General features: G+C 71.4%; 52 protein-coding genes and 1 tRNA gene (1 of these 53 running past the window's edge). 23 read left to right on the top strand and 30 right to left on the bottom strand.

Annotated features, from left to right (window positions below; genetic code table 11):
- Window positions 1-94: 94 nt before the first annotated feature.
- Window positions 95-1,081: an ATP-binding protein gene (locus tag ACFVYX_RS07955; protein WP_389680468.1), complete on the top strand. Its 987-nt coding sequence runs from the start codon at window positions 95-97 to the stop codon at window positions 1,079-1,081.
- A 13-nt stretch (window positions 1,082-1,094) separates the two neighbouring features.
- Here ACFVYX_RS07955 and ACFVYX_RS07950 read toward each other — a convergent pair whose 3' ends face one another.
- Window positions 1,095-2,396, bottom strand: coding sequence for a hypothetical protein (locus ACFVYX_RS07950; RefSeq protein ID WP_389680467.1), 1,302 nt, complete (start codon window positions 2,394-2,396; stop codon window positions 1,095-1,097).
- A gap of 406 nt (window positions 2,397-2,802) precedes the next feature.
- Here ACFVYX_RS07950 and ACFVYX_RS07945 point away from each other — a divergent pair, with 406 nt between their 5' ends.
- The 6 genes from ACFVYX_RS07945 to ACFVYX_RS07920 all read left to right on the top strand — a co-directional run bounded on the left by ACFVYX_RS07945 (window position 2,803) and on the right by ACFVYX_RS07920 (window position 10,936).
- Window positions 2,803-5,169 (top strand): SulP family inorganic anion transporter, encoded by a 2,367-nt coding sequence (locus tag ACFVYX_RS07945; RefSeq protein WP_389680466.1) that lies wholly within the window; start codon window positions 2,803-2,805, stop codon window positions 5,167-5,169.
- Window positions 5,170-5,514: 345 nt separating this feature from the next.
- Window positions 5,515-7,470: an acetate--CoA ligase gene (gene acs, locus ACFVYX_RS07940; RefSeq protein WP_389680465.1), complete on the top strand. Its 1,956-nt coding sequence runs from the start codon at window positions 5,515-5,517 to the stop codon at window positions 7,468-7,470.
- Between the two features lie 234 nt (window positions 7,471-7,704).
- Window positions 7,705-9,126 carry a Na+/H+ antiporter NhaA gene (gene nhaA, locus ACFVYX_RS07935; RefSeq protein ID WP_389680464.1) on the top strand — a complete coding sequence of 474 codons (1,422 nt, stop codon included), beginning with the start codon at window positions 7,705-7,707 and terminating at the stop codon, window positions 9,124-9,126.
- 57 nt (window positions 9,127-9,183) lie between these two features.
- The gene (locus tag ACFVYX_RS07930; protein WP_389680463.1) at window positions 9,184-9,681 is read left to right on the top strand and encodes a phage holin family protein; all 498 of its coding nucleotides are present in this window, start codon (window positions 9,184-9,186) and stop codon (window positions 9,679-9,681) included.
- Window positions 9,678-10,619, top strand: a complete 942-nt coding sequence (locus ACFVYX_RS07925) for an alpha/beta fold hydrolase (protein ID WP_389680462.1) — start codon at window positions 9,678-9,680, stop codon at window positions 10,617-10,619. Before ACFVYX_RS07930 ends, ACFVYX_RS07925 begins: the two co-directional genes overlap by 4 nt.
- A gap of 119 nt (window positions 10,620-10,738) precedes the next feature.
- The gene (locus tag ACFVYX_RS07920; RefSeq protein ID WP_389680461.1) at window positions 10,739-10,936 is read left to right on the top strand and encodes a hypothetical protein; all 198 of its coding nucleotides are present in this window, start codon (window positions 10,739-10,741) and stop codon (window positions 10,934-10,936) included.
- Between the two features lie 61 nt (window positions 10,937-10,997).
- On the opposite strand, the gene ACFVYX_RS07915 is transcribed toward ACFVYX_RS07920, so the two are convergent.
- The 3 genes from ACFVYX_RS07915 to nth all read right to left on the bottom strand — a co-directional run bounded on the left by ACFVYX_RS07915 (window position 10,998) and on the right by nth (window position 14,029).
- Window positions 10,998-12,197: a MarP family serine protease gene (locus ACFVYX_RS07915; protein ID WP_389680460.1), complete on the bottom strand. Its 1,200-nt coding sequence runs from the start codon at window positions 12,195-12,197 to the stop codon at window positions 10,998-11,000.
- Between the two features lie 47 nt (window positions 12,198-12,244).
- A complete protein-coding gene (locus ACFVYX_RS07910) occupies window positions 12,245-12,994 on the bottom strand; it encodes an NUDIX hydrolase (RefSeq protein ID WP_389680459.1) in 750 nt (249 codons plus the stop codon).
- A gap of 69 nt (window positions 12,995-13,063) precedes the next feature.
- Complete coding sequence (nth, locus tag ACFVYX_RS07905; RefSeq protein ID WP_389680458.1) at window positions 13,064-14,029, bottom strand: endonuclease III; 966 nt, start codon at window positions 14,027-14,029, stop codon at window positions 13,064-13,066.
- A gap of 359 nt (window positions 14,030-14,388) precedes the next feature.
- Between nth and ACFVYX_RS07900 the strand changes: the two genes are divergently transcribed.
- A complete protein-coding gene (locus ACFVYX_RS07900; protein ID WP_015034542.1) occupies window positions 14,389-15,063 on the top strand; it encodes a Crp/Fnr family transcriptional regulator in 675 nt (224 codons plus the stop codon).
- Window positions 15,064-15,144: 81 nt separating this feature from the next.
- Here ACFVYX_RS07900 and ACFVYX_RS07895 read toward each other — a convergent pair whose 3' ends face one another.
- The 5 genes from ACFVYX_RS07895 to ACFVYX_RS07875 form a co-directional block, all read right to left on the bottom strand.
- Complete coding sequence (locus ACFVYX_RS07895; RefSeq protein WP_389680457.1) at window positions 15,145-16,029, bottom strand: prohibitin family protein; 885 nt, start codon at window positions 16,027-16,029, stop codon at window positions 15,145-15,147.
- Window positions 16,030-16,197: 168 nt separating this feature from the next.
- Complete coding sequence (locus ACFVYX_RS07890) at window positions 16,198-17,028, bottom strand: MBL fold metallo-hydrolase (protein ID WP_389680456.1); 831 nt, start codon at window positions 17,026-17,028, stop codon at window positions 16,198-16,200.
- Window positions 17,025-18,071, bottom strand: coding sequence for an NUDIX hydrolase (locus ACFVYX_RS07885; protein WP_389680455.1), 1,047 nt, complete (start codon window positions 18,069-18,071; stop codon window positions 17,025-17,027). The genes ACFVYX_RS07890 and ACFVYX_RS07885 overlap by 4 nt, the downstream gene beginning before the upstream one ends.
- A gap of 97 nt (window positions 18,072-18,168) precedes the next feature.
- Window positions 18,169-18,639, bottom strand: a complete 471-nt coding sequence (locus ACFVYX_RS07880; protein ID WP_389680454.1) for a RidA family protein — start codon at window positions 18,637-18,639, stop codon at window positions 18,169-18,171.
- On the bottom strand, window positions 18,636-18,794 hold the full coding sequence (locus ACFVYX_RS07875) for a DUF4177 domain-containing protein (protein ID WP_015034547.1): 159 nt from the start codon (window positions 18,792-18,794) through the stop codon (window positions 18,636-18,638). Before ACFVYX_RS07875 ends, ACFVYX_RS07880 begins: the two co-directional genes overlap by 4 nt.
- Before the next feature lie 123 nt (window positions 18,795-18,917).
- On the opposite strand from ACFVYX_RS07875, the gene ACFVYX_RS07870 reads away from it, so the two are divergent.
- Both ACFVYX_RS07870 and ACFVYX_RS07865 read left to right on the top strand, forming a co-directional pair.
- The gene (locus ACFVYX_RS07870) at window positions 18,918-19,880 is read left to right on the top strand and encodes an ArsA family ATPase (RefSeq protein WP_389680453.1); all 963 of its coding nucleotides are present in this window, start codon (window positions 18,918-18,920) and stop codon (window positions 19,878-19,880) included.
- A 176-nt stretch (window positions 19,881-20,056) separates the two neighbouring features.
- A complete protein-coding gene (locus ACFVYX_RS07865) occupies window positions 20,057-21,388 on the top strand; it encodes an ArsA family ATPase (protein ID WP_389680609.1) in 1,332 nt (443 codons plus the stop codon).
- Between the two features lie 95 nt (window positions 21,389-21,483).
- On the opposite strand, the gene ACFVYX_RS07860 is transcribed toward ACFVYX_RS07865, so the two are convergent.
- Window positions 21,484-21,828: a WhiB family transcriptional regulator gene (locus ACFVYX_RS07860; RefSeq protein ID WP_026058363.1), complete on the bottom strand. Its 345-nt coding sequence runs from the start codon at window positions 21,826-21,828 to the stop codon at window positions 21,484-21,486.
- Between the two features lie 417 nt (window positions 21,829-22,245).
- Here ACFVYX_RS07860 and ACFVYX_RS07855 point away from each other — a divergent pair, with 417 nt between their 5' ends.
- Window positions 22,246-24,636, top strand: coding sequence for a transglycosylase domain-containing protein (locus tag ACFVYX_RS07855; protein ID WP_389680452.1), 2,391 nt, complete (start codon window positions 22,246-22,248; stop codon window positions 24,634-24,636).
- On the opposite strand, the gene ACFVYX_RS07850 is transcribed toward ACFVYX_RS07855, so the two are convergent.
- On the bottom strand, window positions 24,551-25,015 hold the full coding sequence (locus tag ACFVYX_RS07850; RefSeq protein WP_389680451.1) for a GatB/YqeY domain-containing protein: 465 nt from the start codon (window positions 25,013-25,015) through the stop codon (window positions 24,551-24,553). The two genes, ACFVYX_RS07855 and ACFVYX_RS07850, sit on opposite strands and share 86 nt — an antisense overlap.
- Before the next feature lie 74 nt (window positions 25,016-25,089).
- On the opposite strand from ACFVYX_RS07850, the gene ACFVYX_RS07845 reads away from it, so the two are divergent.
- Window positions 25,090-26,028 (top strand): metallophosphoesterase, encoded by a 939-nt coding sequence (locus tag ACFVYX_RS07845; protein ID WP_389680450.1) that lies wholly within the window; start codon window positions 25,090-25,092, stop codon window positions 26,026-26,028.
- A 202-nt stretch (window positions 26,029-26,230) separates the two neighbouring features.
- Window positions 26,231-26,304: transfer RNA gene (locus ACFVYX_RS07840), tRNA-Pro, on the top strand.
- 328 nt (window positions 26,305-26,632) lie between these two features.
- Here ACFVYX_RS07840 and eno read toward each other — a convergent pair.
- Window positions 26,633-27,940: a phosphopyruvate hydratase gene (gene eno, locus ACFVYX_RS07835; RefSeq protein WP_389680449.1), complete on the bottom strand. Its 1,308-nt coding sequence runs from the start codon at window positions 27,938-27,940 to the stop codon at window positions 26,633-26,635.
- Window positions 27,941-28,098: 158 nt separating this feature from the next.
- Here eno and ACFVYX_RS07830 point away from each other — a divergent pair, with 158 nt between their 5' ends.
- Both ACFVYX_RS07830 and ACFVYX_RS07825 read left to right on the top strand, forming a co-directional pair.
- Window positions 28,099-28,521 carry a MarR family winged helix-turn-helix transcriptional regulator gene (locus tag ACFVYX_RS07830; RefSeq protein WP_389680448.1) on the top strand — a complete coding sequence of 141 codons (423 nt, stop codon included), beginning with the start codon at window positions 28,099-28,101 and terminating at the stop codon, window positions 28,519-28,521.
- 75 nt (window positions 28,522-28,596) lie between these two features.
- Complete coding sequence (locus ACFVYX_RS07825; protein ID WP_389680447.1) at window positions 28,597-29,814, top strand: sensor histidine kinase; 1,218 nt, start codon at window positions 28,597-28,599, stop codon at window positions 29,812-29,814.
- Between the two features lie 56 nt (window positions 29,815-29,870).
- Here the strand turns inward: ACFVYX_RS07825 and ACFVYX_RS07820 are convergent, their stop codons facing one another.
- Window positions 29,871-30,749: a glycosyltransferase family 2 protein gene (locus ACFVYX_RS07820; RefSeq protein ID WP_389680446.1), complete on the bottom strand. Its 879-nt coding sequence runs from the start codon at window positions 30,747-30,749 to the stop codon at window positions 29,871-29,873.
- A 276-nt stretch (window positions 30,750-31,025) separates the two neighbouring features.
- Between ACFVYX_RS07820 and ACFVYX_RS07815 the strand changes: the two genes are divergently transcribed.
- The gene (locus ACFVYX_RS07815; RefSeq protein ID WP_389680608.1) at window positions 31,026-32,198 is read left to right on the top strand and encodes a serine/threonine-protein kinase; all 1,173 of its coding nucleotides are present in this window, start codon (window positions 31,026-31,028) and stop codon (window positions 32,196-32,198) included.
- Window positions 32,199-32,249: 51 nt separating this feature from the next.
- Here ACFVYX_RS07815 and ACFVYX_RS07810 read toward each other — a convergent pair whose 3' ends face one another.
- The 3 genes from ACFVYX_RS07810 to ACFVYX_RS07800 form a co-directional block, all read right to left on the bottom strand.
- Window positions 32,250-32,531, bottom strand: a complete 282-nt coding sequence (locus ACFVYX_RS07810; RefSeq protein ID WP_389680445.1) for a hypothetical protein — start codon at window positions 32,529-32,531, stop codon at window positions 32,250-32,252.
- 80 nt (window positions 32,532-32,611) lie between these two features.
- Window positions 32,612-33,619 (bottom strand): ElyC/SanA/YdcF family protein, encoded by a 1,008-nt coding sequence (locus tag ACFVYX_RS07805; protein ID WP_389680444.1) that lies wholly within the window; start codon window positions 33,617-33,619, stop codon window positions 32,612-32,614.
- A gap of 63 nt (window positions 33,620-33,682) precedes the next feature.
- Window positions 33,683-35,074, bottom strand: a complete 1,392-nt coding sequence (locus ACFVYX_RS07800) for a tetratricopeptide repeat protein (protein WP_389680443.1) — start codon at window positions 35,072-35,074, stop codon at window positions 33,683-33,685.
- Between the two features lie 265 nt (window positions 35,075-35,339).
- Here ACFVYX_RS07800 and ACFVYX_RS07795 point away from each other — a divergent pair, with 265 nt between their 5' ends.
- Window positions 35,340-36,374 carry an Lrp/AsnC family transcriptional regulator gene (locus ACFVYX_RS07795; protein ID WP_389680442.1) on the top strand — a complete coding sequence of 345 codons (1,035 nt, stop codon included), beginning with the start codon at window positions 35,340-35,342 and terminating at the stop codon, window positions 36,372-36,374.
- An 87-nt stretch (window positions 36,375-36,461) separates the two neighbouring features.
- On the opposite strand, the gene ACFVYX_RS07790 is transcribed toward ACFVYX_RS07795, so the two are convergent.
- Window positions 36,462-37,292 carry a class I SAM-dependent methyltransferase gene (locus ACFVYX_RS07790; RefSeq protein ID WP_389680441.1) on the bottom strand — a complete coding sequence of 277 codons (831 nt, stop codon included), beginning with the start codon at window positions 37,290-37,292 and terminating at the stop codon, window positions 36,462-36,464.
- 62 nt (window positions 37,293-37,354) lie between these two features.
- Here ACFVYX_RS07790 and ACFVYX_RS07785 point away from each other — a divergent pair, with 62 nt between their 5' ends.
- Entirely contained in the window at window positions 37,355-39,175 is a 1,821-nt protein-coding gene (locus ACFVYX_RS07785; RefSeq protein WP_389680440.1) for a prolyl oligopeptidase family serine peptidase, read from the top strand.
- Between the two features lie 24 nt (window positions 39,176-39,199).
- Window positions 39,200-39,940 carry an SURF1 family protein gene (locus ACFVYX_RS07780; RefSeq protein WP_389680439.1) on the top strand — a complete coding sequence of 247 codons (741 nt, stop codon included), beginning with the start codon at window positions 39,200-39,202 and terminating at the stop codon, window positions 39,938-39,940.
- 5 nt (window positions 39,941-39,945) lie between these two features.
- Here ACFVYX_RS07780 and ACFVYX_RS07775 read toward each other — a convergent pair whose 3' ends face one another.
- The 7 genes from ACFVYX_RS07775 to ACFVYX_RS07745 form a co-directional block, all read right to left on the bottom strand.
- A complete protein-coding gene (locus ACFVYX_RS07775; RefSeq protein WP_389680438.1) occupies window positions 39,946-41,157 on the bottom strand; it encodes a hypothetical protein in 1,212 nt (403 codons plus the stop codon).
- Window positions 41,154-41,885 (bottom strand): SigE family RNA polymerase sigma factor, encoded by a 732-nt coding sequence (locus ACFVYX_RS07770; RefSeq protein WP_389680437.1) that lies wholly within the window; start codon window positions 41,883-41,885, stop codon window positions 41,154-41,156. Before ACFVYX_RS07770 ends, ACFVYX_RS07775 begins: the two co-directional genes overlap by 4 nt.
- A gap of 262 nt (window positions 41,886-42,147) precedes the next feature.
- Window positions 42,148-43,203 (bottom strand): aspartate-semialdehyde dehydrogenase, encoded by a 1,056-nt coding sequence (locus tag ACFVYX_RS07765; protein WP_389680436.1) that lies wholly within the window; start codon window positions 43,201-43,203, stop codon window positions 42,148-42,150.
- A complete protein-coding gene (locus ACFVYX_RS07760; protein ID WP_389680435.1) occupies window positions 43,200-44,480 on the bottom strand; it encodes an aspartate kinase in 1,281 nt (426 codons plus the stop codon). Before ACFVYX_RS07760 ends, ACFVYX_RS07765 begins: the two co-directional genes overlap by 4 nt.
- A gap of 132 nt (window positions 44,481-44,612) precedes the next feature.
- The gene (locus ACFVYX_RS07755) at window positions 44,613-45,275 is read right to left on the bottom strand and encodes a DUF5063 domain-containing protein (RefSeq protein ID WP_389680434.1); all 663 of its coding nucleotides are present in this window, start codon (window positions 45,273-45,275) and stop codon (window positions 44,613-44,615) included.
- 35 nt (window positions 45,276-45,310) lie between these two features.
- The gene (gene recR / locus ACFVYX_RS07750; protein WP_389680433.1) at window positions 45,311-45,910 is read right to left on the bottom strand and encodes a recombination mediator RecR; all 600 of its coding nucleotides are present in this window, start codon (window positions 45,908-45,910) and stop codon (window positions 45,311-45,313) included.
- A gap of 104 nt (window positions 45,911-46,014) precedes the next feature.
- On the bottom strand, window positions 46,015-46,350 hold the full coding sequence (locus tag ACFVYX_RS07745; RefSeq protein ID WP_389680432.1) for a YbaB/EbfC family nucleoid-associated protein: 336 nt from the start codon (window positions 46,348-46,350) through the stop codon (window positions 46,015-46,017).
- Window positions 46,351-46,618: 268 nt separating this feature from the next.
- On the opposite strand from ACFVYX_RS07745, the gene ACFVYX_RS07740 reads away from it, so the two are divergent.
- Window positions 46,619-47,323, top strand: coding sequence for an SLATT domain-containing protein (locus tag ACFVYX_RS07740; RefSeq protein ID WP_389680607.1), 705 nt, complete (start codon window positions 46,619-46,621; stop codon window positions 47,321-47,323).
- A gap of 89 nt (window positions 47,324-47,412) precedes the next feature.
- Here ACFVYX_RS07740 and ACFVYX_RS07735 read toward each other — a convergent pair whose 3' ends face one another.
- The 3 genes from ACFVYX_RS07735 to ACFVYX_RS07725 form a co-directional block, all read right to left on the bottom strand.
- Window positions 47,413-48,063 carry a hypothetical protein gene (locus ACFVYX_RS07735; protein WP_389680606.1) on the bottom strand — a complete coding sequence of 217 codons (651 nt, stop codon included), beginning with the start codon at window positions 48,061-48,063 and terminating at the stop codon, window positions 47,413-47,415.
- 121 nt (window positions 48,064-48,184) lie between these two features.
- Window positions 48,185-48,889: a GntR family transcriptional regulator gene (locus ACFVYX_RS07730; protein ID WP_389680431.1), complete on the bottom strand. Its 705-nt coding sequence runs from the start codon at window positions 48,887-48,889 to the stop codon at window positions 48,185-48,187.
- A gap of 69 nt (window positions 48,890-48,958) precedes the next feature.
- Window positions 48,959-50,323: an aspartate aminotransferase family protein gene (locus tag ACFVYX_RS07725; protein ID WP_389680430.1), complete on the bottom strand. Its 1,365-nt coding sequence runs from the start codon at window positions 50,321-50,323 to the stop codon at window positions 48,959-48,961.
- 131 nt (window positions 50,324-50,454) lie between these two features.
- On the opposite strand from ACFVYX_RS07725, the gene ACFVYX_RS07720 reads away from it, so the two are divergent.
- Window positions 50,455-51,060 (top strand): DJ-1/PfpI family protein, encoded by a 606-nt coding sequence (locus ACFVYX_RS07720; RefSeq protein WP_389680429.1) that lies wholly within the window; start codon window positions 50,455-50,457, stop codon window positions 51,058-51,060.
- Complete coding sequence (locus tag ACFVYX_RS07715) at window positions 51,057-51,563, top strand: MarR family winged helix-turn-helix transcriptional regulator (protein ID WP_389680428.1); 507 nt, start codon at window positions 51,057-51,059, stop codon at window positions 51,561-51,563. Before ACFVYX_RS07720 ends, ACFVYX_RS07715 begins: the two co-directional genes overlap by 4 nt.
- On the opposite strand, the gene ACFVYX_RS07710 is transcribed toward ACFVYX_RS07715, so the two are convergent.
- Together ACFVYX_RS07710 and ACFVYX_RS07705 are read right to left on the bottom strand one after the other, a co-directional pair.
- Window positions 51,493-51,996: a VOC family protein gene (locus tag ACFVYX_RS07710; RefSeq protein WP_389680427.1), complete on the bottom strand. Its 504-nt coding sequence runs from the start codon at window positions 51,994-51,996 to the stop codon at window positions 51,493-51,495. The genes ACFVYX_RS07715 and ACFVYX_RS07710 overlap by 71 nt on opposite strands.
- A gap of 62 nt (window positions 51,997-52,058) precedes the next feature.
- Window positions 52,059-52,949, bottom strand: a complete 891-nt coding sequence (locus ACFVYX_RS07705) for a glycoside hydrolase family 19 protein (protein ID WP_389680426.1) — start codon at window positions 52,947-52,949, stop codon at window positions 52,059-52,061.
- A gap of 186 nt (window positions 52,950-53,135) precedes the next feature.
- Between ACFVYX_RS07705 and ACFVYX_RS07700 the strand changes: the two genes are divergently transcribed.
- Window positions 53,136-54,953, top strand: coding sequence for an endonuclease/exonuclease/phosphatase family protein (locus ACFVYX_RS07700; RefSeq protein WP_389680425.1), 1,818 nt, complete (start codon window positions 53,136-53,138; stop codon window positions 54,951-54,953).
- 81 nt (window positions 54,954-55,034) lie between these two features.
- Here the strand turns inward: ACFVYX_RS07700 and ACFVYX_RS07695 are convergent, their stop codons facing one another.
- Window positions 55,035-55,498, bottom strand: partial view of an NADP-dependent oxidoreductase gene (locus ACFVYX_RS07695; RefSeq protein WP_389680424.1) — the final stretch only. 478 nt of this gene lie beyond the right edge of the window; 464 of the gene's 942 nt are visible here — the last part of the coding sequence; its start codon lies beyond the right edge, outside the window; its stop codon occupies window positions 55,035-55,037.

Genomic DNA, 55,498 nt, shown 5'->3' with positions numbered 1-55,498 from the left:
AGGCTACGCGCCCCGGGCCTCGGCCCCACGATGGAGTGGTCTTCTTCACGCACCTTGACCACGCGATGCGTTCATGCCACTACCCTAGGTGAACATGAAGATCGCTTTCGTGGGGAAGGGCGGCAGCGGAAAGACCACGCTGTCCTCGCTCTTCATCCGCCACCTCGCCGCCAACGAAGCCCCGGTCGTAGCCGTCGACGCCGACATCAACCAGCACCTCGGCGCCGCACTCGGCCTGCCCGACGCGGAGGCCGCCGCACTGCCCGCGATGGGCGCGCACCTGCCGCTCATCAAGGAGTACCTGCGGGGCACCAACCCGCGGATCGTCTCCGCCGACACGATGATCAAGACAACGCCGCCCGGGGAGGGCTCGCGGCTGCTGCGGGTCCGCGAGGAGAACCCGGTGTACGAGGCCTGCGCCCGGCCGGTCCGGCTCGACGACGGCGATGTCCGCCTGATGGCGACCGGCCCCTTCACTGAGTCGGACCTCGGCGTCTCCTGCTACCACTCGAAGGTCGGCGCGGTGGAGCTCTGTCTCAACCACCTGGTGGACGGCGCCGACGAGTACGTGGTCGTCGACATGACCGCGGGTTCGGACTCCTTCGCCTCCGGCCTCTTCACCCGCTTCGACATGACGTTCCTGGTCGCCGAGCCGACCCGCAAGGGGGTCTCGGTCTACCGCCAGTACAAGGAGTACGCCCGGGACTTCGGCGTCGCGCTCAAGGTCGTCGGCAACAAGGTGCAGGGCGAGGACGACCTCGACTTCCTCCGCGCGGAGGTCGGTGACGACCTGCTCGTGACGGTGGGCCACTCGGACTGGGTCCGCGCGATGGAGAAGGGCCGCCCGCCCCGCTTCGAGCTCCTGGAGGCGGAGAACCGGATGTCGCTCCAGGCCCTCCAGGACGCGGCGGACGACTCGTACGCCCACCGCGACTGGGAGCGCTACACGCGCCAGATGGTCCACTTCCACCTCCGCAACGCGGAGAGCTGGGGCAACGCCAAAACCGGGGTCGACCTGGCAGCGCAGGTCGACCCCGGGTTCGTACTGTCCGAAAGGCTCAGCGCCGTTCAGCCGGTCTGACGCAACGCGGGGCTCAGTGGCGTTCAGCAGGCTCGGCGCCTGCCGCCGGGGCCGCAGGGGCCGCCGGCTGGGGGGCGAGGAAGTTCGCCCAGCCGGCCGGCGGGGCCTCGCCGACCTTCAGGGTGCGCATCTTCGCGATGACGTCGGGATCCTGGGCGTCGAGCCAGTCGGCGAGCTGGCGGAAGGACACGCACTTGACGTCCTTCTGCACGCACACCGTCGCGATGGTCTCCTCGATGGCCCGCATGTACGTGCCGCCGTTCCAGGACTCGAAGTGGTTGCCGATGATGACCGGCGCCCGGTTGCCCCGGTAGGAGCGCTCGAAGGCCTGCACCAGGCCGTCCCGCATCTGGTCGCCCCAGTACCGGTGCTGGGACGGGTCGCCCTGGGTCGTCCCGGGAGACTGGTTGACCAGGAAGTTGTAGTCCATGGCGAGCGTCTGGAAGGAGCGGCCCGGGACGGGCACCAGGTGCATCGACAGGTCCCAGAGACCCAGGTCCTTCTTGGGCCAGATCTGGTCGTTGACGCCGCTCGTGTCGTAGCGGAAGCCCATCTGCGCCGCCGCCCGGACGAAGTTCTTCCGGCCCTCGAGGCAGGGGGTGCGGGCGCCGACGAGTTCCTTGTCGTAGTCGAAGGGCAGCGGCTGCTCGGCGCGCAGGCCCGCGTTGGTCTTCCAGTTCTTGACGAAGGACTTGGCCTGGTTGATCTCGCTCTTCCACTCCTCGACCGACCAGTTGCCGACGCCGCCCTCCTTCCCGCAGAAGTGCCCGTTGAAGTGGGTGCCGATCTCGTTGCCCTCCAGCCAGGCGCCGCGCAGTTCGCGGACGGTGGCGCGGATGCCCTCGGTGTCGTTGAATCCGATGTCGGAACGCCCGGCACTGTGCTGCGGCGGGTCGTAGAGCTTCCGCTTCTCCTCGGGCAGCAGATACACGCCACTGAGGAAGTACGTCATGGTGGCGTCGTACTTCTTGCCCACGGACCGGAAGTGGGAGAAGAGCTTCTGGCTGTCCTCGCCGGCGCCGTCCCAGGAGAAGACGACGAACTGCGGCGGGGTCTCGCCCGGCTTGAGGCGCTGCCAGACGGGCTGGTGGGGCTGGGCGCCGGTGAAGGCCGTGGAGCCGTCGCCGATCAGGCGGACCGCGTTCGGCGGGGCGGCGGCCGGTCCCTTCTTGGCGCCCGTACCACCCCGCGCGCCCTCCGTGGCGGTGCCGTCGGAGCCCGAACAGCCGGCGAGGCCGGTGATCAGGGCGACGGCGAGGGCACCGGCGGCGAGCGCCTTCCTCTGGGCAGTGGTCCTTCTCCCGGCGGCTGTCATCCGCCCACCTCTCCTCGGTTCCGTGCGAGCTTCCGTACGAGCCGCCGTGCGAGCCGCCGTGCGACCGCCGTGCGAGACGTCATGCGACCGCCGTGCGAGACCGCCGTGCGGCTTCGGCGTGACGTCTGTACGGGCGGCGTCAACGTCGCACCACGGCGGCCGAAGAGATGAAACGACAAGCGGCAATCCATGCGTCTATCACCGGAACCGGTGAATCATTGCCCTGTTTGCCCCGAAAATAATGCCAGAGACTTTACTCTCCATTACGATCCATTTACCGAGCGTTGATCCTCGTCCAGGCGGGGACCCCGCTCGGATCCCGCCGCTGCACGCCGTGACCCACGGCCGCGAGCCCCCATGTTCGTCCCGCACGAACCGCGACCGCGCTGCCCCGGAGGAGACGGGAATGACCCTCTGCACCCCCGCCCGCACGACCACCCGGCCCCGCGCCCAGCGGCCTCACAGCCCGCCGGACGGACCCCGCCGCTTCCGAATCGCCGGAGCCGACCTCTCCGCCTCCGTCGCCGTCTTCCTGATCGCTCTGCCCCTCTCGCTCGGCATCGCGCTCGCCACCGGAGCCCCGCTCCAGGCCGGCCTGGTGGCCGCCGCCGTCGGCGGCCTCGTGGCCGGCCGCTTCGGCGGTTCGCCGCTCCAGGTCAGCGGCCCCGCCGCCGGTCTCACCGTCGTGACGGCCGAGCTCATCCAGCTGTACGGCTGGCGCACCACCTGCGCCATCACCGTGCTCGCCGGCCTCACCCAACTGGGCCTCTCGGTCCTCCGGGTGGCCCGCTCGGCGCTCGCCGTCTCGCCCGCGATCGTGCACGGCATGCTCGCCGGCATCGGCGTCACCATCGCCCTCGCCCAGCTCCACATCGTGCTCGGCGGCACCCCGCAGAGCTCCGCCGTCGACAACGTCCTCGGTCTGCCCGCCCAGCTGGCCGACGTCCATCCGGCGGCACTCGCCATCAGCGCCCTCACCGTGGCCGTGCTCCTGGGCTGGCCCCGGCTGCCGGGCCGCGCGGGGCAGTTCGTACGGAAGGTGCCGGCCGCGCTCGTCGCGGTGGCCGGGGCGACGGCGGTGGCGACGATCGCCGGGCTCGCCGTGCCCCGCGTCGACCTGCCGTCCTGGAGCAGCCACGCGCTGCCCGGTCTGCCCGAGGGCCCGGCGCTCGGCATCGCGGCCGGGGTGCTGACGATCACCCTGGTCACCAGCGTGCAGTCGCTGCTCTCGGCCGTGGCGGTCGACAAGCTGGTCGCCGCCCGCGCGGACGGCGGCCGGGGTGTGCCGCGCTCGGTCCTCGACCGCGAACTCGCCGGTCAGGGCGCGGCCAACATGGTCTCGGGAGCGCTCGGCGGACTGCCGGTCGCCGGGGTCGCGGTCCGCAGCGTCGCCAACGTGTCGGCGGGCGCGGTGAGCCGCGCGTCCACGATGCTGCACGGTCTGTGGATCGTGCTCGCGGCCCTGCTGCTCGTTCCCGTGATCGACCTGATCCCGCTGCCCGCGCTCGCCGCTCTCGTGATGGTGGTCGGCATCCAGATGGTCAGCATCACCCACATCCGTACCGTCACCCGGCACCGCGAGGTCGTCGTCTACGTGGTGACGCTGTCCGGTGTCGTCCTCGTCGGCATCCTGGAGGGCGTCGCCCTCGGCATCGCCGTGGCCATCTCGGTCTCCCTGCACCGGCTGGCCCGCACCCGGATCACCCGCGAGGAGCGGGACGGGCGTCACCTGCTGCACGTCCGGGGCCAGTTGACCTTCCTCGCCGTGCCCCGGCTGAGCCGGTCCCTGCATCAGCTGCCCCATGGTTCCGACGTCGTGGTCGAGCTGGACGGATCCTTCATGGACCACGCCGCGTACGAGACGCTGAGCGACTGGACCGCCGGTCACCTCGCCCACGGTGGCACGGTCGAGACGACCGGTCCCTCCGGTGTCCGCATCGCCGATCCCGCCCCCGCCGACGCCTCGGCCGCGCACGGCTGCTGCCGCCCCTGGACGCCCTGGCACAACCACCAGTGCGGCGAGCAGCCGGCCGACCACCCCGACGTGGCCACGGAGCCCGCCGAGCCCCGGCGGACACCGGGGCTGCATCTGGCGAGCGGCATCGGCAAGTTCCAGCGGAACACGGCCCCGCTGGTACGGGAGGAACTGGCGCGGCTCGCCCGGGAGGGCCAGCGGCCCTCGCAGCTCTTCCTGACCTGCGCCGACTCCCGTCTCGTCACCAGCATGATCACGTCGAGCGGCCCGGGTGACCTGTTCACCGTGCGCAACGTCGGCAATCTCGTCCCGCTCCCCGGCGAGGAGAGCGGCGACGACTCGGTGGCGGCGGCGATCGAGTACGCGGTGGAGGTGCTGCGGGTCGAGTCGATCACGGTCTGCGGCCACTCCGGCTGCGGCGCGATGCAGGCCCTGCTGAACGGCGGGCCGGACGACCCGCCGACCCCGCTCCGCCGCTGGCTGCGCCACGGCCGGCCCAGCCTGGAGCGGATGGAGAGCCGGAGACACGCCTGGGCCCGGATCTCCGGGCGGCTTCCGGCCGACGCGGTCGAGCAGCTCTGCCTGACCAACGTGGTCCAGCAGCTGGAGCACCTGCGGGCGTACGAGCCGGTGGCGCGCCGCCTCGCCGACGGCAGCCTCACTCTGCACGGCATGTACTTCCACGTGGGCGAAGCACAGGCGTACCTGCTGGCCGGGGCGGACGAGGTGCACAGCTACGACGACGTGTTCACCCAGGTCATGCCGACGGGCCCGCTGGAGACGGTGCGCGCGTCCTGAGCCTCACCCTCCCGGCTCTCCGCCTGGAGTCCCCGCGCGTCCTGAACCCTCCGGGTCCCCGGCCGGAGTCCGCGCGTCCTGAGCCTCCCGGCTCCCCCGCGCCCTCTGAAGCTCCCCGGCCGGAGTCCGCGTGCCCTGAACCTTCCGGCTCGCCCGTCCGTGAGACTGTGTGGCCCCTTCTCCCACCGCTCGGGAACACCGCCCGGGAAGAAGGGGCCCCCGCACGTCATTTGCCCCACAGGTCTAAACCAATTGTCCGGAGGCTCTTGTCACCCGGGCATCTGACTGATGAGGTATGACGCGGGACACATACGCACAGAGGACGCCCTGGGAAAGGGAGATGTCGTGAGCAACGAAAGCCTGGCCAATCTGCTTCGGGAAGAGCGTCGGTTTCCGCCGCCCGCCGAGCTGGCCGCGCACGCCAACGCGACGGCGGAGGCGTACGAGCAGGCCAAGGCGGACAGGCTGGGCTTCTGGGCCGAGCAGGCCAAGCGCCTGACCTGGGCCACCGAGCCGACCGAGACCCTCGACTGGTCGAACCCGCCGTTCGCCAAGTGGTTCGCCGACGGCGAGCTGAACGTGGCGTACAACTGCGTCGACCGCCACGTCGAGGCCGGTCACGGCGACCGGGTCGCCATCCACTTCGAGGGTGAGCCGGGCGACAGCCGCGCGATCACGTACGCCGAGCTCAAGGACGAGGTCTCCAAGGCGGCCAACGCCCTGACCGAACTGGGCGTCCGCAAGGGCGACCGGGTCGCGGTCTACCTGCCGATGATCCCCGAGGCGGCCATCACGATGCTGGCCTGCGCCCGTGTCGGCGCCGCCCACTCGGTGGTCTTCGGCGGCTTCTCGGCCGACGCCGTCGCCTCCCGTATCCAGGACGCCGACGCCAAGCTGGTCGTCACCGCCGACGGCGGCTACCGCCGGGGCAAGCCGAGCGCCCTCAAGCCGGCCATCGACGAGGCCGTCGCGAAGTGCCCGCAGGTCGAGCACGTCCTGGTGGTCCGCCGTACGGGCCAGGAGACCGCGTTCACCGAGGGCCGTGACGTGTGGTGGGACGACATCGTCGCCCGCCAGTCCGCCGAGCACACCCCGGAGGCCTTCGAGGCGGAGCACCCGCTCTTCATCCTCTACACCTCGGGCACCACGGGGAAGCCGAAGGGCATCCTGCACACCTCCGGCGGCTACCTCACCCAGGCCGCTTACACCCACCACGCCGTCTTCGACCTGAAGCCGGAGACCGACGTCTACTGGTGCACCGCCGACATCGGCTGGGTCACGGGGCACTCGTACATCGTCTACGGCCCGCTGGCCAACGGCGCGACGCAGGTCATGTACGAGGGCACCCCGGACACCCCGCACCAGGGCCGGTTCTGGGAGATCGTGCAGAAGTACGGCGTCACGATCCTCTACACGGCGCCCACCGCGATCCGTACGTTCATGAAGTGGGGAGACGACATCCCCGCCAAGTTCGACCTCTCCAGCCTCCGTGTCCTCGGCTCGGTCGGCGAGCCGATCAACCCCGAGGCCTGGATCTGGTACCGGGAGCACATCGGCGCCGGGAAGACCCCGATCGTGGACACCTGGTGGCAGACCGAGACCGGCGCGATGATGATCTCGCCGCTGCCGGGCGTCACCGAGACCAAGCCGGGCTCCGCGCAGCGCCCGCTGCCGGGCATCGCGGCGACCGTCGTCGACGACGAGGCGAACGAGGTGCCGAACGGCGGCGGTGGCTACCTGGTCCTCACCGAGCCGTGGCCGTCGATGCTCCGCACCATCTGGGGCGACGACCAGCGCTACATCGACACGTACTGGTCCCGCTTCGAGGGCAAATACTTCGCCGGTGACGGCGCCAAGAAGGACGACGACGGCGACATCTGGCTGCTCGGCCGGGTCGACGACGTCATGCTCGTCTCCGGTCACAACATCTCGACCACCGAGGTCGAGTCGGCCCTCGTCTCGCACCCGTCCGTGGCCGAGGCGGCCGTCGTCGGCGCCGCCGACGAGACCACCGGCCAGGCGATCGTCGCGTTCGTGATCCTGCGCGGTACGGCGAGCCAGGACGACACCCTCGTCGCCGAGCTGCGCAACCACGTCGGCGCGACCCTCGGCCCGATCGCCAAGCCGAAGCGGATCCTGCCGGTGGCGGAGCTGCCCAAGACCCGCTCGGGCAAGATCATGCGCCGCCTGCTGCGCGATGTCGCCGAGAACCGGGAGCTGGGTGACGTCACCACGCTGACCGACTCCTCGGTCATGTCGCTCATCCAGACCCAGCTGCCGGCCGCTTCCAGCGAGGACTGAGCCCCGGCCGTACGTCGCGGACGCCCGCCCCGAGCTTCTGGGGGCGGGCTTTTCCGTCGCCGCACCCAGCGGGACGAAAAGGGCAGATCTCCCTAGAGTGAATCCCGCCGGACACGACCCGCGCTCGTTAGGTAAAGTAAAGATCGCGTCAGTGACGCGACAAGAAGAACCTAGGTGCGCCGGGAAGTCTGGTCGGCATGAGCTTTGCCCTGCCCACCGACCGGAGGTTCACCCGTGGCCGCGCCCGCACCCACCGACCGTGACGACCGCAAGCGGGACGACCGCAGATTCCTCGGCCGTCTCTCCCTGCCCGAGCGGCGCTACCTCGCCGACGCCCTGCGCACCGAGACCGTGGGCGGCGTACTGCTCCTCGTCGCCGCCGTCGCCGCCCTCGTCTGGGCCAACACCCCGCTGAGCGACAGCTACGAGTCCGTCAGCGACTTCCACCTGGGCCCCGCCGCCCTCGGCCTCGACCTGTCGATCCAGCACTGGGCGGCCGACGGCCTCCTCGCGGTCTTCTTCTTCGTCGCCGGCATCGAGCTCAAGCGCGAGCTCGTCGCGGGCGAGCTGCGCGACCCCCGGGCCGCCGCGCTCCCCGTCATCGCCGCGCTCTGCGGCATGGCCGCGCCCGCCCTCGTCTACGTCCTGGTCAACGCCGTCGGCGACGGCTCGATGGACGGCTGGGCCGTGCCCACCGCGACCGACATCGCCTTCGCGCTCGCCGTCCTCGCCGTCATCGGCACCTCACTGCCGTCCGCGCTGCGCGCCTTCCTGCTCACCCTCGCCGTCGTCGACGACCTCTTCGCGATCCTGATCATCGCGGTCTTCTTCACCAGCGACCTGAACTTCGCCGCGCTCGGTGGCGCCTTCGCCGGACTGCTCCTCTTCTGGCTGCTGCTCCGCAAGGGCGTCCGCGGCTGGTACGTGTACGTGCCGCTGGCCCTGGTCATCTGGGGCCTGATGTACAACAGCGGCGTCCACGCCACCATCGCCGGCGTGGCCATGGGCCTGATGCTGCGCTGCACCACCCGGGAGGGCGAGGAGCACTCCCCCGGCGAGCACATCGAGCACCTCGTACGCCCGCTCTCGGCCGGCCTCGCCGTGCCGCTGTTCGCGCTCTTCTCCGCCGGCGTGAGCATCTCCGGCAAGGCGATCGGCGACGTCTTCACCCAGCCGGTCACCCTCGGCGTGGTCCTCGGCCTGGTCGTCGGCAAGGCCATCGGCATCTTCGGCGGCACCTGGCTCGCCGCCCGCTTCACCAGGGCCGAACTCAACCCCGACCTGACCTGGCCCGACGTGTTCGCCGTCGCCACCCTCGCCGGCATCGGCTTCACCGTCTCGCTCCTCATCGGCGAACTCGCCTTCGAGGGGGACGCCGCCCTCACCGACGAGGTGAAGGCGGCCGTCCTGATCGGCTCGCTCATCGCCGCCGTCCTCGCCTCCGTCCTGCTGAAGCTGCGCGTCCGCAGGTACCAGGCGATCTGCGCGGCCGAGGAGCGCGACGACGACGAGGACGGCATCCCCGACATCTACGAGGAGGACGACCCGGAGTACCACCTCCGGATGGCCGCGATCCACGAAAGGAAGGCCGCCGAACACCGTCAGCTCGCCCGAGCGGCGGGGGCACCGCGCGACGAGGCCGACCGTCCGGCATGATCTGATGCGGACCGCGTAGAAGAGAACCCGGACCGCAGAAGAGAAGAGGGAGCACCGATGAGCGACCCGTTCTACGGAACCGAGCGCAGCCTCGGCCAGCTGGTCGCCTCGGCGACCGCCGAGATGTCCGCGCTGGTGCACGACGAGATCGCCCTGGCCAAGGCCGAACTGCGGCAGGACGTCAAGCGCGGGGGGATCGGCAGCATCCTGGGGATCGGCGCCCTCGTGGTGCTGCTGTTCTCGCTGCCGATGCTGAGCTTCGCGCTCGCGTACGCCATCAACACCTGGACCGGCGGGCACAACGGCAACGGGGGCTGGAACCTCGTCTGGTGCTTCCTGCTGTCCTTCGCCTTCAACGTGCTGGTCGCGGTCCTCCTCGGGGCGATCGCGTACGCCCAGATCAAGAAGGTGAAGAAGCCGGAGAAGTCCATCGCCTCCGCCAAGGAGACGGCCGCGATCATGCAGAACGCGAAGCCGCACCCGCGTCCGGAGCCGAACAAGGCGCTGGAGAAGGCGCTGGACAGGTCTCCCGCTGTGGCACGCTCGTCCGTATGACCCTTCCCGAGAGCAACGGCAACGGCGGGCCCGTACGGCTCGACGGGCCCTGGACCCATCGCGACGTGGCCGCCAACGGCGCCCGCTTCCACATCGCCGAGATGGGCGACGGCCCGCTGGTGCTGCTGCTGCACGGCTTTCCGCAGTTCTGGTGGACCTGGCGCCATCAGCTGCCCGTCCTCGCGGAGGCCGGGTTCCGGGCCGTCGCGATGGACCTGCGCGGCGTCGGCGGCAGCGACCGCACGCCCCGGGGTTACGACCCCGCCAACCTCGCCCTCGACATCACGGGTGTCATCCGCTCCCTCGGCGAGCCGGACGCGGCGCTCGTCGGGCACGACCTCGGCGGGTACCTCGCCTGGACGGCGGCCGTGATGCGGCCCAAGCTGGTGCGCCGGCTCGTGGTCTCCTCGATGCCGCACCCGCGCCGCTGGCGCTCGGCCATGCTCTCCGACTTCGCCCAGACGCGGGCCGGTTCGCACGTCTGGGGCTTCCAGCGGCCGTGGCTGCCGGAGCGTCAGCTCGTCGCCGACGACGCGGCGCTGGTCGGGGAGCTGATCCGGGACTGGTCGGGTCCCCAGCCCCGTGGCGCGGCGGACGACGAGGCGGTCGAGGTGTACCGGCGGGCGATGCTCGTCCCGTCGACGGCGCACTGCTCGATCGAGCCGTACCGCTGGATGGTGCGCTCGCTCGCCCGCCCGGACGGCGTCCAGTTCAACCGGCGCATGAAGCGGCCGGTGCGGGTGCCGACGCTCCATCTGCACGGCTCCCTCGACCCGGTGATGCGGACGCGGAGCGCGGCGGGGTCGGGCGAGTACGTGGAAGCGCCCTACCGCTGGCGGCTCTTCGACGGTCTCGGTCACTTCCCGCACGAGGAGGACCCGGTGGCCTTCTCCACGGAGCTCGTCAACTGGCTGAAGGACCCCGAGCCCGACCGCTGACGGCCCGTCGCCCCCGGAGGCGTACAGACTTCCTTCGAACGGCCATGTGCCCGGCGCATACTCCAATTGGCGGGCCCCCGGGAGGTTACCGACCTTGGGCCACGGGCAGAGGTCGAAGTATGGGCTGGACGCACGACTACGGTGACACGACAGCACGCAACCGCCGCTCGGCCGCCGCGCCGAGTTCTCGCGAGGGGGGTGGACCGCCGGAGCCCGGCGGCTCGCACACCGTGCCAGAGGTGGGGATCTCGCTCATTCTGCGCCGCCGGGCCCGCTGGGTCTCGGCCCGGCTCCGGCATCCCCGCGACACCCCTTAGCGGGGCCCGTGGCCACAGGACCTGACGGGGCCGGGGCTCCAGAGCTCGGCCGGACCGGGGACTACAGGGCGCAGGCCTGGGTGTCGACCTGCTGGTCGGCGGCCCGGCCACGCTCGATGTCCTCGCGGATCTCGTCGACCGTCAGCGCGTAGCCGGTGTTCGCGTCGTCGAGGGAGCGGGCGAAGATCACCCCGGACACCTTGCCGTCCTCGGTGAGGAGCGGACCGCCGGAGTTGCCCTGGCGGACCGTCGCGTACAGCGAGTACACGTCCCTGCGCACATCGCCACGGCGGTAGATGTCGGGTCCGTCCGCGTGGATACGGCCCCGGACGCGCGCCGAGCGCACGTCGTACGAGCCGTTCTCGGGGAAGCCGGCGATGATCGCGCCGTCGCCGCTCCTGGCGTCGTCGGCGGCGAAGGTGAGCGGGGTGGCCCTGAGGCCCGGCACGTCCAGGACGGCGATGTCGCGCTGCCAGTCGTAGAGGACGACCTTGGCGTCGTAGAGCTTGCCTTCACCGCCTATCTGCACGGTCGGCTCGTCGACGCCTCCGACGACGTGGGCGTTGGTCATGATCCGGCGGTCGGCGAAGACGAAGCCGGTGCCTTCGAGGACCTTGCCGCAGCTCTGCGCGGTGCCGACGACCTTGACGATGGACCGCTGGGCGCGTGCGGCGACCGGGCTCCCGGCGAGCGCCGGGTCGGGCGGCGGGACCGGCGTGATCGGCTCGTCGGCGAACGGGCTGAAGACCGGGGGGAAGCCGCTGCGGGCCAGGGTGGAGCCGAAGTCGTCGAACCAGCGCGACGCCTGATCCGGCATCACCTCTTCCACCCCGAGGAGCACCTTGGAGCTCCGTACCTCCTTGCCGACGGTGGGCATGGAGGTCCCGGCGAGGGCGGAGCCGATCAGCCAGGCCACGAGCAGCATCGCCACGACGTTGACCAGGGCGCCGCCCGTGGCGTCGAGAGCGCGCGCGGGCGACCAGGTGATGTGACGGCGCAGCTTGTTGCCGAGGTGGGTGGTGAAGGCCTGGCCGACCGAGGCGCAGACGATGACGATCATCACGAAGACGACCGTCGCCGTGGTCGAGACCTCGCTGTTGTCGGTCAGCTGGTTCCACAGGACCGGGAGCAGCAGAACGGCGACGAGACCGCCGCCGAGGAAGCCGATCACCGACAGGATGCCGACCACGAATCCCTGGCGGTAGCCGATGATCGCGAACCACACGGCGGCGAGCAGCAGCAGGATGTCCAGCACGTTCACCGTCAATTGCCTCGCAGATTCGTTTCCGGTCGCCGGGGTTCAGCCTGTCATGACCGCCAGTCGAGCGGGACCTGCCGGGACCGGTCCCAGGGCCGCTCCCAGCCGGAGAAGTGCAGCAGCCGGTCGATCACTCCGGCGGTGAAACCCCAGACCAGAGCGGACTCGACCAGGAACGCAGGGCCCCGGTGGCCGCTCGGGTGGACCGCCGTCGCGCGGTTCGCCGGATCCGTGAGATCCGCCACGGGGACGGTGAAGACCCGGGCGGTCTCTCCGGGGTCGACGACCCCGACCGGGCTGGGGGTGCGCCACCAGCCGAGGACCGGGGTGACGACGAAGCCGCTGACCGGGATGTAGAGCCGGGGCAGCACCGCGAAGAGCTGGACACCCGCCGGGTCGAGCCCGGTCTCCTCCTGGGCCTCGCGCAGGGCCGCGCGCAGGAGCCCGCCGTCCGCCGGGTCGCCGTCCTCGGGGTCGAGGGCGCCGCCGGGGAACGAGGGCTGGCCCGCGTGGGAGCGCAGGCTGCCGGCCCGCTCCATGAGCAGCAGCTCGGGGCCGTGCTTCCCCTCGCCGAAGAGGACGAGGACGGCGGACTGCCGCCCGGCGCCGCTGGCGGGCGGCAGGAAGCGGCTCAGCTGCTCGGGCGCGACCGTGCGGGCGGCCCGGTCGACGGGGCCCAGCCAGTCGGGCAGCCCGTCACGGCTGAGCAGTCCGTGGGCGTCGTCGTCCTGGACATGGCCGGCCTGGACGTCGCCGTCGCGGACGTCCTCGCCGTGGATCTCTTCGTCAGTGCGCGTCATAGGCACCCCCGTTTCCACAACGCCGTCGATGGACGGGTTCGTTCCCCGGGCCTGCGGGGCGGCGCGGGCTCACTCGCCCGCGCCCAGCGGGGGCGCCGGACGGCCGGGGTAGCCGGGCGGTGGGCTGAGCCGCTGGCCCGGGAAGCCGCCCTTCTCGTACTTGAGCAGCTTCCGCGCCTTCTCGGGGTCGGTCTCGCCTTCTCCGTACGCGGGGCAGAGGGGGGCGATCGGGCAGGCGCCGCAGGCCGGCTTGCGGGCGTGGCAGATCCGCCGGCCGTGGAAGATCACGCGGTGCGAGAGCATCGTCCACTCGCTCTTCGGGAAGATCTCGGCGACCTCGGCCTCGATCTTCACCGGGTCGTCGGACTCGGTCCACTTCCAGCGCCTGGCCAGCCGCATGAAGTGGGTGTCCACGGTGATGCCGGGGACCCCGAAGGCGTTCCCGAGGACGACGAAGGCGGTCTTGCGGCCGACGCCGGGGAGCTTGACGAGGTCGTCGAGGCGGCCGGGCACCTCGCCCCCGAAGTCGTCCCTGAGGGCCGCGGCGAGGCCCATGATCGACTTGGTCTTGGCGCGGAAGAAGCCGGTGGGGCGGATGAGCTCCTCGACCTCCTCGGGCACGGCGGCGGCGAGGTCCTCGGGTGTGGGGTACTTCGCGAAGAGGGCGGGCGTGGTCTGGTTGACCCGCAGGTCGGTGGTCTGCGCCGAGAGGACCGTGGCCACGAGCAGCTCGAAGGGGCTGCGGAAGTCGAGCTCCGGATGGGCGTACGGGTAGACCTCGGCGAGCTCGCGGTTGATCTTGCGGGCCCTGCGGACCATCGCGAGCCGCGACTCGGGCTTGGCGGGCTTGGCGGCCCTGACGGCCTTGCCCGGATCGGCTGCCTCGGCGGCCTTGACCGACTTGGCGGCATTGGCGGCCTTGACCGGCCTGGAGACCTTGGCGGCCTTGACCGGCTCGGCGGCATTGACCGGCTCGGCCGACTTCACGGATGCGGGGACCTTCGGCGGCTCGGCGGGCTCCACGGGCACGGCCATTCCCGGCTCTGCGGGCTCCACGGGCGCGGCCTTTCCCGGCTCTGCGGACTTCGCGGGCTTCCGATTCGCGGCTTTTGCCCGTTTCGACACGCCGCGTTCGCCCACGGCGGAATTACCTTCGGCGGACACTCTTCCAGCCCCCTTGGCCTGCGCTCTCACCGGCGAGTTGGACACCCGGCCAGCCTAGGGGCCCCCACCGACATCCGCCCCGGTCGTGGCCGATCAGCCCCCAATCGGGCCCCTGGCGTACGGACGGGCGGCTCGGTACGTCAAACTTGTTGTGATTGATCGCACTGTTTTGTACGTCCGGCATCATGGGACGCAGGTCCCTGAGCAGGTCGACAGTATGGAGAGAACTCGTGGACGACGTTCTGCGGCGCGCCCCGCTCTTCGCGGCGCTCGATGACGAGCAGGCTGCCGAGCTGCGCGCCTCGATGAGTGAGGCGACGCTCGCCCGTGGCGACGCGCTCTTCCACGAGGGCGACCCCGGCGACCGCCTGTACGTGGTGACCGAGGGCAAGGTGAAGCTGCACCGCACCTCCCCCGACGGCCGGGAGAACATGCTGGCCGTCCTCGGCCCCGGCGAGCTCATCGGCGAGCTGTCGCTGTTCGACCCGGGCCCGCGCACCGCGACCGCGACCGCGCTGACCGAGGTCAAGCTGCTCGGCCTGGGCCACGGCGACCTCCAGCCCTGGCTGAACGCGCGGCCCGAGGTCGCCACCGCGCTGCTGCGCGCGGTCGCCCGCCGCCTGCGCAAGACCAACGACCAGATGTCCGACCTGGTCTTCTCCGACGTGCCGGGCCGTGTCGCCCGCGCGCTCCTCGACCTGTCGCGCCGCTTCGGCGTGCAGTCGGAGGAGGGCATCCACGTCGTCCACGACCTCACCCAGGAGGAGCTCGCCCAGCTGGTCGGCGCCTCCCGCGAGACGGTCAACAAGGCGCTCGCCGACTTCGCCCAGCGCGGCTGGCTGCGCCTGGAGGCCCGCGCCGTGATCCTCCTCGACGTGGAGCGCCTCGCGAAGCGCTCGCGGTAGAGCCCACCGCATCGCCGTACGTGAAAGGGCCGCCCGGCCATCGGACCGGGCGGCCCTTTCACGTACGGACGAACCGTCGGGTCAGCGCTTGGAACCGTCCACGATCACCGGGGCCGAGGCGCCGTTCGCGCAGGGCACGGTGTAGATCGGGTTCTTCGCCGCGGCCTCCTTGAACGCGTCGATGCACTGGTTCATCAGGACCCTGTCCGTCAGCGAGTCGTTGAGGATCTTGTTGGCGCGGGCGATGCCCTCCGCCTCGATCCGGCGCCGGTCGGACTCGGCCTTGGCGGTACGGGCGGCCTCAAGGGCGCGCTCGGTCGCCTGCTGCTGCTGGATCTTGCGGTCGATCTGGCCCTGAAGGGCCTCCGAGGGCTTCACGTTCCGCAGGTTGACCGTGGTCACGTCGATACCGCGCGGGACCAGGCGCTCCTTGATCAGCACGCCGATCTCGGCGTTGATCTTCTCGCGGTCGGTGGCGTATCCCTGCTCGCTCGTGTAGCGGGCGAAGACGTTACGGACGATCTCCCGGCTGTCGGGGTAGACGAGCCGCTGCTGGATGGCGTCCTCGCTGCCCGCGAGCTTGTACAGCTCGACGGACTTCGAAGGGACGACGGCCCACTTGACCGTGACCTCGACGTCCATGACACCGCCCTGCGAGGAGCGGACCTCGACGACGTCCTTGTCGGAGAGGTTGAGGTCGACGGGGCGGGTCGAGAACGTCGTGACGTCGGTGAAGGGCGACTTCACGTGCATGCCGGAGGTCATGGGCGAGCCGACCTTGCCGAAGGCGACCGGCACACCGACCTCGTAGGCGCTGATCACGTACGTCATGCTGACGACCAGCGAGAAGAGGCCGGCGACCACCGCGCCGACGGCGCCCAGCTTCAGCCCCTTCGAGTCGTTGGAGCGGGCGACGAAGTAGAGCACCACTGCGGCGATGAGCAGCAGGATGGCAATGACGAACACGGGCGTTCCCCCCGAAAGCTACGGCCAGAAGTAAGCGGAGCGTAAAGCACGGGTCAAGAACGCCGAAGGGGAGGGGGCCGCCTCGGGACAGGATCGTGACGTCCCAGGGCCCAGGCCCGGGCCGTCCTACCCGGGCCTGGACCGTCCCGCCCGGGCCCGCCACACCCCCTACGCCAGGCCGCGCTCTCGCAGGTACTCCAGCTGGGCCCGTACGGACAGCTCGGCCGCCGGCCACAGCGAGCGGTCCACATCCGCGTACACATGGGCGACGACCTCCGCCGCCGTCCGGTGACCGTTCTCCACCGCCGTCTCGACCTGGGCGAGCCGGCTCGCCCGGTGCGCGAGATAGAACTCCACGGCCCCCTGTGCGTCCTCCAGGACCGGCCCGTGCCCCGGAAGCACCGTGTGGACCCCGTCGTCGACGGTGAGCGAGCGGAGCCGCCGCAGCGAGTCCAGGTAGTCACCGAGCCGCCCGTCCGGATGGGCCACCATCGTCGTCCCGCGCCCCAGGATCGTGTCCCCCGTGAGCACCGCCCGGTCGGCGGGCAGGTGGAAGGAGAGCGAGTCCGACGTGTGGCCGGGCGTCGGGACGACCCGCAGCTCCAGACCGCCGACCGTCACCACGTCCCCCGCGCCGAGCCCCTCGTCGCCGAGCCGCAGCGCCGGGTCGAGGGCCCGTACGGCCGTCCCTGTCAGTTCGGCGAAGCGGCCCGCGCCCTCCGCGTGGTCCGGGTGGCCGTGGGTCAGCAGGGTGAGCGCGATCCGCTTGCCGAGCTTCTCGGCGGTCGCGATCACGTCGCGCAGATGGGTGTCGTCGAGCGGACCGGGGTCGACGACCACGGCGAGATCGGATCCGGGCTCGGAGAGGAGCCAGGTGTTGGTGCCGTCGAGGGTCATCGCGGACGGGTTCGGCGCGAGGACGTTCACGGCGCGGGCGGTCGCGGGACCGGAGACCACGACTCCGCGCGGCTGGCCGGGCAGGGCGGCGGCGTCGCTCATCGTTCGCCACCCACCGGGATGATCTTGGTGAACTCCTCGTGGCCCGGCCAGCTCAGGACCAGCTCGTCGCCCTCCAGACGCGCCCGCGCGAGCACCGGGGTCAGATCCTGCTCCGAGGCGCCCGCGAGCGCCTCGGCCGCCGTGCCGTACCGCTCCAGGGCACGCAGGGTGGAGATCGTCGGCGGCATCATCGTCAGCTCGCCCCGGTCGTAGCCGGCGGCGGCCTCCGCCGGTCGGATCCAGACGGTCCGGTCGGCCTCCGTGGAGGCGTTCCGGGTGCGCTGCCCAGCCGGAAGGGCGGCAACGAAGAACCAGGTGTCGTAGCGGCGCTGTTCGAATTCCGGCGTGATCCAGCGGGCCCACGCGCCGAGCAGATCGGAGCGGAGCACGAGCCCCCGCCGGTCCAGGAAGTCGGCGAAGGACAGCTCGCGGGCGACGAGCGCCTCCCGGTCCCGCTCCCACTCCTCGCCGGTCGTGTCGCCGACGACGCCCTCCCCGGTCTCCCCTGCGAGCAGAACGCCCGCCTCCTCGTACGTCTCGCGCACGGCGGCGCAGACCACGGCCTGGGCCTGCGCGGGGTCGTCGAGGCCGAGCCGGGCCGCCCAGGCCTCACGGGAGGGCCCCGCCCAGCGCACGGGCTGCTCGTCGCGGGGGTCGACACCGCCGCCGGGGTAGGCGTACGCGCCGCCCGCGAAGGCCATGGAGGTGCGGCGGCGCAGCATGTGGACGTCGGGTCCAGCGGCCCCGTCGCGCAGGAGCAGGACGGTCGCGGCGCGCCGGGGGGTCACCGGGGTGAGTTCGCCGGCGGCGAGGGCGCGGATACGGTCGGGCCACTCGGCCGGGTACCACTGCCCGTTCGCCCGCCTCGGCCCGCCGGACGGCTCGGGCCGCCCCGACGGCTCCGACGGACTCGGCTGCTCGGACGAGGCCGACGGACTCGGCTGCTGCGACGACTCCGAAGGCTCCGACGGACTCGGCTGCCCGGACTGACCGCTCGCCTTGTCCGGCTGACCACTCGCCTGCTTCGGCTGACCATTCGACATGGCCGGATGCTATGCGCAAGCACCGGAATGCACGAGAGCCGATCCCCTCGCGCGGAGGGAACCGGCTCTGCGTCGCGTACGGACGTACGGCAGGCGGTCAGGCGTCGGCCAGTTCCACCTGGACCTCGACCTCGACCGGGGCGTCGAGCGGCAGCACGGCCACACCGACGGCGCTGCGCGCGTGCACGCCCTTGTCGCCGAGGACGGCGCCGAGCAGCTCGCTGGCGCCGTTGATGACGCCCGGCTGCCCGGTGAAGTCGGGGGCGGAGGCGACGAAGCCGACGACCTTCACGACCCGCTTGATCCGGTCCAGGTCACCGGCGACCGACTTCACGGCCGCGAGCGCGTTCAGCGCGCAGGTGGCCGCGAGCTGCTTGGCCTCCTCGGCGGTGACCTCGCCGCCGACCTTGCCGGTCAGCTGGAGCTTGCCGTCCACCATCGGGAGCTGGCCCGAGGTGTAGACGTACACACCGGACTGCACGGCCGGCTGGTAGGCGGCCAGCGGCGGCACGACCGCCGGCAGGGTCAGGCCCAGCTCGGCGAGCTTCGCCTCGACGGCCCCGCTCACGACTTGGCCCGCTTCAGGTAGGCCACGAGCTGCTCGGGGTTGTTCGGCCCGGGCACGACCTGGACGAGCTCCCAGCCGTCCTCGCCCCAGGTGTCCAGAATCTGCTTGGTCGCGTGCACCAGAAGCGGCACCGTGACGTACTCCCACTTGGTCATGGGCCCGACTGTATCCGCTGCCGCGCGGCTGCCCTTCGAGGCGGCCCCCGAAGCGTCCCCTAGGGAGCTTCTCCGGGGCGGCCACCTGATTGGGTATCGCCGCCAGTGGTTAGGCTCGACAACGTGAGCAGGCTCCAGGTCGTCAGCGGCAAGGGCGGTACCGGTAAGACGACGGTCGCCGCCGCCCTCGCCCTCGCCCTCGCGACGGAGGGCAAGCGCACCCTCCTCGTCGAGGTCGAAGGCAGACAGGGCATCGCACAGCTCTTCGAGACGGAAGCCCTTCCGTACGAGGAGCGCAAGATCGCCGTCGCGCCCGGCGGCGGGGAGGTGTACGCGCTGGCGATCGACGCCGAGCGCGCGCTCCTCGACTACCTCCAGATGTTCTACAAACTGGGCGGGGCGGGGCGGGCCCTGAAGAAGCTCGGCGCGATCGACTTCGCGACGACGATAGCGCCGGGCGTACGGGACGTCCTGCTGACCGGCAAGGCCTGTGAGGCGGTCCGGCGGCGCGAGAAGCACGGCGGCCACACGTACGACCACGTGGTCATGGACGCGCCTCCCACCGGCCGCATCACCCGCTTCCTCAACGTCAACGACGAGGTGGCGGGCCTGGCGAGGATCGGTCCGATATACAACCAGGCGCAGGCCGTCATGCGGGTTCTCAAGTCCCCGGAGACGGCGGTGCATCTGGTGACCCTCCTGGAGGAGATGCCGGTCCAGGAGACGGCGGACGGCGTCGCGGAGCTCCGGGGCGCCGAACTGCCCGTGGGCCGCGTCGTGGTGAACATGGTCCGGCCGCACGTCCTCGACAAGGCGGCGGTACGGGCCGCCTCCGGCGACCACCGGGAGGCGATCGCCGGGGCGCTGGCCTCCGCCGGCGTCACGGGCGGCACGACGCTGGTCGAGCCGCTGCTCGACCAGGCGGCCGAGCACGCCCGGCGGGTGGAGCTGGAGCGGGCGCAGCGCGCGGTCCTGGACGGCATCGGCGTCCCGTCGTACGAGCTCCCCTTCCTGGGGGACGGGGCGGACATCGCGGGGCTCTACCGGCTGGCGAAGGAACTGCGGAGGCAAGGGGTGGGCGCGTGACGGAGAAGGCAGCCGGCCCCACCGAGGGCGGTCTCGACACCGTTCCGGTCGTGGACGCCGAAGCGATTCCGGTCCTGGAGACCGACCCGGCTCCGGTCGTGGACTCCGAAGCGATTCCGGTCCGGGGAACCGACTCGGCCCCCGTCTCGCACGGGCCTGACGCCGTGCCCGCCCCCGTGCCCGCCCCCGGGCTCGACGCCGTGCCCGCCCCCGGGCTGGACGCCGTGCCCGTCCTCGAGCTCGATCCGCTGATCGACGACCGGGGCACCCGCATCATCGTCTGCTGCGGCGCCGGCGGGGTCGGCAAGACGACGACGGCCGCGGCCCTCGGCGTACGGGCGGCGGAGCGCGGCCGGCGGGTCGTGGTCCTCACCATCGACCCGGCCCGCCGCCTCGCCCAGTCGATGGGGATCGACTCCCTCGACAACACCCCGCGGAAGGTCGACGGCATCAAGGGCTCGGACGGCGGTGAACTGCACGCCATGATGCTCGACATGAAGCGGACCTTCGACGAGATCGTCGAGGCGCACGCGGAGCCCGACCGGGCGCGGGCGATCCTGGAGAACCCCTTCTACCAGTCCCTGTCCGCCGGATTCGCCGGTACGCAGGAGTACATGGCGATGGAGAAGCTGGGTCAGCTCCGCGCCCGCGACGAGTGGGACCTGATCGTCGTGGACACCCCGCCGTCCCGGTCCGCACTGGACTTCCTTGACGCGCCGAAGCGGCTCGGGTCGTTCCTCGACGGGAAGTTCATCAAGCTGCTCATGGCGCCGGCGAAGGTCGGCGGCCGGGCCGGGATGAAGTTCCTCAACGTCGGCATGTCGATGATGACGGGGACCCTGGGCAAGCTGCTCGGGGGTCAGTTCCTCAAGGACGTCCAGACGTTCGTCGCGGCGATGGACACGATGTTCGGCGGCTTCCGCACCCGCGCCGACGCCACGTACAAGCTGCTCCAGGCCCCGGGCACGGCCTTCCTCGTGGTGGCCACGCCGGAGCGGGACGCGCTGCGCGAGGCCGCGTACTTCGTGGAGCGGCTGGCCGCCGAGGAGATGCCACTGGCCGGTCTCGTCCTCAACCGGGTCCACGGCAGTGGTGCCGCCCGCCTTTCGGCCGAGCGGGCGCGGGCCGCCGCGGAAAATCTTGAGGAGGGGCGCATTGTGGATCAGGGGGGCGGGAAAGCTGATCGCAGTGGCTCCCCGGCCACGGAGCACGAGCCGTTCGACCTCGCCACCGCCGCCGCAACTCCCGTACCCGAGGCTGCCCCCACAGCCGATCCGGCACAGGAAACCGACGTGGACGTACGACATCTCACCGCGGGACTTCTGCGCCTGCATGCCGAGCGCATGCGGGTGCTCGCGCGTGAGCAGCGCACGCGTGACCGCTTCACGGCACTCCACCCCGAGGTGGCGGTGACCGAAGTGGCGGCCCTGCCCGGCGATGTGCACGACCTCGCCGGGCTGCGGGCCATCGGTGACCGGCTCACGGCCGGTCGGAGACCTTCGGCCTGACCGAGGCTCCCGAGCCCGTCCACGACGCGTCGGACACACTCCGGGACTCCGGGGTCTGTTCGACCCTGGTCCCGGTCCGACGGACAGGACAGTTCCTAGCCGACCGCGGCGTACGCCTCGTACGTCGCGTCGTCCTCCATCGCCACGGGCAGCAGGCCCGCTCCCCGCTCGTACTCCGTGCGCGCGGTCTCAAGCAGCCGGCGCCACGAGGTGACGGTCGGCCTGCGGCGCAGCAGAGCACGGCGCTCGCGCTCCGTCATGCCGCCCCACACACCGAACTCCACGCGGTTGTCGAGGGCGTCGGCGAGGCACTCGGTCCGCACCGGGCATCCGGTGCACACCGCCTTTGCCCTGTTCTGTGCCGCTCCCTGCACGAAAAGTTCATCCGGATCGGTAGTGCGGCAGGCCGCCTGCGCACTCCAGTCAGCTACCCAGCCCATACCGGCGCCGTCCTCTCCCGAATCGAGGCTCCCCCACGGCGGCAGCGGCATATTCACCGCTGCCAGTTGGGACGTTACGGAAGGTGGGCACAGCGCAACACCCCCTTCGGGCCCAATCTTGGATGGCCCGAACGGACTATGCGTGCGCGTCAGATCACCCAGGGGAGTGATCGAAGGACATGCGTGTGATAGCGGACATATCGCCTGGATACGCCCTTCCTCGACGGTCCCACATCGGGGCACCGTGTGACGCATGAGCCGGAAACGGACACGAGGTTCCCCTGTTTCGGGGTCAGGGGAATTCATGTCGATGTCACACCCGGGTCTTGATGCCAGACCGCACTGCTGTGACAGTTGGGAGCAGCTTAGGCCAAGGCATATACGTGTGTCCGGTGAATGAGAACGTAGGCTGCCCCCATGGCAAAGAAGCGCTCGGGCGGTGGTCTGACCGGGACCCAGCAGGCCGCCAAGTTCCTTGGTGTCAGTGTGCTCGCGGGAGCCGTGCTGGCAGGGATCGCCCTGCCCGCGGCCGGGGCACTCGGGCTGGCCGCGAAGGGCACGGTCGAAGGGTTCGACGAGATCCCCTCCAACCTGAAGACCCCACCGCTGAGTCAGCGCACCACGATCCTCGACTCCGAGGGTGGTCTCCTCGCCACGGTGTACTCGCGGGACCGGAAGGTCGTGCCGCTGGAGAAGATCTCCCCGTACATGCAGAAGGCGATCGTCGCGATCGAGGACGGCCGCTTCTACGAGCACGGGGCCATCGACCTCAAGGGCGTGCTGCGCGCGATCAACCGCAACGCGCAGGAGGGCGGAGTCGCGCAGGGCGCGTCCACGCTGACCCAGCAGTACGTGAAGAACGTCTTCGTCGAGGAGGCCGGTGACGACCCCGAGAAGGTCGCGCAGGCCACCCAGCAGACCATCGGCCGCAAGGTCCGCGAGCTGAAGTTCGCGATCCAGGTCGAGGAGGAGCTGGGCAAGAAGAAGATCCTGGAGAACTACCTCAACATCACCTTCTTCGGGCAGCAGGCGTACGGCATCGAGGCCGCCTCCCAGCGGTACTTCTCCAAGCACGCCGCCGACCTGAGCCTGGGCGAGGCGGCGATGATGGCCGGCCTGGTCCAGTCGCCGAGCCGTTACGACCCGATCAACGACATCCAGGAAGCCACCAAGCGCCGCAACGTGGTCCTCCAGCGGATGGCCGACGTGAAGGACATCAGCCAGGCCGAGGCGGACAGGGCGAAGGCGGCCCCGCTCGAACTGAAGGTCAAGACCCCGCGGAACGGCTGCATCACCGCCGTCGACGGCGCCGGCTTCTTCTGCGACTACGTCCGCAAGACGATCCTCTCCGACCCGGTCTTCGGGAAGACGGCCGAGGAGCGGCAGAAGCTGTGGAACCTGGGCGGCCTCACCGTCAGGACCACGCTCAGCCCGAAGGCGCAGGCCGCGACCAACGAGGCCGCCGTGGCCAAGGTCAACAAGGACGACGGGGTCGCCACCGCCGTCGTCCAGGTCCAGCCGGGCACCGGCAAGATCCTGTCGATGAGCCAGTCCCGCCCGTACGGCCTGGACCAGAAGCAGCACCAGACAACGCTCAACCTCGCCGTCGGCAGCAAGATGGGCGGCACCACGTACGGCTTCCCGGTCGGCTCGACCTTCAAGCCGATCACGGCGGCCGCCGCCCTGGAGAAGGGGCTGAGCCCGGCGCAGACCTTCGACACGCCGTGGAAGATCACCATGCGGGAGAGCGACTTCACGCGCTGCGACGGCAGGCCGGCGGGCAACCTCGACTGGCCGGTCCAGAACGAGCTCAAGTCCGAGAAGGGGGCGTACGACATGACGAGCGCCCTCGGCAAGTCCATCAACACCTACTTCGCCAAGCTGGAGCAGATGGCCGGCCTCTGCGAGACGCTGACGATGGCGAAGAAGGTCGGCTACGAGCGCGAGCTGGGCAAGCCCATCAGGCAGAGCCCGTCCGCCACGCTCGGCAGCCTGGAGAGCACCCCGCTCGACATGGCCTCCGTCTACGCGACCTTCGCCAACCGCGGCATGTACTGCACCCCGGTCGCGATCGAGTCGGTCAAGGCCGCCAACGGCGACAAGCTGAACGTGCCGCAGACGAAGTGCACGCGGGCGATGAGCGAGCACACCGCCGACGTCATCAACCAGATGCTGAAGGGCGTGGTCGAGGACGGCACCGGTACCCGGGCCGGCCTGAGCGACCGGGACAACGCGGGCAAGACCGGTACCACCGAAGGCCGCAAGGACGCCTGGTTCGTCGGCTACACGCCGAACCTGTCGACCGCCGTCTGGGTCGGCGACGACGTCGGCAAGCGTGACGAGATGTTCGACATCACCATCGGCGGCGTCTACTACGACAAGGTCTGCGGTGGCTGCCTCCCGGGCCCGATCTGGCGGATCGCGATGACGGGCGCGCTGGACGGTGAGAAGCCGACCTTCAACATGGTCTCCGTGCCGAGGGCCGAGAAGCCCAAGGACAAGGAGGGCGACGCGGCCCCGAACAAGCCGGGGAAGCCGGCCGACGGCAAGCCGGGCGACACCAAGCCCCCGGCCAACCCGTTCCCCGGGATCACCATCCCGCCGGACATGCTGGGGGGGGGTACCGGCCCGGCCCGCGGCGCACACCCGTGCCGCACCCAAACGCGTGTGGGCCCCCCACCTGGTGGGGCGCCCTCTCTCGTACTCTCCTCGGCTTCGCCGGTCAGCCCGCGAGCAGCTTCCTCACCGAGGCGGCGACCCGCCCGCCGTCGGCCTGGCCGGCCACCTTCGGGTTCACGATCTTCATGACGGCGCCCATGGCACGCGGCCCCTCGGCGCCCGCCGCCTTCGCCTCCTCGACGGCCGCCGCGACGATCCCGTCGAGCTCCTCGTCGCTGAGCTGCTTCGGCAGGTACGCGTCGAGGAGGACGCCCTCCGCCTTCTCCCGCTCGGCGGACTCGTGACGGCCGCCCTGGGCGAAGGCTTCCGCGGCCTCGCGGCGCTTCTTCGCCTCCTTGGCGATCACCTTCTGCACCTCGTCGTCGGAGAGTTCGCGCTTGGTCTTGCCCGCGACCTCCTCCTTGGTGATCGCGGTGATGGTCAGCCGCAGGGTCGAGGAGCGCAGTTCGTCGCGCTCCCGGATCGCGGCGTTGAGGTCGGCCTGGAGCTTCGCCTTCAGCGTGGTCATGGGGCCAAGTGTGTCAGGTGGTCCGCCCCACCCGCCCGCGCATTTACGCCTCACGGGTCTGCGACGATGGGGGGATGCGCGCACGGTACGGGATCCCCCTGAAGATCACGGCAGGTCTCACGGCGACGGCCGCCGCCGGAATCGTCTACGCGGCCGGCTTCGAGGCCCGCTCGTTCCGGCTCCGCCGTGTGACGGTGCCGGTGCTCCCCCCCGGCATGAGCGACCTACGGGTCCTCCAGGTCTCCGACATCCACATGGTGAGCGGCCAGCGCAAGAAGCGGGCCTGGCTCCACTCCCTCGCGGGGCTCCGCCCGGACCTCGTCGTCAACACCGGCGACAACCTCTCCGACCCGGACGCGGTGCCGGAGGTCCTCGACGCGCTCGGCCCGCTGATGGAGTTCCCCGGGGTGTACGTCTTCGGGTCCAACGACTACTACGGGCCGAAGCTGCGCAACCCCGCCCGCTACCTGATGGAGAAGGCGCAGGGCCGCCACGGCCTCAACGGCAACAAGCCCGTCGTCGGCGCCGTCCACAACCCCTGGGAGGGGATGCGGGACGCCTTCGACGCGGCGGGCTGGGTCAACCTCACCAACACCAGGGGCCGGCTCAAGCTGCCGCAGGCGGACCTCGCGTTCACCGGCCTCGACGACCCGCACATCAAGCGCGACCGGTACGAGCGGGTGGCCGGCGGCCCCGACGAGACGGCCGACTTCACCATGGGCGTCGTCCACGCCCCCTATCTGCGCTCGCTCGACGCCTTCACGGCCGACGGCTACGAGCTGATCCTCGCCGGGCACACCCACGGCGGCCAGCTGTGCGTCCCCTTCTACGGGGCGCTCGTCACCAACTGCGACCTGGACACCGACCGCGTGAAGGGGCTCTCCACCCATATGGCCGCCGGCCGGACCTCGTACCTCCACGTCTCCGCGGGCTGCGGCACCAACCGGTACACGCCGATCCGCTTCGCCTGCCCGCCCGAGGTCACGCTGCTCACCCTGACGGCCCGCGTCTGACCGCGTACGGTGCTCCCACCGCGCCCGCCCCGCCCAACGCCGCCGTCCTCGGCGCCCGCCTTCTCCGCCCTGGGCCTCGCGATCACCGGCCTGGACAGCGTCCGACCTGTGCCGCGCCCCCCGAATACCGGATTTCGTCTCAGCGCGCGCGTGGGCTAAAGTAATCGATGTCGCCGCGACGTGAACCACAGAGCAGCGACATCGGGGTGTAGCGCAGCTTGGCAGCGCGCTTCGTTCGGGACGAAGAGGTCGTGGGTTCAAATCCCGCCACCCCGACGCTGAAGTACCAGATCGGGACCATCTAGTAACGTTACTAGCTGGTCCCGATCTGTTTTGCGTGTCTCTCTGCGTGACTACTGCTCCCCGCGTCTCTTCGGTTGCAGCGGATCGCCGCCGAAGATCCCGTCCTTGACCACGGCACCGGTCTGGATCACGGGCGGCCGGATCCGCTTCCGGTAGACCTCCTCGGTCACGGCCGTCCCCGCACCTCGTTCGGGACGAAGAGTTCGTGGGTTCGCATCCCGCCGCCCCGGCAGCCGTAGGGCCAGGTCAGGGGCCTGATTCGAGAAATCGGGTCAGGCCCCTGACTGGTTTGGTCGCCGGTTCAGGCGTGGTGCAGTGCCGAGCGGCCGGCGAAGTGGGCCCTGGTGCCCAATTCCTCTTCGATTCTGATCAGTTGGTTGTACTTCGCCGTGCGGTCGGAGCGGGACAGTGAGCCGGTCTTGATCTGGCCGCAGCCGGTCGCCACCGCCAGGTCCGCGATGGTGGTGTCCTCCGTCTCGCCCGAGCGGTGTGACATGACAGCCGTCCAGCCCGCCTCGTGGGCCGTGGCCACCGCGGTCAGGGCCTCGGTCAGGGTTCCGATCTGGTTGACCTTGATCAGGACCGAATTGCCGACGCCGGTGCGGATGCCCTCGCGCAGCAGCGTCTCGTTCGTGCAGAACACGTCGTCGCCGGTGAGCTGGCAGCGGTCGCCGACGCGGGCGGTCAGCTCGCGCCAGCCGTCCAGGTCGTTCTCCGCCATCGGGTCCTCGATGGAGACGACCGGGTAGGCGTCGATGAGCCGGGCCAGGTGGTCGGCGTGCTCGGAGGGGGTGCGGCGTACCCCCTCGCCCGCGTAGTCGTACACCCCGTCGCGGAAGAACTCCGACGACGCCGGATCCATGACCAGGCCGATGTCCGCGCCGGGGCGGTAGCCGGTGCGCTCGATGGCGGCCATCACGAAGTCGAGCGCCTCCTCGGCGGTACGGAGTGCGGGCGCGAAGCCGCCCTCGTCGCCGACGCCCGTGGAGTGCCCGGCGGCCAGCAGGTCGCGGCGCAGGGTGTGGAAGACCTCGCTGCCCATGCGGACGGCCTCGGCGAAGGTGTCCGCGCCCACGGGCGCGATCATGAACTCCTGGAAGTCCAGCGGGTTGTCGGCGTGGGCGCCGCCGTTGACGATGTTCATCATCGGCAGCGGCAGGAGGTGGGCGTCGGCGCCGCCGAGGTAGCGGTAGAGGGGCAGGCGGTGGGCCGCCGCGGCGGCCTTGGCGGCGGCGAGGGAGACGCCGAGGATGGCGTTGGCACCGAGCCGGGACTTCGTGGCCGTACCGTCGAGGGCGACGAGCGCGGAGTCGAGACCCGCCTGGTCCGCCGCGTCCCGGCCGCGCACCGACGCGGCGATCTCCCCGTTGACGTGGGCCACCGCGCGGTCGACGCCCTTGCCGTGCCAGCGCGCGGAGTCTCCGTCGCGCAGTTCCACGGCTTCACGGGCACCGGTGGAGGCGCCGGAGGGGACAGCCGCGCGCCCTAGGGATCCGTCCGTCAGGACGACGTCGACCTCGACCGTGGGGTTGCCCCGGCTGTCGATGACGCGGCGGGCGGTGACGGTCTCGATGGTGGCGTCGGTGATTCCGACGGCCTGTGCGGACATGGGAGTTCCTTCCCGTTGTCGTGTGCCGTGCCCTGGCTGCGACAGCGCTGGCGCTGAGCCCGACACCCGAACAGTACAGCAATGCTGTGCAGTTTTGCTGTACAGCATTGCTGTGCAGATTGGGTGCACACCCCGCCGACCAGGGGGTAAGGTGCCCTATGCCCACCTCGGAAGCCGCCGCCATCGCCGCTGAACTGCGCACCGCGATGGGCAAGCTCCTCCGGCGCGTCAAGAACGAGGACCGCATCCCGCTGGGCCAGGCCGCCGTGCTCGGCGCGCTCGACCGCAACGGCGCCATGACCACCAGCGACCTCGCCGCCGATCAGCGCGTACGCCCCCAGTCGATGGCCCGGGCCGTGGGGCTCCTCATGGACCAGGACCTGATCACCCGCCGGGCGCACCCCACGGACGGCCGCAAGTCGCTGGTCGAGCTCTCGGAGGCGGGCCGGGCCGCGCTCGAAGCGGAGCGGGGGCGCAGGGCGGGGTGGCTCGCGCAGGCCATCGAGGCCGAACTCACGGATGAGGAGCAGGCCTTGCTGGCCCGGAGCGCCGCCCTGCTGGAGCGGCTCGCCACCCGCTAGGGCGGGTCCGTTGCTGCCGATATGAGAGGTTTGCTCCGTTCATCCTGATCGGCGAACGGAGAGGTGCGGCACGGCATGGCGTGGTGGGGCGGTACGGAGGCGGCGGCGGGCCCGGAGTGGGGCGCCCGGACGGCGGACGACGAGGCCCGCTGGTTCCAGGTCCTGCTCCATGTGGGCTTCTTCCTGCTGCTCGGCTCCTCGCTGACCCGCTTCCTGATGCGGCACACCGGAGACGGGACCGCCCCCTGGGTGATCACGCTCGCCGCCGTCCTCGCCGTGCTGTACGTGGCCGAGCCCGCGCTCGCCACCGACCGGACCCGCCGGCAGCTCTGGCTGGGCGTCTGCTCGGCGGCCTGGATCGCGATCGTGTTCCTCGCCCCGAGCTTCGCCTGGTGCTCGATCCCCCTCTTCTACCTGGGGCTGCGCCATCTGCGGCCGCCGGTCGCGGCCTGCTACATCGGCATGCTCACGGTGGTCTCGGTCACCGCGCAGCTGCGACTCGCCGGCCGCTTCGAGTTCGACATCGTGCTCGCCCCGCCGGCCGTCGCGGCGATCTGCGTCGCCGTCTTCGTCCGCATGAACCAGCAGACCGAACGGCAGCGCGAACTGATCGCGGACCTGGTCCGCACCCGGAGCGAACTCGCCGCGACCGAGCGCCGCGAGGGCACCCTCGCCGAGCGGCAGCGGCTTTCCATGGAGATCCACGACTCCCTCGCCCAGGGCCTGTCGAGCCAGCAGATGCTGCTCCAGGCCGCCGACCGCACCTGGCGGTCGGACCCCGAGACGGCCCACCGGCACGTGCGCGCGGCCGGTGCGATCGCCGAGCGCAACCTCACGGAGGCCCGCCGCTTCGTCCACGACCTCGCCCCGGCCGACCTCGCCGGGGGCGGCGGCCTGGACGAGGCGCTGCGCACCCTGGCCCGCCGGGAGTCCACCGCCGGGCTGACGGTCCGCTGCCACATCGAGGGCGTCCCGGCCCGCCGGCTGCCCGACCGGGCACAGTCGGCGCTGCTGCGGATCGCGCAGGGCGCGCTGGCGAACGTACGGGAGCACGCGGACGCCAGTACCGCCACGCTCACCCTCACCTACCTCGACGACCAGGTGGTCCTGGACGTCGCCGACGACGGCCGGGGCTTCGATCCGGCTGCCCTCGGCGCGGACGGCGGGGTGCGGGGCCACGGGCTGCCGGCCATCCGCACCCGGGCCTCCCAGCTCGGCGGCACGCTGACCGTGGAGTCGGCGCCCGGCGAGGGCACGGTGCTGTCGGCCGCCGTCCCGCTGGCGGCGACCTGATCGGACCGCCTGAACATGACCCGAAAGATACGGCCCGGACCCCGACGAGACGCCCCCTAGATCACCGGCGGGCGGCCCAGGCGGGTCATGCGGCGGACCGTCGACCAGCTCATGGGGTGACGGGGGCCGCCGGAGCGGCGGACGCCCTCCGCGAAGCCGGCGAACCAGGCCGCGAGGCCCGGCAGGGAGCGGGTGCGGGCCAGGGTGAGCAGGGTCCAGACGGCCAGGTAGACGGGGACCAGGAGGGCGGGCAGGTTGCGCTTGGCGAGCCAGACGCGGTTGCGGGCGGTCATCCGGTGGTAGACGGCGTGCCGGGCCGGGCTGGTCTTCGGGTGCTGGAGGAGGAGAGCCGGCTCGTAGATGACCTTCCAGCCCGCGTCGAGGGCACGCCAGGCCAGGTCGGTCTCCTCGTGGGTGAAGAAGAACTCCTCCGGCCAGCCGCCGATCTCGTCGAGCATCCGCATCGACAGTCCGTGACCACCGCCGAGGAAGGTCGTGACCTCCCCGCCACGCATCGGGTCCTTCGCCCCGAGGCGCGGGACGTGGCGCCGCTGCGTCTCGCCCGTCTCGTCGGCGATACGGAACGACACGACGCCCAGGGCCGGGTCCCCCTCGTACAGGTCGGCCAGGCGGCGGAAGACGTCCGTGTCGACGAGCAGACCGTCGTCGTCCAGGTCCACCAGCACATCGACGTCGCCGAACGCGCGCAGGGTCTCGATGGCGACGTTCCGGCCGCCCGACACACCCCGGTTCTCCGGCAGTTCGACGCCGGTCACACCCTCCGGGAGCTCCGGGAGCGTCCCGGTGCCGTTGCCGACGACGACGATCCGGGCTGCGGGTTCGTCCTGCCGGGCCACGGCGTCGAGCAGCGCCCGCAGCTCGACCGGGCGCGTGCCCATCGTCAGTACCGCCACACCCACACGAGGTCGCGTCACGACCCACTCCGTTCCACGCTCACCGGCGTCCGCCGGCACTCACTCCGGGCCGCGATGCTAACCGGACGACGCCATCTCTCGTTCACCCGGACCACGGTCACCGTCCACCGGACGGGCCCCCGCGCGCGGGTTCGCGGTCACGGGGAGTCCGTGCGCGGCCGTCTCCGGCGGGGTCGGGGCGGGATCTGGGGGGAGCGCGGCGAAGAGCGCGGTCGCACGGCTCTACGCTGGTTCCCTTCCGTCTAGTTGATCGATCGTCGAAAGGGTGGTCTCCAGGTGCTGGTCGCGGACCGATATCGGCTTCACGTGTGTATCGGCCGGGGCGGCATGGGCGAGGTGTGGCAGGCCACCGACGAGGTGCTCGGCCGGTCCGTGGCGGTGAAGCTGATGCTGGCGCAGTCGACCGACCCCTCCGCCGGTGACCGGTTCCGGCTGGAGGCGCAGACCGCCGCCCGGCTGAGCCACCCGCACGTGGTCGGCGTCTTCGACTTCGGCACGTGGGACGGGAAGCTGTTCCTCGTCATGGAGCTGGTGGAGGGCGACAGCCTCGCCGGGAACGCCTCCGATCCGCTGGTACTGCCCGCCGAGCGGGTCGCCGTGGTCGCCGCCCACGCCGCCGCCGGACTCGCCGCCGCGCACCGGCAGGGTGTCGTGCACCGGGACATCAAGCCGGGAAACCTGCTGGTCGACACCGACGGTACGGTGAAACTCGCCGACTTCGGCATCGCCCGGTTCGTCGACGACCCCTCGGCCGCGCTCACCACGACGGGGCAGATCGTGGGCACCGGGCTCTACCTCGCCCCCGAGCGGGCGCTCGGGCAGCCCGCGTCGCCCGCCTCCGACGTGTACTCGCTCGGCTGCGTGCTCTACCAACTCCTCACCGGCCGACCGCCGTTCCGCGCGGACACGGCGACGGCGCTGCTGTACCAGCACATCGACACCGCCCCCGTGCCCCCCGGCCGGCTCGGGGTGGCGCTGCCGCCCGAGTTCGAGGCGTACCTGCTGAGTCTGCTCGCGAAGCAGCCGGAGCAGCGGCCTCCGGCGCAGGCCATCGCGGACTGGTTCTCCTCCGGCGCCTGGCGCGCCTACCCGCAGGCCGCCCCGCCGCAGCCGCGGCCCCACGCCCCGCACCACCAACCCGGGCCGCCCGGCGCCGCCACTCGCCCCACGGCCGTGTCCTCACACATGTCCGGGCCCATGTCCTCACCGGTTTCCGCGCCGATGCCGACGCCCGTGGCCATGCCCGGACACGGCCACAGACCCGCGCCGGCACCCGCGCGCAGACCCGCGCCTGCCGGCCCCTCCGCCTCCCGGCGGCGTGAGCGTCCCGCCGCCGGCGGCGGGGGGCTCGCGGAGCTCTCCCGGCGCCGCCCCCGGAAGACGGCCGCGGTGGCCGGAGCCATCGCCTTCGTGGTCTTCCTGATCATCGGAATGGCCTGGCTCTCCTGACCGCCCGTACGCAGGCCGGAGGCCAGGGCGTCCGAGGCCGGAGCCCAGGCCTCAGTACGGTCTCGGCGCCATCACCAGCGGCTCGCCGTCCGGATCCGTGAGCAGCAGGCAGCGCGGCACACCGGGCCCCGGAGTCGCCCGTACCGTCACCGTCGTCGGCGGGTCGGTCGGCAGCTCGACCGGGACGGTGACCGGCCGGTCCCCGTCGCCCCTGGCGTAGCCGGTCTCCTTGCCGTCGACGAGGACCTCGACGACGGGGCGGTGCCCGGTCTGGACGGTCGCGGACACCGAGTGCCCGCGATGGTCGATGTGGAAGTGGTGCCGTCGGCTCATGGGTCACCTCCGTACCTCAAGAGTAGGTACGGAGCAGCGCTCCCGCCGCTCCCGGAGGCCGAGCGGGCCGGACTCCGTCCTCAGCGGCTCGCCCAGGCGAGCACCCCGAGCAGGACCAGGGTCAGACAGATCCCGAGGTTGACCACCTTGTAGTCGAGGAAGACGGCGACGAACTCGCGGATGGTCGCCGTCGGCCAGAAGTAGGCGGCGGTCGGCGAGCCCACCACCTGCCCGTCGAGCCCCGCCCTGCGGGCCGCGAGGGCGGCCCTGAAGGCGTGGAAGTTGTTGGTGACGATCACGCACGAGGAGCCCGGCCGGTCCCGCTCCATCAGCTCCTTGCTGAAGAGCATGTTCTCCTCGGTGGTCCGTGAGCGGTCCTCGCGCATCACCGCCCCGGCCGGGAAACCCCGCTCGACGAGGTAGTCGGCCATCGCGTGGGACTCGGGGAGCTCCTCGTCGGGGCCCTGCCCGCCGGAGGTGATGAGGACGGGCGCGTCCCCGCCGCGCGCGGCCAGCCGCTCGTACACCTGACGTCCCCGGTCCAGACGGCTGGCGAGGAGCGGCGGCACGCGGCGGCCGCCGATCAGGCCGGACCCGAGGACGACCACGTAGTCGGCGTCGCGGCGGAGCCTCATCCGGCCGTACAGGAACGCGTAGCCGACGAAGCAGACGAAGAGGAAGGAGACGTAGCCCAGGACGAAGAGGGTCGTGACGACGATCATGGTCAGGGTCCACGACCCAGTGGTGCCGGCGAACAGCGCGAGGGTCATCACGCCGAACATGCCGAGCCCGGCGAGGAGCGAGAGCAGGTTGGCCGGGCGTCTGCCCTCCTTGCGGACCATCTTCACGCCGTTGACGCAGAGCAGAGCGGCGAGGACGACCGGGCCGAGGCCGAGCACGAGCAGCGCGACGACCATCACGCTCTCGGCGACCCCGGGCGGGGCGTCGTCGATCCCCGCGAGGAGGGCGATCCCGAGGAAGGTGACGGCGAGACCGAGGTACACGGCGTTGCCGAAGCGGCGGCGGTCGCGCAGCACACCGATCCCGAAGAGCAGCAGGAAGAACACGGCCGCGGCCAGGGCGAACATCTGCTCATCGTAGACAGCGCGACCGACAACGCCCCGGCCGACGGCGGCTCCCCGGGCGGGCAGTCACGCCGTCTCCGCCAGCGCGAACAGGCCGATCCTCGCGCCCTCCTCGTACGCCCGCCGCAGCTCCGGGTCGTCGAGCATGCCCCGCAGGGCCGTCTCGCTGCGGTCCCGTGTCCTCGCCCAGTACTCCGCCGGCCGGTACGAGGAGTCGAAGACCGAGGTCCTCAACAGGTTCACGGCACCCAGGAGATGCGCGGCCGACGCCGGTCGGCCCGTCATGAGACATACCTGGGCGAGGAGTTCGGCCGCGCAGGCCGCCCCGACCGCCGAACCGAGCGCCAGATGGCCCCGCAGCGCCCGCCGGGCGTGGTCGGCGGCCCGCTCCCGCTCCCCGTCCCAGGCGAGGAGCTCGGCACGCGCGTGGTGCGTCCAGGCCTCGGCCCACAGGTCGCGCCCCGCCCAGGTCCGCCACGACGCCGGGTCGAGCACCAGCTGGTCCAGGGCCTCCTGGGCCGCCTCCGGGTCGGTGCGGCTGAGGGAGAGCGCGAGCGCGGCCCAGCACAGTTCCCGGGTCGGCCCGAACTCCGGGCACTCCCCCATCAGGGCCAGCGCGTCCCTGAACTCGAACGCCGCCGCGCGCGTACGCCCCTCGTAGAGGGCGATCGCGCCGCGCAGATGGGCCAGCAGGCCCAGGGTCCGGTCGTCCCCCGCCCGTACGGCCATCGCCCTGGCCCGCACGAGGAGCGGTTCGGCGTCCTCGGGCCGGCCCGACTCCAGTTCCAGGAAGGCGGCGAGCCACAGGGCGCGGGGGGCCGGCTGCCCGGTGTGCAGGGAGAGGGCGTGGCGCAGCCGGGTCCGGCCCTCGGCGACCCGTCCACAGGCGACCCAGAGGAACCACAGGGAGACGGCGATCTCGACGGCCGTCTCGGCCTCGGCACTCGCCGGGAGCGGCGCGGTCGTCGGGTCCATGGCGGCGGCCAGGTCGGGGAGTTCGCGCAGGGCGAGGTCGCGGGCGTCGAGCTGCCGTCCGCTGTGCCACCGGTCGGCGGCCCGTCGGGCGAGCGTCACGCACCACTTCCGGTGGTGCTCGACGACGGTCCGGCGGTCACCGCGCGCGGTGAGCCGGCGGGCGCCGACCGCCCGCATGGGGTGCGGCATCCAGTAGCGGGGGCCGTCGACCTCGCCGCCGAGGAAGTCGTCGACGGGCAGGAGAGCGGCGGGGGCCAGCCGGTCGAGGACCGGCAGGACCGTCTCCTGGGGCAGGGTATCCGAGGCGCACACCTCGCGGACGGCCTCCCTGCCGAAGGCTCCCTCGAAGACCGAGAGCCGTTCCCACAGGAGCTGTTCGGCGGGCCGGCAGCGGGCGTATCCGCGTTCCGCGGCGGCGAGCTGCTCGGGGGTCACCGGTTCGCCCCAGAGCAGTTCCGTCTTCGGTGGTTCCCCGGTCGCCATGTGTCCCGCCCCCGCTCGTTCCGTGCCCGCATTCGTGACGCTGTTCCGACGTGTGTCCCGGCGTGTGCTCCGGCGTATGTCCCGGCGTGTGTTCCGGCGTGCGCCCGCTGGGTCCGGGCGTGCGTCCCGGCCGTTCGTACGGGTGTGTGTCCGAGTCGATGGCGAACCGGCGCCGTTGCGGCTTGAATGCAGAGGCCCAGGTCCACATCCTGGGGCGCTCCGGGACCCACACCCACGGATTCCCAGGGATCGGCCAAGGAGGAAAATGCGTACCGGGGAATCCGTCCTGGGAGAGGCGGATCTTTCGCTGATCCACGCACTGCAGATAGCCCCGCGCGCCAGCTGGACCCAGCTGTCGGCCGTGCTGGGGTCGAGCCCCGACACCCTCGCCCGGCGCTGGGAGCACCTGACGGCCGGCGGGTACGCCTGGAGTTCGCTGATCGCCGCCCGACGCGGCACGGACGCCATGCTCTACGCCTGGATCGAGCTGGAGTGCGTCGCCGGGGACGCCGAGGCCACCGCGACCGAGGTCTCGGGCGATCCCTGCACCCTCGGGGTGCACCAGGTGACCGGCGACGCCGATCTGGTGCTGCTCGTGGCCTCCCCCGACCTGTACGCCCTCGACACCTATCTCGCCGGACGGGTGCGGCGGCTGCCCGGGGTGATCCGGGCCCGTACCCATGTCGTCACCCGCCTGCACAACCGGCCCTACCGGTCACGGATCGAGCAGCTCACCCCGGGGCAGGTCCAGCTCCTCACGGGCATGACGGGCGATGACCGGCGGTCACGCGCGCGCGTGCGACCCGGGCCGAACCTCACGGAGCTCGACCGCCGGCTTGTCGCCGAGCTGGCGGGGGACGCCCGCCGCAGCGCCGCCGAGCTGGCCCGGCAGTGCGGTACGAGCGAGTCGACGGTACGGCGGAGGCTGGACGTCCTGGCCGCGGGCGGCGCCCTCCACCACCACTGTCTGCCCGCCCCGAGGTTCTCCGGGCGCCCGGTGTGGGCGATGGTCACGACCGACGTACCGCCCCTCGAGGTGCCGGCGACGGTGGCGGCACTGGCCCGGCTCCGCGAGACCCGGCTCGTCACCTCGGTCACGGGGCCGCACAACCTGGCCGTCGCGCTCTGGCTCCGTACGGTCGACGAACTGCACGACGTGACGGCGGCGCTCGTACGGGCCGCCCCGGCGCTGCGGATCGCGGGCACCGCGCTCTCGCTGCGCACCCACAAGATCGGGGCGCAGGTCCTCGGCCCGGACGGGCGCCGGACGCATCACGTACGTCCTGACACACCGTCCTGACACGCCGTCCTGACGCGTCCGGCGACGGCGACCCGCCGAACCCCTCTCAGGCCGGTGGTCGCAGGCCCCTGCAGTCGCAGGCTCCGCTCAGGCCTGCCTCGACGCCTTGATCGAGTACATCAGGGGGATGCGGGGGCGGTCCGCCGGGAAGCGGTAGTAGCCGTCCTCGTGGCGCTGGAGCGCGCCGTAGCGGGGGAAGAGCGAGGCGTCGTGCTCGTGCAGGAACTCGATCCGCAGGCCCGCCCTCGCGAGCGCGGTGACGACCTCGCCGACCGGGTGCACCCACTCCACGCTGCGGTTGTGGACCGTGGCGGCGTCGAGGTCGGCGTAGGTGCCGGGAGAGGTGTCGACCCACGGGTCGCGGACGAAGTAGTCGTGCACGACCCGGCTGCCGGTCTCGTCGTCGAGCGAGTCGGTCAGCGGATGGAACTCCGCCACGTAGAGGAAGCCGCCCGGGGCGACGAGCGAGGCGGCGGTCTCCGCCCAGCGTTCGATGTCGGGCAGCCAGCACAGCGCCCCGCTGCCGGTGTAGACGATGTCGTACGCGCGGTCCGGCACGGCCTCGGCGGCGTCGTACACGTCGGCGGCGACGAAGGCGGCCCGCTCCGGGGTGAGGCCGAGGTCGGCGGCGAGGGAGCGGGCGGTCTCGACGGCGGGCTCGGAGAAGTCGAGACCGACGACGTGCGAGGCGCCGTGGCGGGCCCAGGAGAGGGTGTCGAGGCCGATGTGGCACTGGAGGTGCAGCAGGGAGCGCCCGGTGACGTCGCCGACCTCCGCGAGCTCGAAGTCCCGCAGGGCGTCCTTGCCCGCGCGGAAGGTGTCGAGGTCGTAGAACCGGCTCGCGGCGTGGATCGGGACGCGCTCGTCCCACCGTGCGCGGTTGGCCTCGCGCCAGTCCTCGGGGGTCGTGGAGTACATGTCGGCGAGGTTATCCACAGGTTCGGGGGGACGCGACCTGATTGTCCGCCGCGCGGAGCATGATGGGTGCCATGACTGAGAGCAAGGCAATCGACACCCCCGTCTGGGAGCAGCGCTTCCGCGCGCCGCGCGTCTCCCTGCCCGAGTGGGCCGAGGAGGCACCGGACCGCTCGCTGTTCGTGTCCAACGCGACGGGGACGTACGAGCTGTACGCCTGGGACCGGGCGAGCGGGCGGCAGCGGCAGGTCACGGACCGGCCGAACGGCACGACGGACGGCACGCTGTCGCCGGACGGCGACTGGATCTGGTGGTTCGCGGACTCGGACGGCGACGAGTTCGGGGTGTGGATGCGCCAGCCGTTCGACGGCGGCGCGGACGAGCCGGCCGTGCCCGGTCTCGGCGCCTCCTACCCGGCGGGCCTCGCCATCGGCCGGGAGGGCACGCTCGTGGTGGGCCGCTCCACGGACGAGGACGGCTCGACGATCCATCTCGTACGGCCCGGGGCCGGCGCCCCGGTCGAGATCTACCGGCACCGGGAGTCGGCCGGGGTCGGGGACCTGTCGCACGACGGCTCGCTGATCGCGATCGAGCACACCGAGCACGGAGACGCGATGCACTCGGCGCTGCGGGTGCTGCGCGCTTCGGACGCGGCGGTGGTCGCCGAGCTCGACGACACCAAGGGCGGTACGAAGGAGCTGGGGCTCGCGGTCCTCGGCTTCGCTCCGGTGGCCGGGGACACCCGGCTGCTCGTCGGGCACCAGCGGCGCGGCCGCTGGGAGCCGATGCTCTGGGACGTGGCGACGGGCACCGAGAAGGACCTGGCGCTCGATCTGCCGGGGGACGTGTCGGCGGAGTGGTATCCGGACGGCTCCGGTCTGCTGATCGTGCACAGCTTCGAGGCCCGCAGCGAGCTGTGGCGGTACGAGATCGCCACCGGCGCCCTGGTGCGGGTGGAGACCCCGGCCGGTTCGGTGTCGAGCGCGACGGCCCGTCCCGACGGCAGTGTGGAGTACCTGTGGTCCTCGGCGGCCGAGCCGCCGGTGGTGCGCTCCACGGACGGCCGGGTGGTCCTCGACCCTCCGGGCCCGAAGGCGCCGCCGTCGGTGCCGGTGGAGGACGTGTGGGTGGAGGGCCCCGGCGGCAGGGTCCACGCACTGGTGCAGCGCCCGGAGGGCGAGGGCCCGTTCCCGACGGTGTTCGAGGTGCACGGCGGTCCGACCTGGCACGACAGCGACGCCTTCGCGTCGGGCCCGGCGGCCTGGGTGGACCACGGGTACGCGGTGGTGCGGGTCAACTACCGGGGCTCGACGGGGTACGGCCGGGAGTGGACGGACGCCCTCAAGCACCGGGTCGGCCTGATCGAGCTGGAGGACATCGACGCGGTCCGCGCGTGGGCGGTGACGAGCGGTCTCGCCGACCCGGCGCGGCTCGTCCTGTCCGGCGGATCCTGGGGCGGCTACCTCACGCTCCTCGGCCTCGGCACCCAGCCGGACGCCTGGGCGGTGGGTCTCGCCGCGGTCCCGGTCGCGGACTACGTCACGGCGTACGAGGACGAGATGGAGGCCCTCAAGGCGCTGGACCGGACGCTGCTCGGCGGTTCGCCCGACGAGGTGCCCGAGCGGTACGCGGCCTCGTCGCCGCTGACGTACGTGGACGCGGTGAAGGCCCCGGTGCACATCTCGGCCGGTGTCAACGACCCGCGCTGCCCGATCCGTCAGATCGACAACTACGTCGACCGGCTCAAGGCCCGGGGCGCGGTCCACGAGGTGTACCGGTACGACGCGGGCCACGGCTCGCTGGTGGTGGAGGAGCGGATCAGACAGGTCGCCCTGGACCTCGCCTTCGCCGCGAAGCACCTGGGCACCCGGCCGACGGGGAGCTGAGGCCGCTTGCGTACCGTGGGGGGCGTGTACCGGTTCCTGAGAACTCCCCGCTGGTGGGGGATCAACGTCTTCGTCCTGCTCGCGATCCCGTTCTGCGTCTTCATGGGGACCTGGCAGCTGGGGAAGTTCGAGGATCGCGTCGACTCCCATGAGGAGGCCGAGAAGCGGCCGGCGGCGAGCTCGCTGCGGACGGAGCCGCTGGACTCCCTGCTTCCGGTGGACAAGGAGACCTCGGGCCGGTCGGCCGAGGCGCGCGGCCGGTTCGGGGAGCAGTTCCTCGTCCCGGACCGTGAGCTGGACGGCCGGACGGGCGCGTACGTCCTGACGCTGCTGCGGACGGACGGCGGCCGGTCCCTGCCGGTGGTCAGGGGCTGGCTCCCCACGGGCGCGAAGGTCCCCGCCCCGCCGTCCGGCGAGGTCACGGTGGTCGGCGCGCTCCAGGCCTCGGAGAACCCGGGCACGAAGGGCGTCCACTCGGCGGGCGGGCTGCCCGAGGGGCAACTCGGCCTGATCAGCGCGGCCGCCCTGGTGAACGTGGTGCCGGACGACGTCTACGACGCCTGGATCACCCTCGCGGACGCCCCCGCCGGCCTCACCCCGGTGCCGGCGGCCGCGGCGGCGGGCACGAGCCTGGACGTGAAGGCCTTCCAGAACCTCGGCTACACCGCGGAGTGGTTCGTCTTCGCGGGCTTCGTCCTCTTCATGTGGTTCCGCCTCGTGCGCCGTGAGGCGGAGGCGTCCCGCGACGAGGCTCTGGGCCTGTAGAAGCTCTAGGAGGCGTCCAGGACCCCGGTCCGGTAGATGGTGCCCGCGCAGGCGTCGGGGATGGTCGCCGACGCCGAGGGGCCGCCGGGCTCCGCGACGTGGCTGACGAGGACGCTGCCGTCCGCCGGGCCGTCCTCGCGGAGCAGCTGGGGTGCCGCTCCGGTGTCCGCGCCCGTGCCCGCCTCTGTGCCGGTGCCCGGTCCCGTGCCGGTGCCGCCGGATCCCGCGCCCTCGCTGGGGTCCGGGTCGGCGGTGCCGCCGGTCGGGGGGGCCGTCGGGGGCGGTGTGGTGGGCGGTTCGGACGGCTGGGTCGGGGTCGGGGTCGGCGTGGTCCCGGTCGTCGGGCAGGTCTCGCTGGGCACCCAGACGAACTTCACCTCGTACGAGCCGCTCGCCTTCAGGACGAGTGGGGAGGACTCCTGCGAGGGGTCGGGAAGCCCGCTCCCGCCGTCCCCCGCGGTGTGCCGGACCACCGAGATCCGTGCGGGGTCGGCCGCGCCGCGGGCCTCGAAACTGACGATTCCGCTGCCGTCCACGACACAGTCCTGGCCGGAGACGTTGGCGATCCGGAAGGCGCCGTGCACCTTGCCCTCGCCGTCGGGCCCGCCGGCCTGCGCGGAGCTGACGCCGAGCTGTTCGGCCCCGCACCGCGGCAGGGAGCCGGTGTCGGCGCCCCGCGTCTCCCCCGGGCCGGTGCCGGAGACGCCGGGGCCGGGTCGCTGCGGCTTGCCCTCGGAGCCTTCCGCCGTGCCCTGGCTGGGGGACACGCTGCTCGCCGGGGGTGACGCGCTCTGGCCGCCCTCGATGCCGGTCTCGGTGCCGGTGCCGCCCTGGGCCTCCTCGCCGTGGCCCGCGTTCACGGGGCTCCCCGCGGCGGAGACGCCGCCCGAGGCGGCGACGTGCACGAAGGCGGGCACGGCCGTCCCGATGAGGACCGCCGCGGCGGCGGCGCCCACGACGGCCTGCCGCTTGCGGGCGCGCCGCGCGGGCACGGCACGGCGCAGGTGGTCCAGGGAGTCCGCGGACGGTTCGAGGCCGGACACGGCGCTCTGGAACAGCCGCCGCAGCGCGAGTTCCTCGTCGCCTTCGCCGTCGCCGGGCTCGATGTTCACCATGCGCTGTCCACTCAGGTCGTCACGTTCTTCTCGGGCGTCACGCGGCACGTGGGCGCCGCCGGCACCCGTGCTCTCGTCGTCCTTGCCGAGCTCCTCGCTCATGACGTCGCTCCCAACGCGACGCGCAGCGCCGCGATTCCCCGCGAACCGTACGCCTTCACCGAGCCCAGGGATATCCCGAGCGCCTCGGCGACCTGCGCCTCGGTCATGTCCGAGAAGTACCGCAGGGCGAGCACCTCGCGCTGGCGCCGCTGGAGCCCGCGCATGGCCTTGATGAGGTCCTCGCGCTCCAGCTGGTCGTACGCGCCCTCCTCGGCGCTCGCCATGTCCGGCATCGGCTTGGACAGCAGCTTGAGACCGAGGATGCGGCGGCGCAGCGCGGACCGGGAGAGGTTCACCACGGTCTGGCGCAGGTAGGCGAGGGTCTTCTCCGGTTCACGGACCCGCTTGCGGGCCGAGTGGACGCGGATGAACGCCTCCTGGACGACGTCCTCGCAGGAGGCCGTGTCGTCGAGGAGCAGCGCGGCGAGACCGAGCAGCGACCGGTAGTGGGCGCGGTAGGTCTCGGTGAGGTGGTCGACGGTGGTGCCGGCGGCGGCCGGGACGCCTTCGGCGCTCGTCCGGGGCGACGGGATGCCTTCCATCGAGCCGGCACGGGCTCCGGTGGGCACGGGGGCGATCACCGGCATCCCTCCGAGAGCACGTGGGCGCCGATACGGGCTGACCGCCGGGCCGCGTACGGGTACGACGGCGACGCTCCGCACGGGGAGCACCGCCGTGCCCGCGCCGCGCAGCGGAGCGATGGTCGCGAGGTCGAGTACGTCTGCCACGCCTGTTGGACACGCTTCCCCCCGGCAGGGTTGTACGCGTACCCCGCCCTTTTCGACGGTGAGTCGTCTGTCCTCATGCGTAACCGTTCTCCCCCGATGCCCCGCTTTCACAGCGTGTCCGCGCGCCACGACTGTGGGTGAACGCAGAGACGCCTCCGCCCAACTACTGGTTGCAGCAAGGGGAAAGAGCATCGTCGGCCACGGCATCACCGCAGTTCAAGGGGTATTTGACGCCGATTTGCTCACAGCTCGTTCACAGATCCTACAAATCTGTGACAACCGATTCCGCGATCTGCAGCGCGTTGAGCGCCGCGCCCTTGCGCAGGTTGTCGGCGCAGACGAAGAAATCGAGCGCCCGCTCGTCGTCCAGGGAGCGCCGTACCCGTCCGACCCAGGCCGGGTCGGTGCCGACGACGTCGGCGGGGGTGGGGAAGTCGCCCGCCGCGGGGTCGTCGTACAGCACGACCCCCGGTGAGGTCGCGAGGATCTCGTGGGCGCGTCCGACCGGCACGGGGTGCTCGAAGCGGGCGTGGACGGAGACGGAGTGTCCGGTGACGACGGGTACGCGCACACAGGTGGCGGCGACCCGCAGGGAGGGCAGTCCGAGGATCCGGCGGGTCTCGTCCCGTATCCGCTCCTCCTCCGAGGAGGCGCCCTCGGCGCCCGCCGTGCCCGACCAGGGCAGCACGTTGGAGGCGAGGGGGCCGGGGAAGGGGCCGGTGTTCTCGCCGACGGCCCGCCGTACGTCCCCGGGCCTGTGGCCCAGGTCGCCGTCGGCGGCCACCAGGCCCAGCTGCGCCCTGAGCGCGTCGACACCGGCCTGTCCTGCGCCGCTCGCGGCCTGCTGGGCGGTGACGACCAGCTCGGTGAGCCCGAACTCGGCGTGCAGGGCGCCCACGGCGACGATCAGCGCGAGGGTGGTGCAGCCGGGGCTCGCGACGATGCCCCGGGGGCGTACGCGGGCCGCGTGGGGGTTGGTCTCGGGGACCACGAGGGGGACGTCGGGGTCCGCGCGGAAGGCGGCGGAGGTGTCCACGACGACGGCGCCCTTGGCGGCGGCGATGGGCGCCCACTGCGCGGCCACCGTCTCGGGCACCAGGAAGAGCGCCAGGTCGACGCCTTCGAGGGCCTCCTCGCTCAGCGCGAGGATCTCGCACTCCACCCCGCGCACGGCGGCCTTCCGGCTGCCGGCCGAGCGCGGGGAGGAGAGCAGGCGTATCTCGCCCCAGACGTCCGCGTGGTGCGTGAGCATCTGGAGCATCACCGAGCCGACGGCTCCGGTCGCACCGACGACCGCGAGCGTCGGCTTCGGCGTCATCGGCCGGTGCCTCCGTAGACGACGGCCTCGTCCGAGTCGCTGTCCAGGCCGAAGGCGCTGTGGACGGCGCGCACGGCCTCGTTGACGTCGTCGGCGCGGGTGACGACCGAGATGCGGATCTCGGAGGTCGAGATGAGCTCGATGTTCACGCCCGCGTCGGAGAGCGCGCGGAAGAAGTCCGCGGTGACGCCCGGGTTGGTCTTCATCCCGGCGCCGACCAGGGAGATCTTGCCGATCTGGTCGTCGTAACGCAGCGAGTCGAAGCCGATCGCGTTCTTCGCCTTCTCCAGGGCGTCGATGGCCTTGCGGCCCTCGGCCTTGGGAAGGGTGAAGGAGATGTCCGTGAGGCCGGTGGAGGCCGCGGACACGTTCTGCACGATCATGTCGATGTTGATCTCGGCGTCCGCGACGGCCCGGAAGATGGCCGCGGCCTCGCCCGGCTTGTCCGGCACGCCGACGACGGTGATCTTCGCCTCGGAGGTGTCGTGGGCGACGCCCGAGATGATGGCCTGCTCCACCTTGGGGCTCTTTTCTACGGAGTGTGGCTCGTTGCTGACCCACGTGCCCTGCAGCCCCGAGAAGGACGAGCGGACGTGGATCGGGATGTTGTAGCGGCGTGCGTACTCGACGCACCGGTGCAGCAGCACCTTGGAGCCGGAGGCCGCGAGCTCCAGCATGTCCTCGAAGGAGATCCAGTCGATCTTCTTCGCCTTCTTCACCACGCGCGGGTCGGCCGTGAACACACCGTCGACGTCGGTGTAGATCTCGCAGACCTCGGCGTCCAGCGCGGCGGCGAGCGCCACGGCGGTGGTGTCGGAGCCGCCGCGGCCCAGCGTGGTGATGTCCTTCTTGTCCTGGGACACACCCTGGAAGCCGGCGACGATGGCGATGTTGCCCTCGTCGAGGGCGGTGCGGATGCGGCCCGGCGTGACATCGATGATGCGCGCTTTGTTGTGGACGGAGTCGGTGATGACACCCGCCTGGCTGCCCGTGAACGACTGGGCCTCGTGGCCCAGGTTCTTGATCGCCATGGCCAGCAGGGCCATGGAGATCCGCTCTCCGGCGGTCAGCAGCATGTCGAACTCTCGACCGGCAGGAATCGGGGATACCTGCTCGGCGAGATCGATCAACTCGTCCGTCGTGTCGCCCATCGCGGAAACCACGACGACCACCTGGTGGCCGTTCTTCTTGGCGTCCACGATCCGCTTGGCGACGCGCTTGATGCCTTCGGCATCGGCAACGGAGGAGCCTCCGTACTTCTGCACGACAAGGCCCACGTGCGCTCCTCGATCAGTGTGTGCCGCAGCCGGCGCTGCGATCGGCTCAGTCTAACGAGCGCCCCGCGAACACCCATGTGATATCGAATACTGAGACAGGGCGCTCACAGTGTGATCAGACGCGGCGATCGGCTACTTGCGGAGCGGGCGCATTCCGAGCGGAGTGCCGATCTCCTCCACCATCACGCGCCCCGCCTCCTCCGCGAGGTCGTCCTCCGTGAGGTCCTCGTCGATGTCGAGACCGTCGAGGGCCGCGAGCGGCTGGTCGAGGCGGACGTGGGCGACGAGGGACTGCAGCGCCCGGAGGGTGGCCGAGGCGGTGGGGCCCCAGTTGGAGAAGTACGAGAACTGCCACCACCACAGGGCCTCGCTGGTCCGGCCGGCCCGGTAGTGGGCGAGGCCGTGCCGCAGGTCGGCGACGATGTCGGCGAGGTTGTCGGAGATCCGGGCCGGGACCGGCGCCTTGCGCGGCTCATAGGGGTCGAAGACCTCGGAGAAGACGTCGACCGGTTCCAGGAGCACGGCGAACCGCTCGCGCAGGTCGTCCATGTCGGGTTCGAGGCCCGTGTCCGTCTCGTAGCGCTCGTCCGGGACGATGTCCTCGTGCGCGCCGAGCCGGCCGCCCGCGAGGAGCAGCTGGGAGATCTCCAGGAGCAGGAAGGGAACCGCGCTGTCCGGCTCGTCGCCCTTGGCGACCTCGGTCGTCGCGACGATGAAGCTTTCGATGGAGTCGGCGATCTGGACGGCGAAGTCGTCGGGGTTCTGCGTGATCGCGTGCAGCGTGGGGTCAGACATCGAGGAGCCTCCCTGAGAGCGCGCCGGCCCGGTCGTCATACATCTAGCAGCCTCCGTCCCTCGAAGGCACGGCCGAGGGTCACCTCGTCGGCGTACTCCAGATCGCCGCCGACCGGAAGGCCGCTGGCAAGCCGGGTCACCTTGAGTCCCATGGGCTTGATCATCCGCGCCAGATAGGTCGCGGTGGCCTCGCCCTCCAGGTTCGGGTCGGTCGCGAGGATCAGCTCGGTGACGGCACCGTCGGCGAGCCGCGCGAGCAGTTCGCGGATGCGCAGGTCGTCAGGGCCGACGCCCTCGATCGGGCTGATCGCGCCGCCGAGGACGTGGTACCGCCCGCGGAACTCGCGGGTCCGCTCGATCGCCACGACGTCCTTCGGCTCCTCGACCACACAGATGACGGTGAGGTCGCGGCGCGGGTCTCGGCAGATGTTGCAGTGCTCCTGCTGGGCCACGTTGCCGCAGACCGCGCAGAACCTGACCTTCTCCTTGACCTCCAGGAGCGCGTGCGCCAGCCGCCGGACGTCCGTGGGCTCCGCCTGGAGGATGTGGAAGGCGATCCGCTGCGCGCTCTTGGGACCGACGCCGGGCAGCCTGCCCAGTTCGTCGATGAGGTCCTGGACCACGCCTTCGTACACGGAACGCCCTTTCAAGGGGGTGCTTGATTCTTACGGTAGTGGCTCGAAGCGAGCCTAAGAAGCCCGCGGGAGGCAGGGCCTCGAAGGCCCCGCGCTCAGCGGTCTCAGAATCCGAGGCCCGGCATGCCGCCCATGCCCTGCGCCAGCGGGCCGAGCTTGGCCTGCTGGAGCTGCTGCGCGTTGTCGTTGGCGGCCTGGACGGCGGCCACGACGAGGTCGGCGAGCGTCTCGGTGTCCTCCGGGTCGACGGCCTTGGGGTCGATCACGAGGCCGCGCAGCTCGCCGGAGCCCGTCACGGTCGCCTTGACCAGGCCGCCGCCCGCCTGCCCGTCGACCTCGGTCGCGGCGAGCTCCGCCTGGGCTCGGGCGAGGTCCTGCTGCATCTTCTGGGCCTGCTGGAGAAGCTGCTGCATGTTGGGCTGACCACCACCGGGAATCACGGTCACTCCTGAGGTTCGGTACGTCCGTATGTCGGTACGCCGAGCCTACGTGGTCCCCGCCCGCCCCGCCTCCATCACTCTTTCGAGTGAGAAACTGCGGGCTCCTCTACCTGATCAAGGCCCCCTTGCGGGCGGAAATCCCGGGATTCCGGGCCCACCGCCCACCATTCGGCGGTAGGAAGGGCGGGCACCACGTGCACCGCACGTCACAGAAGGACACGCGCGTTGAGCTGAACAGAGGAGTCCCCCGGTGAGCCAGCAGCCGGAGATGCAGCCGCCGGGACCCCCCGGGGGAGACGTCCACCGCGATCTGACCGGTACGCCGTTCCCCCTGGGCGACTGGGGCGAGCCCGCCGAGCGGCTCGACGAGCTGTACCGCTGGGTGGAGTCCCACGCCCTGCGCACCGCCGAGTGGTACCTCTCCGACCGCGCCCGCAAGCGCCGCTGCGCCCGGATGCTGCGGATCGGCACGGCCGCCGGGGTGATCGCGGGCGCCGCGCTGCCCCTGCTCGACCTGACCGGGATCGCGGCGGGCGCCGCCGGCTGGGGCTATCTCTCGCTGCTGCTCGGTGCCGCCTGCCTGGCCTGCGACCGGTACTTCGGCCTGACGTCGGGCTGGATGAGGGACGTGGCAACCGCCCAGGCGGTGCAGCGGCGTCTCCAGGCGCTGCAGTTCGACTGGGCGTCGGAGAGCGTCCGGGAGGTGCTCGGCCCCACGGAGGGCACGGCCAGCGAGGCGGCCGAGCGATGCCTGGGCGTGCTGCGCCGCTTCTCGGAGGACGTGACGGAGCTCGTACGGGCCGAGACGGCGGACTGGATGGTCGAGTTCCGCTCGGGCCCGGCGCCCCTCGCGCTCCAGTCGGTCGGCGTGATGCCCGCCCGGGCGGAGAGCTCCCACCCCTCGGGCCGCTTCCCGCTGCCGCCCGGCACCCGCCCGAACATGCCGCGCCAGCGGCCTCCGGAGGCCCGCTAGGGGATGTCTTGTCGATCAGGCCGGGCTCGCGGCGTGATCGACAAGACACCCCCTGGGCCCCCGGAGGGGTGCGCAGGGAACCGACCCCGTCAGCTCAGGATGATCATCGAGCCCTGCGCCAGGCTCCGGGTCGCCGCCGCGTGCAGTCCCAGCCACACATGGCGCTCCCGTGCGAAGGGGCCCCCGTCCAGCGGGACCGGCACGGCCGGTTCCTCCAGGGTGGTCGGCCGCTCCGGCGGTACGGGGGCCGCCGGCGGGTTCGCCGGGTCGATGCCGATCGAGGGCGCCACGAACTCCAGCTCGCGCAGGAGCCCGTACGAGGAGCCGAGCGGCCCGCCGCCCTCCAGGAGCTCGTCGCTGGCGAGCGGCACCGGGAAGTCGACCGGCACGTACGCCCCGGCGTGGTCGTAGTGCCAGACCAGGTGCGACTGCTGGGCGGTCGGCTCGAACATCTCCAGGAGCTGTTCGTAGTCCCCGCCGAGCTCACCGACCGGTTCGACCGGCAGTCCGCACATCTGGAGGAGGTAGGCGCGCCGCAGGAAGTGCAGGGCCTCGTAGTCGAAGCCGGCGATCGGGGCGACGTCGCCGGAGAGCCCTGGCATGTACGCGTAGACGGGCACGGTCGGCAGCCCGGAAGCGCTGAGCACGGCGTCGTACGCGGCGATCTCTTCGGCGAAGGGGTTGTCGGGGCTGTGGCACAGCACGTCGACGAGGGGGACCAGCCACAGGTCACAGGCCAAGGGAGGCTCGCTCTCCGTCAGTTGCGGGGGACGCTCGCGGGCGTTCGCGGGGACGGCCAGGTTAGTCGGCGCCCCGCGGTCACCGCTCACCCCCTGAGGACCTGCCCCCGGAGACCGGGCCTCAACCGCCCCGCCGCTCCAGGCGGTCCGCCCATTCCATCGAGTGCGTGTTGTACGCGCGCACGACCGCGACGGCCGCGTCGGCGTCGCCGCGGGTGATGGCGTCGACCAGATCGACGTGCCCGCTCCAGAGCCAGCCGAGCATGTCCCGTTCGGAGCGCAGGTACGGCACGGAGAAGACCCAGGCCTGGACGCGGAGCTTGTGCAGGAAGTCGGCGATGTAGTCGTTGGCGGAGACCAGGCGGCCCAGTTCGCGCCAGTAGCGGATGTCGTACCCGATGAGGATGTCGAGGTCCCCGGCGCGGGCCGCGCGGGCCGCCGCCTCACCGCGGCGCCGCACGGAGACGAGCGCGACCCCGATGCCGGGGTCGGGCTCGGCGGCCGGAGGCGGGGTCGTCGCGGGCGCGTGGCGGCGGAAGATGCCGTCGACGACGAGCATCCGGGCCTCGACCATCCCCCGGTAGTCGTCGACCGAGTACTGGTGGACGCGGAAGCCGCGGTGCTGGTCGGAGTCGAGGAGGCCCTGCGCGCAGAGGTCGACGAGGGCTTCCCGTACGGGCGTCGCGGACACGCCGTACTGCTCGGCGATCTGCTTGACGGTGAATTCCTCGCCCGGCTGGAGACGGCCCGCGAGCACTTCGTCACGGAGCGCGTCCGCGATCTGCTGTCGCAAGGTGTTGCGGGTGACAGCTCCGCTCGCGGGCATGGGTCGGCCCCCTCCGTCCGGCTTCGGGACACCCTAGTCCAGACGGAGGAAACCTCCCCGGTACTGCGGTTACGCCGTGTGCTCGTCAGCCACCGAGAGGGCCGCGTCGAGGGCCGCGAGGCCTTCCTTGACCTCGGCCTCGGAGACGTTGCAGGCGGGAACGGCGTGGGTGCGGTTCATGTTCACGAAGGGCCACAGGCCGTTCTTCTTCGCCGCGGCACCGAAGGCGGCCATGGGCGCGTTGGCCTCGCCGGCCGCGTTGTACGGGACGAGCGGCTCGCGGGTCTCCTTGTTCTTCACCAGGTCGAGCGCCCAGAAGACGCCCATGCCGCGGACCTCGCCGACGGACGGGTGGCGCTCGGCGAGCTCGCGGAGGCCCGGGCCGAGGACGGTCTCGCCGATGTGGGCGGCGTTCTCGACGACCTTCTCGTCCTCCATCACCTGGATGGTGGCGACGGCGGCGGCGCAGGCGAGCGGGTGACCGGAGTACGTCAGTCCGCCCGGGTAGGGGCGCCTGTCGAAGGTGGCGGCGATCTCGGCGCTGATGGCGACGCCACCGAGCGGCACATAGCCGGAGTTCACGCCCTTGGCGAAGGTCATCAGGTCGGGCACGACGTCGAAGTGGTCTGCGGCGAACCACTTTCCGGTGCGGCCGAAGCCCGACATGACCTCGTCCAGGACGAAGACGATGCCGTACCTGTCGCAGATCTCGCGGACGCCGGCGAGGTAGCCGGGCGGCGGGGTCATGATGCCGGCGGTGCCGGGGACGGTCTCCAGGATGATCGCGGCGATCGTCGCCGGACCCTCGAAGGCGATCGTGTCCTCCAGGTGCTGGAGGGCGCGCGCGCTCTCCTCCGCCTCCGTGGTGGCGTAGAAGGGCGAGCGGTAGAGGAAGGGGGCCCAGAAGCGCACGACGCCGGCGGAGCCGTTGTCGGAGGCCCAGCGGCGCGGGTCACCGGTCAGGTTGATCGCGGTGGAGGTGGCGCCGTGGTACGAGCGGTAGGCGGAGAGCACCTTCGTGCGGCCGGTGTGCAGCCGGGCCATGCGGACGGCGTTCTCGACGGCCTCGGCGCCGCCGTTGGTGAAGAAGATCTTGTCCAGGTCGCCCGGGGTGCGCCCGGCGATGAGGCGTGCGGCCTCGGAGCGGACGTCGATCGCGAAGGCGGGCGCGAAGGTGGCGAGCTTCCCGGCCTGCTCCTGGATCGCGGCGACGACCTTGGGGTGCTGGTAGCCGATGTTGGTGTAGACGAGGCCGCTGGTGAAGTCGAGGTAGCGGTTTCCGTCGTAGTCCCAGAAGTACGAACCCTCGGCGCCGGCGACGGCGAGCGGGTCGATCAGGCCCTGGGCGGACCAGGAATGGAACACGTGCGCGCGGTCGGCTGCCTTGACGGCGGCGCCGGCCTGGGGATCGGGTTCGATGACATGAGGGGTCATGGGGTCGAGGGTAAGGAACCGCAGGTGGGGCGGGCCATGGCCATCTTGTCCACCGAGACCGGGGCGGACGCGACACGTTGTTCTGCCCCGGCTCGATTGACAGCGTACTGTCGTCATGACAGTCTTCTGTCATGGGAACCGAGACTGAGACCATGACCGTCCACCTCGCCGTCTACGACACCCTCGCCGACTGGGAGACCGGCCACGCCACCGCCTGGCTGGCCCGCGCCGGATACACGGTCAGGACCGTCGGCCCGGTCGCCGGAGTGCCCGTCACCACCCTCGCCGGCATCCGGATCGTCCCCGACCTCGCGCTCGCCGACCTCCGCCCCGAGGACAGCGCCCTGCTGATCCTCCCGGGCGCCGAGAAGTACGACGAGGGCGACGAACTCGCCCCCTTCACCGCCAAGGCCCGCGCCTTCCTCGACGCCGGGGTCCCGGTCGCCGCGATCTGCGGTGCCACGGCCGGGCTGGCCAAGGAAGGCCTGCTCGACGACCGCCCGCACACGAGCGCGGTCTCCTTCTACCTCGCCGCCACCGGCTACAAGGGCGGCGAGCACTACGTCGACGCGGACGCCGTGCGGGACGGGGACCTCATCACGGCCGGCCCGACCGAGCCGGTCGCCTTCGCCCGCGAGATCTTCGCCCGGCTCGGCGCGTACGAGGGCAAGCGGGACGCCTGGTACCGGCTCTTCCACGACTCGGACCCGGCGGCCTTCGAGGAACTGAACTCGTGAGCCGCGAGCAGCAGGACGCCCTCTCCCGCACGGCCCTCGGCGTCTTCCGCCTCAACGGCCAGTTCCTCGCCGTCTCGGAGAGGCTGGCCGAACCTGCGGGCCTGACCGCCGCCTGGTGGCAGGTCCTCGGAGCCGTACTCCCCGAGCCCCTCCCCGTCGCGGGGATCGCCCGGGTCATGGGCATCACCCGGCAGAGCGTCCAGCGGATCGCCGACCTGCTCGTACGGGAGGGTCTTGCCGCGTACGAGCCGAATCCGGCACACCGCCGCGCCAAGCTCCTCGCCCCCACGGAGGCGGGCCGGGCGGCGATCCGGCGCATCGGCCCCGGTCACGCCGAGCTGGCCGCCGAGCTCCTGCGGGAGCTGGGCGGCCAGGAGGCCTTCGACGAGACGGTACGGGTCCTGGACCGGCTCTCGGCGGCCCTGGAGAGGGTCAGCGAGCGGCGGGCGGAGCATCGGGACCGCCCCGCAGGGCCCCCGACACGTACTGCATCGCCCGGGTGAACTCCGGGTCGGTCAGCCGCCGCGCCATCTCCTCCTCGGAGACGTCCTCGATGTGGGTCTGGATCCACCAGAGGTTGCCGTACGGGTCGCGGACCCGGCCGACCTTGTCGCCGAAGAACAGGTGGGTCACCTCGGTCACGGAGGTGCCGCCCGCCTCGACCGCCCGCCGGTGCACGGCCTCCGCGTCCTCCACGTACAGCCGTACGAAGGCGGGCGTCGGGTCCCAGCCGGGCGGGCTGTCGAAGGCCATGATCCGCCCGGTCCCGATCTTCAGCTCCGCGTGCCCGACGCTGCCGTCCTCCAGGACGAACCGACCCACCTCCTCGGCCCCGAAGGCCCGCTTCAGATAGTCGATCAGCCCTGCCGTGTCGCGTCCGATGACCCAGGGCGTAACGGTGGTGTAGCCGTCCGGGACGGCTTTGACGTCGCTCATGGGACCGACGTTAGGAGGCAAATAGGTCTGCGCATGACCTATTTGACGGGCTTTTCCCCGAGTCAGCAGTACAGGTTCGCCCCGGTGGGGACGCCCAGGATCTGGGTGAACTGCTGGTACTTGGTGACCCGGCTCTGGACCTGGGCCGGGTTGGCGCCGTTGCACTCCAGGGTGCCGTTGATCGCGCGGATGGTCTGGCCGAAGCCGGCGCCGTTGACCATGGCGTTGTGCGCGGTCATGGTGCCGGGGCCGTTCTGGGTGTTCCAGTACCAGAGGCCGGTCATCATGGCGACGGCCGGCTCGCGCTCGACCCGCCAGGGGTTGTTGAGCAGGTCGATGCCGAGGGCGTCACCGGCGGCCTTGTAGTTGAAGTTCCAGGAGAGCTGGATGGGGCCGCGGCCGTAGTAGGCGGCCTGCCCTGCGGGGCAGCCGTAGGGCTGGTTCCGGTCGCAGTAGTGCGGGTAGTTGGCGGTGTTCTGCTCGACGATGTGGACGAGGCCGCCGGTCTCGTGGGAGACGTTCGCGAGGAAGGCCGCGGCCTCCTGACGCTTGACGGTCTCCCCGCCTGTGGTGGCGAAGGCGGGGTAGGACTTCAGGGCGGCGGTGAGGCCCGCGTACGTGTAGAAGGGGTTCCGGTTCGGGAACATCTGGTTGAACTGGGCCTCGGAGACGACGAATCCGGAGGGGGCCGGGGTACCCCCGCCGCCGTCGGTGCCGCAGACGCCCTCGTCGCGCCAGACGTCGGTGGTGCCGGGGCGCTCGTTCTGCGTCCACCACTTGGCGTACCAGTTATGGCCGTTGTACGAGGCGGTCATGCCGCCGGTGTAGACGCTGCCGGAGCTCCAGGCGCCCACGCAGGCGGGGGCGGCTCCGGCGGAGGCGGCGGGGAGGAGTACGGCGAGCCCGACGGCCGTACAGAGCGCGGCCATCAGGGTGACCAGCTTGCGCAGCATGCGTGCTTCCTTCCGGGTGGGGCCGGGTGGGGAAGCCACAGCGAAGCGCGCTTGGTCTGAACCTGTCAAGGTCTAGACCAAAACCCGGGCTTGGAAGTCGCGTACAACCTTCACGCTCACTTGCCTGTCGAACGCCGGTACGTTTCAGCGCTCCCCGGCCGGAGGTCGGGGGTTCCGAGGAGTTACGTGAGACCACTCAAGTCAGGGCTGGCCATGCTGGGAAGCCTGGTGTTCCTGCTCGTCGCCGGCGTCACCGGCGCACAGACCGCACGCGCGGCAGACGTGGACTCGAGCACGGCACCGCCGCTCAGGTTCTCGACCTACAACATCTGCGGCAACGACTGCGTCCGCAACGGTCTGACCAATGACGCGTTGCGGGAAGGCAAGGTCGTCGGCGAGACCAGCCCGAGCGGCTGGAAGGCGGATGTCGTCTTCGTTCAGGAGATCTGCGAGTACCAGTACAAAAGCATCTTGGCGCAGCTCGTTCCGCGAGGTTACAGCGGGCACTATGCGCAAACAATCCCGGGTGAGACCGGCCTCTGCAAGGGCAATCTGGGCTACGGGATGGCCGTGTTCACCAAGGGGATCGTCGAGGAGAGGAAAACTCTGGATCTGAACACCTACACGAACCCAAGCACCAAGACGGGCCGCAAGGAGTCCGAGAACATCGCGGCCCCCTGCGTCAAGAGTTACCTGCAGAACCGCATCACGTGGGCGTGTTCCGTCCACCTCTACTGGGCGGCAGAGGGTTCGGACGACGCGGCCCTCCGCAACGCCGAGGCGGTGAAGCTCGGCAACCAGGTCGAGGCATGGCAGTCAGCTGCGACGAATCCGATTCCGGTCATTCTCGGCGGCGACTTCAACACTCAGCCGTGGAACACGGGCACGGATCCGTTCTACAAGTCGACTTCGGTTCCATGGCAGGAGTCGTACGGCCACATGACCGAGGTCGACGAGACCGACGTCAGCTTCTTTCAGGAGGGGAAAGACAAATGTAAGGACGGTGACCTCGTGCTGTTGGCGTGGTGCCGTTCCGGTGAAACCACTCAGCCTCCGAAGCTTGATCTCAACGGTGATCCGATCGGCACCCCGAGGAAGATCGACTACATCTTCGTCACCTCTGGCTTCTTCGATGAGGTGAAGGGCGACGCACTGGAGCAGGATCCGGCCGTGTCCGACCACGCACTCCTGCGTGGCGCCGCCCGCTGGGCGGACTGCGTACCCACCACACCCGCCGATCTCGCCAAGGGAGCGGTTTTCCGCGTCGACGCCTCTGGCGCACTGTTCCGCTATGCCGCCAAGCCCGGCGAAGGCATCGCGGGCGCGTGCAAGGTCGGATTCGGCTGGCGGGACATGCTTCACGTCTCCCGTCAGGGAAGCACCTTGGTCGCTGTGGACCCGGACGGCGGCCTGTGGAGTTACCCGGTCGATCCCGCGACCGGAAGCTATTCCGGCAGTACCCGCGTGAAAGTGGGAAGCGGGTTCGCGGGCGCCGACGGTGTACTCACTCCCGGCGACACCGACGGCGACGGCTACCCCGACCTTCTCGTGCGCGATGACGGCAACCTGTGGCGTCACCCCGGCACGGCCGCCGGTGGCTACGAACCCACCGGAGTACAGGTCGGTCCTCCCGCCTCCGGAAAATCGTGGGGCACCTACGACAAGCTGATCGCCGCCGGCGACTTCGCCCCGGACCAGAACGGCCCTGCCCGCACGGACCTCATCGGCAGGGATGCCGCCGGAGACCTTTGGCTCCACAAGGGCGACACCGCAGGCGGCTACGCGTCACAGACCAACATCGGTAAGGGCTGGCAGATCTACCGCGCCCTCGCCGCCCCCGGCGACCTCAACGGCGACAGCCGTCCCGACCTCGTCGGCCGCGACCTTCTCGTGGACAAGGATTACGGCAACCTCTGGTTCTACCAGGGCGACGGCGCGGGCTACTACGCCCCGCGTGCCCTGATCGGAAACGGCTTCCCGGAGAGCGACAAGCACCTCTTCTGAACAGGTGAGACCGGTCCTCAGGAGGTCCGAGGACCGGTCTCGCCCCGCCGCACACCCAGCGGATGCCCGTCGTTCCGCAGGTCAGATCATCAGCACGATCCGGCCCGGCCGGTGCCCCGCCTCCGCCCTGCGGTGCGCCTCCGCGACCTCCTCGAGCGGCATGACGTCGGCCACCCGGGTGATCAGCTGCCGGGCCGCCACCTTCTCCAGGCTCTCCTTGAGACGGGCCGCGTCCGGCCTGGCCCGGACGGTCTCGACCCGGATGTTCCGCTCCGGGGTCGGGACCCGGTCGGGGGCGAGCGCCACGAAGACGCCTCCGTCCTTCAGGACCGGGAGCAGGCCCTCACCGACGAGCGCCCCGTCGAAGACCGCGTCCACCCGGTACGGGTCGCCCTCGACCACCCGGGCGACCACGTCCTCCGCCGCACCGCGCGTGACGACGTGGTCCGCGCCGAGGACCCTCAGCTCGCTCTCGTCGCCCTCGTGGGCGACGGCCACCACCCGCAGCCCCGCCGCATGGGCGTACTGCACCGCCAGCCGGCCCA

The organism is Streptomyces sp. NPDC058326, from assembly GCF_042879855.1.
Lineage (GTDB): Bacteria > Actinomycetota > Actinomycetes > Streptomycetales > Streptomycetaceae > Streptomyces.
The sequence above is the reverse complement of the archived record's forward strand: the minus strand, read 5'-3'. Positions and strand labels throughout refer to the sequence as shown.

Excerpts from the sequence above, each read along its gene's own strand:
- ACFVYX_RS07790 (WP_389680441.1), bottom strand. The coding sequence starts at position 37,292 with ATGTACTCCACGACCCCCGAGGACTGGCGCGAGGCCAACCGCGCACGG.
- nth (WP_389680458.1), bottom strand. The coding sequence starts at position 14,029 with ATGGCCGTGCCCGTGGAGCCCGCCGAGCCGCCGAAGGTCCCCGCATCC.
- ACFVYX_RS07755 (WP_389680434.1), bottom strand. The coding sequence starts at position 45,275 with ATGTCTGACCCCACGCTGCACGCGATCACGCAGAACCCCGACGACTTC.
- eno (WP_389680449.1), bottom strand. The coding sequence starts at position 27,940 with ATGTCCGCACAGGCCGTCGGAATCACCGACGCCACCATCGAGACCGTC.
- ACFVYX_RS07925 (WP_389680462.1), top strand. The coding sequence starts at position 9,678 with ATGACCCTTCCCGAGAGCAACGGCAACGGCGGGCCCGTACGGCTCGAC.
- ACFVYX_RS07720 (WP_389680429.1), top strand. The coding sequence starts at position 50,455 with ATGGGAACCGAGACTGAGACCATGACCGTCCACCTCGCCGTCTACGAC.
- ACFVYX_RS07725 (WP_389680430.1), bottom strand. The coding sequence starts at position 50,323 with ATGACCCCTCATGTCATCGAACCCGATCCCCAGGCCGGCGCCGCCGTC.
- ACFVYX_RS07710 (WP_389680427.1), bottom strand. The coding sequence starts at position 51,996 with ATGAGCGACGTCAAAGCCGTCCCGGACGGCTACACCACCGTTACGCCC.
- ACFVYX_RS07850 (WP_389680451.1), bottom strand. The coding sequence starts at position 25,015 with ATGACCACGCTGAAGGCGAAGCTCCAGGCCGACCTCAACGCCGCGATC.
- ACFVYX_RS07800 (WP_389680443.1), bottom strand. The coding sequence starts at position 35,074 with ATGGCGACCGGGGAACCACCGAAGACGGAACTGCTCTGGGGCGAACCG.
- ACFVYX_RS07765 (WP_389680436.1), bottom strand. The coding sequence starts at position 43,203 with ATGACGCCGAAGCCGACGCTCGCGGTCGTCGGTGCGACCGGAGCCGTC.
- ACFVYX_RS07875 (WP_015034547.1), bottom strand. The coding sequence starts at position 18,794 with ATGACCAAGTGGGAGTACGTCACGGTGCCGCTTCTGGTGCACGCGACC.
- ACFVYX_RS07845 (WP_389680450.1), top strand. The coding sequence starts at position 25,090 with ATGCGCGCACGGTACGGGATCCCCCTGAAGATCACGGCAGGTCTCACG.
- ACFVYX_RS07805 (WP_389680444.1), bottom strand. The coding sequence starts at position 33,619 with ATGTTCGCCCTGGCCGCGGCCGTGTTCTTCCTGCTGCTCTTCGGGATC.
- ACFVYX_RS07795 (WP_389680442.1), top strand. The coding sequence starts at position 35,340 with ATGCGTACCGGGGAATCCGTCCTGGGAGAGGCGGATCTTTCGCTGATC.
- ACFVYX_RS07950 (WP_389680467.1), bottom strand. The coding sequence starts at position 2,396 with ATGACAGCCGCCGGGAGAAGGACCACTGCCCAGAGGAAGGCGCTCGCC.
- ACFVYX_RS07855 (WP_389680452.1), top strand. The coding sequence starts at position 22,246 with ATGGCAAAGAAGCGCTCGGGCGGTGGTCTGACCGGGACCCAGCAGGCC.
- ACFVYX_RS07910 (WP_389680459.1), bottom strand. The coding sequence starts at position 12,994 with ATGACGCGCACTGACGAAGAGATCCACGGCGAGGACGTCCGCGACGGC.
- ACFVYX_RS07890 (WP_389680456.1), bottom strand. The coding sequence starts at position 17,028 with ATGAGCGACGCCGCCGCCCTGCCCGGCCAGCCGCGCGGAGTCGTGGTC.
- ACFVYX_RS07955 (WP_389680468.1), top strand. The coding sequence starts at position 95 with ATGAAGATCGCTTTCGTGGGGAAGGGCGGCAGCGGAAAGACCACGCTG.
- ACFVYX_RS07730 (WP_389680431.1), bottom strand. The coding sequence starts at position 48,889 with ATGCCCGCGAGCGGAGCTGTCACCCGCAACACCTTGCGACAGCAGATC.
- ACFVYX_RS07920 (WP_389680461.1), top strand. The coding sequence starts at position 10,739 with ATGGGCTGGACGCACGACTACGGTGACACGACAGCACGCAACCGCCGC.
- ACFVYX_RS07825 (WP_389680447.1), top strand. The coding sequence starts at position 28,597 with ATGGCGTGGTGGGGCGGTACGGAGGCGGCGGCGGGCCCGGAGTGGGGC.
- ACFVYX_RS07740 (WP_389680607.1), top strand. The coding sequence starts at position 46,619 with ATGCAGCCGCCGGGACCCCCCGGGGGAGACGTCCACCGCGATCTGACC.
- ACFVYX_RS07810 (WP_389680445.1), bottom strand. The coding sequence starts at position 32,531 with ATGAGCCGACGGCACCACTTCCACATCGACCATCGCGGGCACTCGGTG.
- ACFVYX_RS07785 (WP_389680440.1), top strand. The coding sequence starts at position 37,355 with ATGGGTGCCATGACTGAGAGCAAGGCAATCGACACCCCCGTCTGGGAG.
- ACFVYX_RS07775 (WP_389680438.1), bottom strand. The coding sequence starts at position 41,157 with ATGAGCGAGGAGCTCGGCAAGGACGACGAGAGCACGGGTGCCGGCGGC.
- ACFVYX_RS07885 (WP_389680455.1), bottom strand. The coding sequence starts at position 18,071 with ATGTCGAATGGTCAGCCGAAGCAGGCGAGTGGTCAGCCGGACAAGGCG.
- ACFVYX_RS07930 (WP_389680463.1), top strand. The coding sequence starts at position 9,184 with ATGAGCGACCCGTTCTACGGAACCGAGCGCAGCCTCGGCCAGCTGGTC.
- ACFVYX_RS07830 (WP_389680448.1), top strand. The coding sequence starts at position 28,099 with ATGCCCACCTCGGAAGCCGCCGCCATCGCCGCTGAACTGCGCACCGCG.
- ACFVYX_RS07860 (WP_026058363.1), bottom strand. The coding sequence starts at position 21,828 with ATGGGCTGGGTAGCTGACTGGAGTGCGCAGGCGGCCTGCCGCACTACC.
- ACFVYX_RS07945 (WP_389680466.1), top strand. The coding sequence starts at position 2,803 with ATGACCCTCTGCACCCCCGCCCGCACGACCACCCGGCCCCGCGCCCAG.
- ACFVYX_RS07705 (WP_389680426.1), bottom strand. The coding sequence starts at position 52,949 with ATGCTGCGCAAGCTGGTCACCCTGATGGCCGCGCTCTGTACGGCCGTC.